Origin of the sequence: Exiguobacterium sp. PvP048, assembly GCF_040549175.1 — a bacterium.
Taxonomy (GTDB): domain Bacteria; phylum Bacillota; class Bacilli; order Exiguobacteriales; family Exiguobacteriaceae; genus Exiguobacterium_A; species Exiguobacterium_A artemiae.
The window spans coordinates 1-54407 of record NZ_JBEPSU010000011.1 but is presented as its reverse complement, the minus strand read 5'-3'; the positions used below and the strand labels follow the sequence as shown (position 1 = coordinate 54407).

At 47.6% G+C, this 54407-nt stretch carries 70 protein-coding genes and 2 other annotated features; of the genes, 69 read left to right on the top strand and 1 reads right to left on the bottom strand.

All coding sequences use genetic code 11. The features are described 5' to 3' along the window. Positions 1 to 191: 191 nt before the first annotated feature. The 66 genes from ABIC15_RS14380 to rpsI all read left to right on the top strand — a co-directional run bounded on the left by ABIC15_RS14380 (position 192) and on the right by rpsI (position 51117). Positions 192 to 647, top strand: coding sequence for a CtsR family transcriptional regulator (locus ABIC15_RS14380; protein WP_012368978.1), 456 nt, complete (start codon positions 192 to 194; stop codon positions 645 to 647). 16 nt (positions 648 to 663) lie between these two features. Beyond that, on the top strand, positions 664 to 1092 hold the full coding sequence (locus ABIC15_RS14375) for a hypothetical protein (protein ID WP_012368979.1): 429 nt from the start codon (positions 664 to 666) through the stop codon (positions 1090 to 1092). Continuing rightward, entirely contained in the window at positions 1085 to 2158 is a 1074-nt protein-coding gene (locus tag ABIC15_RS14370) for a protein arginine kinase (protein ID WP_318930452.1), read from the top strand. Before ABIC15_RS14375 ends, ABIC15_RS14370 begins: the two co-directional genes overlap by 8 nt. Continuing rightward, complete coding sequence (gene clpC, locus ABIC15_RS14365) at positions 2158 to 4605, top strand: ATP-dependent protease ATP-binding subunit ClpC (protein WP_354020981.1); 2448 nt, start codon at positions 2158 to 2160, stop codon at positions 4603 to 4605. The genes ABIC15_RS14370 and clpC overlap by 1 nt, the downstream gene beginning before the upstream one ends. A 79-nt stretch (positions 4606 to 4684) precedes the next feature. Then, positions 4685 to 6061 (top strand): DNA repair protein RadA, encoded by a 1377-nt coding sequence (gene radA / locus ABIC15_RS14360; RefSeq protein WP_234944553.1) that lies wholly within the window; start codon positions 4685 to 4687, stop codon positions 6059 to 6061. A 131-nt stretch (positions 6062 to 6192) separates the two neighbouring features. Beyond that, complete coding sequence (locus ABIC15_RS14355; RefSeq protein WP_012368983.1) at positions 6193 to 7281, top strand: PIN/TRAM domain-containing protein; 1089 nt, start codon at positions 6193 to 6195, stop codon at positions 7279 to 7281. Between the two features lie 58 nt (positions 7282 to 7339). Beyond that, positions 7340 to 8023 (top strand): 2-C-methyl-D-erythritol 4-phosphate cytidylyltransferase, encoded by a 684-nt coding sequence (ispD, locus tag ABIC15_RS14350; RefSeq protein ID WP_354020980.1) that lies wholly within the window; start codon positions 7340 to 7342, stop codon positions 8021 to 8023. Positions 8024 to 8025: 2 nt separating this feature from the next. After that, positions 8026 to 8508 carry a 2-C-methyl-D-erythritol 2,4-cyclodiphosphate synthase gene (gene ispF, locus ABIC15_RS14345; RefSeq protein WP_354020979.1) on the top strand — a complete coding sequence of 161 codons (483 nt, stop codon included), beginning with the start codon at positions 8026 to 8028 and terminating at the stop codon, positions 8506 to 8508. A gap of 45 nt (positions 8509 to 8553) precedes the next feature. Next, a complete protein-coding gene (gene gltX, locus ABIC15_RS14340; protein WP_354020978.1) occupies positions 8554 to 9999 on the top strand; it encodes a glutamate--tRNA ligase in 1446 nt (481 codons plus the stop codon). Then, positions 10000 to 10217: a binding site (T-box leader), on the top strand. A 45-nt stretch (positions 10218 to 10262) separates the two neighbouring features. Continuing rightward, positions 10263 to 10946: a serine O-acetyltransferase gene (cysE, locus tag ABIC15_RS14335; protein ID WP_012368987.1), complete on the top strand. Its 684-nt coding sequence runs from the start codon at positions 10263 to 10265 to the stop codon at positions 10944 to 10946. Next, positions 10900 to 12297 carry a cysteine--tRNA ligase gene (gene cysS, locus ABIC15_RS14330; protein ID WP_354020977.1) on the top strand — a complete coding sequence of 466 codons (1398 nt, stop codon included), beginning with the start codon at positions 10900 to 10902 and terminating at the stop codon, positions 12295 to 12297. The genes cysE and cysS overlap by 47 nt, the downstream gene beginning before the upstream one ends. Next, on the top strand, positions 12294 to 12698 hold the full coding sequence (locus tag ABIC15_RS14325) for a ribonuclease III domain-containing protein (RefSeq protein ID WP_318930441.1): 405 nt from the start codon (positions 12294 to 12296) through the stop codon (positions 12696 to 12698). The genes cysS and ABIC15_RS14325 overlap by 4 nt, the downstream gene beginning before the upstream one ends. Positions 12699 to 12786: 88 nt before the next feature. After that, a complete protein-coding gene (rlmB, locus tag ABIC15_RS14320; protein WP_012368990.1) occupies positions 12787 to 13551 on the top strand; it encodes a 23S rRNA (guanosine(2251)-2'-O)-methyltransferase RlmB in 765 nt (254 codons plus the stop codon). Beyond that, positions 13548 to 14078 carry an NYN domain-containing protein gene (locus tag ABIC15_RS14315; protein WP_012368991.1) on the top strand — a complete coding sequence of 177 codons (531 nt, stop codon included), beginning with the start codon at positions 13548 to 13550 and terminating at the stop codon, positions 14076 to 14078. Before rlmB ends, ABIC15_RS14315 begins: the two co-directional genes overlap by 4 nt. A gap of 189 nt (positions 14079 to 14267) precedes the next feature. Beyond that, positions 14268 to 14909 (top strand): RNA polymerase sporulation sigma factor SigH, encoded by a 642-nt coding sequence (gene sigH, locus ABIC15_RS14310; RefSeq protein WP_354020976.1) that lies wholly within the window; start codon positions 14268 to 14270, stop codon positions 14907 to 14909. 157 nt (positions 14910 to 15066) lie between these two features. After that, positions 15067 to 15213 (top strand): 50S ribosomal protein L33, encoded by a 147-nt coding sequence (gene rpmG / locus ABIC15_RS14305; RefSeq protein WP_012368993.1) that lies wholly within the window; start codon positions 15067 to 15069, stop codon positions 15211 to 15213. A 44-nt stretch (positions 15214 to 15257) separates the two neighbouring features. Beyond that, entirely contained in the window at positions 15258 to 15428 is a 171-nt protein-coding gene (secE, locus tag ABIC15_RS14300) for a preprotein translocase subunit SecE (protein WP_012368994.1), read from the top strand. A gap of 19 nt (positions 15429 to 15447) precedes the next feature. Further along, on the top strand, positions 15448 to 15999 hold the full coding sequence (gene nusG, locus ABIC15_RS14295) for a transcription termination/antitermination protein NusG (protein WP_012368995.1): 552 nt from the start codon (positions 15448 to 15450) through the stop codon (positions 15997 to 15999). 149 nt (positions 16000 to 16148) lie between these two features. After that, complete coding sequence (gene rplK, locus ABIC15_RS14290) at positions 16149 to 16574, top strand: 50S ribosomal protein L11 (RefSeq protein WP_012368996.1); 426 nt, start codon at positions 16149 to 16151, stop codon at positions 16572 to 16574. Positions 16575 to 16690: 116 nt separating this feature from the next. Beyond that, positions 16691 to 17377: a 50S ribosomal protein L1 gene (gene rplA / locus ABIC15_RS14285; RefSeq protein WP_012368997.1), complete on the top strand. Its 687-nt coding sequence runs from the start codon at positions 16691 to 16693 to the stop codon at positions 17375 to 17377. 54 nt (positions 17378 to 17431) lie between these two features. Further along, positions 17432 to 17586: a sequence feature (ribosomal protein L10 leader region), on the top strand. A gap of 50 nt (positions 17587 to 17636) precedes the next feature. Next, on the top strand, positions 17637 to 18143 hold the full coding sequence (gene rplJ, locus ABIC15_RS14280; RefSeq protein WP_012368998.1) for a 50S ribosomal protein L10: 507 nt from the start codon (positions 17637 to 17639) through the stop codon (positions 18141 to 18143). A 76-nt stretch (positions 18144 to 18219) separates the two neighbouring features. After that, a complete protein-coding gene (gene rplL, locus ABIC15_RS14275) occupies positions 18220 to 18585 on the top strand; it encodes a 50S ribosomal protein L7/L12 (protein WP_012368999.1) in 366 nt (121 codons plus the stop codon). 83 nt (positions 18586 to 18668) lie between these two features. Beyond that, on the top strand, positions 18669 to 19265 hold the full coding sequence (locus ABIC15_RS14270; protein ID WP_318930437.1) for a class I SAM-dependent methyltransferase: 597 nt from the start codon (positions 18669 to 18671) through the stop codon (positions 19263 to 19265). 230 nt (positions 19266 to 19495) lie between these two features. After that, positions 19496 to 23053, top strand: a complete 3558-nt coding sequence (rpoB, locus tag ABIC15_RS14265; RefSeq protein WP_214767216.1) for a DNA-directed RNA polymerase subunit beta — start codon at positions 19496 to 19498, stop codon at positions 23051 to 23053. 20 nt (positions 23054 to 23073) lie between these two features. Then, positions 23074 to 26673: a DNA-directed RNA polymerase subunit beta' gene (gene rpoC / locus ABIC15_RS14260; RefSeq protein ID WP_012369002.1), complete on the top strand. Its 3600-nt coding sequence runs from the start codon at positions 23074 to 23076 to the stop codon at positions 26671 to 26673. Positions 26674 to 26753: 80 nt separating this feature from the next. Beyond that, positions 26754 to 27005, top strand: coding sequence for a ribosomal L7Ae/L30e/S12e/Gadd45 family protein (locus ABIC15_RS14255; protein ID WP_012369003.1), 252 nt, complete (start codon positions 26754 to 26756; stop codon positions 27003 to 27005). A gap of 125 nt (positions 27006 to 27130) precedes the next feature. Beyond that, positions 27131 to 27553, top strand: coding sequence for a 30S ribosomal protein S12 (gene rpsL, locus ABIC15_RS14250; RefSeq protein ID WP_012369004.1), 423 nt, complete (start codon positions 27131 to 27133; stop codon positions 27551 to 27553). 49 nt (positions 27554 to 27602) lie between these two features. Then, a complete protein-coding gene (gene rpsG / locus ABIC15_RS14245) occupies positions 27603 to 28073 on the top strand; it encodes a 30S ribosomal protein S7 (protein WP_012369005.1) in 471 nt (156 codons plus the stop codon). Positions 28074 to 28197: 124 nt separating this feature from the next. Continuing rightward, entirely contained in the window at positions 28198 to 30276 is a 2079-nt protein-coding gene (gene fusA, locus ABIC15_RS14240) for an elongation factor G (RefSeq protein WP_012369006.1), read from the top strand. Positions 30277 to 30393: 117 nt separating this feature from the next. After that, a complete protein-coding gene (gene tuf, locus ABIC15_RS14235; protein ID WP_012369007.1) occupies positions 30394 to 31581 on the top strand; it encodes an elongation factor Tu in 1188 nt (395 codons plus the stop codon). Between the two features lie 318 nt (positions 31582 to 31899). Next, positions 31900 to 32208, top strand: coding sequence for a 30S ribosomal protein S10 (gene rpsJ / locus ABIC15_RS14230; protein WP_012369008.1), 309 nt, complete (start codon positions 31900 to 31902; stop codon positions 32206 to 32208). Between the two features lie 68 nt (positions 32209 to 32276). Continuing rightward, the gene (rplC, locus tag ABIC15_RS14225) at positions 32277 to 32903 is read left to right on the top strand and encodes a 50S ribosomal protein L3 (protein WP_012369009.1); all 627 of its coding nucleotides are present in this window, start codon (positions 32277 to 32279) and stop codon (positions 32901 to 32903) included. A 29-nt stretch (positions 32904 to 32932) separates the two neighbouring features. Beyond that, positions 32933 to 33556: a 50S ribosomal protein L4 gene (gene rplD / locus ABIC15_RS14220; protein WP_012369010.1), complete on the top strand. Its 624-nt coding sequence runs from the start codon at positions 32933 to 32935 to the stop codon at positions 33554 to 33556. After that, positions 33556 to 33840: a 50S ribosomal protein L23 gene (rplW, locus tag ABIC15_RS14215; protein WP_012369011.1), complete on the top strand. Its 285-nt coding sequence runs from the start codon at positions 33556 to 33558 to the stop codon at positions 33838 to 33840. Before rplD ends, rplW begins: the two co-directional genes overlap by 1 nt. A 32-nt stretch (positions 33841 to 33872) precedes the next feature. Then, the gene (gene rplB, locus ABIC15_RS14210) at positions 33873 to 34703 is read left to right on the top strand and encodes a 50S ribosomal protein L2 (RefSeq protein WP_012369012.1); all 831 of its coding nucleotides are present in this window, start codon (positions 33873 to 33875) and stop codon (positions 34701 to 34703) included. Between the two features lie 63 nt (positions 34704 to 34766). After that, positions 34767 to 35045, top strand: coding sequence for a 30S ribosomal protein S19 (gene rpsS, locus ABIC15_RS14205; protein WP_012369013.1), 279 nt, complete (start codon positions 34767 to 34769; stop codon positions 35043 to 35045). A 20-nt stretch (positions 35046 to 35065) separates the two neighbouring features. Continuing rightward, positions 35066 to 35398, top strand: coding sequence for a 50S ribosomal protein L22 (gene rplV / locus ABIC15_RS14200; protein WP_012369014.1), 333 nt, complete (start codon positions 35066 to 35068; stop codon positions 35396 to 35398). Positions 35399 to 35410: 12 nt separating this feature from the next. Continuing rightward, positions 35411 to 36067 (top strand): 30S ribosomal protein S3, encoded by a 657-nt coding sequence (gene rpsC / locus ABIC15_RS14195; protein WP_012369015.1) that lies wholly within the window; start codon positions 35411 to 35413, stop codon positions 36065 to 36067. 33 nt (positions 36068 to 36100) lie between these two features. After that, positions 36101 to 36538, top strand: coding sequence for a 50S ribosomal protein L16 (rplP, locus tag ABIC15_RS14190; RefSeq protein ID WP_012369016.1), 438 nt, complete (start codon positions 36101 to 36103; stop codon positions 36536 to 36538). After that, a complete protein-coding gene (gene rpmC, locus ABIC15_RS14185; RefSeq protein ID WP_012369017.1) occupies positions 36525 to 36728 on the top strand; it encodes a 50S ribosomal protein L29 in 204 nt (67 codons plus the stop codon). The genes rplP and rpmC overlap by 14 nt, the downstream gene beginning before the upstream one ends. Before the next feature lie 31 nt (positions 36729 to 36759). Further along, positions 36760 to 37023 (top strand): 30S ribosomal protein S17, encoded by a 264-nt coding sequence (gene rpsQ, locus ABIC15_RS14180; RefSeq protein WP_012369018.1) that lies wholly within the window; start codon positions 36760 to 36762, stop codon positions 37021 to 37023. A 48-nt stretch (positions 37024 to 37071) separates the two neighbouring features. Then, complete coding sequence (gene rplN, locus ABIC15_RS14175; RefSeq protein ID WP_012369019.1) at positions 37072 to 37440, top strand: 50S ribosomal protein L14; 369 nt, start codon at positions 37072 to 37074, stop codon at positions 37438 to 37440. Positions 37441 to 37474: 34 nt separating this feature from the next. Continuing rightward, positions 37475 to 37786 (top strand): 50S ribosomal protein L24, encoded by a 312-nt coding sequence (gene rplX, locus ABIC15_RS14170; RefSeq protein ID WP_012369020.1) that lies wholly within the window; start codon positions 37475 to 37477, stop codon positions 37784 to 37786. Positions 37787 to 37817: 31 nt separating this feature from the next. Continuing rightward, positions 37818 to 38357: a 50S ribosomal protein L5 gene (gene rplE / locus ABIC15_RS14165; protein ID WP_012369021.1), complete on the top strand. Its 540-nt coding sequence runs from the start codon at positions 37818 to 37820 to the stop codon at positions 38355 to 38357. Positions 38358 to 38371: 14 nt separating this feature from the next. Then, a complete protein-coding gene (gene rpsN / locus ABIC15_RS14160; protein WP_012369022.1) occupies positions 38372 to 38641 on the top strand; it encodes a 30S ribosomal protein S14 in 270 nt (89 codons plus the stop codon). Positions 38642 to 38672: 31 nt separating this feature from the next. Beyond that, entirely contained in the window at positions 38673 to 39071 is a 399-nt protein-coding gene (gene rpsH / locus ABIC15_RS14155) for a 30S ribosomal protein S8 (protein ID WP_012369023.1), read from the top strand. Between the two features lie 31 nt (positions 39072 to 39102). Further along, entirely contained in the window at positions 39103 to 39639 is a 537-nt protein-coding gene (rplF, locus tag ABIC15_RS14150) for a 50S ribosomal protein L6 (RefSeq protein WP_026826919.1), read from the top strand. A 37-nt stretch (positions 39640 to 39676) separates the two neighbouring features. After that, entirely contained in the window at positions 39677 to 40027 is a 351-nt protein-coding gene (gene rplR, locus ABIC15_RS14145; RefSeq protein ID WP_012369025.1) for a 50S ribosomal protein L18, read from the top strand. A gap of 22 nt (positions 40028 to 40049) precedes the next feature. Then, complete coding sequence (gene rpsE, locus ABIC15_RS14140) at positions 40050 to 40550, top strand: 30S ribosomal protein S5 (RefSeq protein ID WP_012369026.1); 501 nt, start codon at positions 40050 to 40052, stop codon at positions 40548 to 40550. A gap of 18 nt (positions 40551 to 40568) precedes the next feature. Further along, on the top strand, positions 40569 to 40754 hold the full coding sequence (rpmD, locus tag ABIC15_RS14135) for a 50S ribosomal protein L30 (RefSeq protein ID WP_012369027.1): 186 nt from the start codon (positions 40569 to 40571) through the stop codon (positions 40752 to 40754). Between the two features lie 36 nt (positions 40755 to 40790). Continuing rightward, positions 40791 to 41231, top strand: coding sequence for a 50S ribosomal protein L15 (rplO, locus tag ABIC15_RS14130; RefSeq protein WP_012369028.1), 441 nt, complete (start codon positions 40791 to 40793; stop codon positions 41229 to 41231). Further along, positions 41231 to 42520, top strand: coding sequence for a preprotein translocase subunit SecY (secY, locus tag ABIC15_RS14125; protein WP_012369029.1), 1290 nt, complete (start codon positions 41231 to 41233; stop codon positions 42518 to 42520). The genes rplO and secY overlap by 1 nt, the downstream gene beginning before the upstream one ends. Positions 42521 to 42592: 72 nt before the next feature. Further along, complete coding sequence (locus tag ABIC15_RS14120) at positions 42593 to 43240, top strand: adenylate kinase (RefSeq protein WP_012369030.1); 648 nt, start codon at positions 42593 to 42595, stop codon at positions 43238 to 43240. Further along, positions 43240 to 43992, top strand: a complete 753-nt coding sequence (gene map / locus ABIC15_RS14115) for a type I methionyl aminopeptidase (RefSeq protein WP_354020975.1) — start codon at positions 43240 to 43242, stop codon at positions 43990 to 43992. Before ABIC15_RS14120 ends, map begins: the two co-directional genes overlap by 1 nt. Before the next feature lie 150 nt (positions 43993 to 44142). Beyond that, positions 44143 to 44361 (top strand): translation initiation factor IF-1, encoded by a 219-nt coding sequence (gene infA, locus ABIC15_RS14110; RefSeq protein WP_012369032.1) that lies wholly within the window; start codon positions 44143 to 44145, stop codon positions 44359 to 44361. A 33-nt stretch (positions 44362 to 44394) separates the two neighbouring features. Beyond that, a complete protein-coding gene (gene rpmJ / locus ABIC15_RS14105; protein WP_003156543.1) occupies positions 44395 to 44508 on the top strand; it encodes a 50S ribosomal protein L36 in 114 nt (37 codons plus the stop codon). 20 nt (positions 44509 to 44528) lie between these two features. Beyond that, positions 44529 to 44894: a 30S ribosomal protein S13 gene (gene rpsM / locus ABIC15_RS14100; RefSeq protein WP_012369033.1), complete on the top strand. Its 366-nt coding sequence runs from the start codon at positions 44529 to 44531 to the stop codon at positions 44892 to 44894. Between the two features lie 16 nt (positions 44895 to 44910). Continuing rightward, positions 44911 to 45306: a 30S ribosomal protein S11 gene (gene rpsK / locus ABIC15_RS14095; RefSeq protein WP_012369034.1), complete on the top strand. Its 396-nt coding sequence runs from the start codon at positions 44911 to 44913 to the stop codon at positions 45304 to 45306. A 137-nt stretch (positions 45307 to 45443) separates the two neighbouring features. Continuing rightward, positions 45444 to 46388 carry a DNA-directed RNA polymerase subunit alpha gene (locus ABIC15_RS14090; RefSeq protein WP_012369035.1) on the top strand — a complete coding sequence of 315 codons (945 nt, stop codon included), beginning with the start codon at positions 45444 to 45446 and terminating at the stop codon, positions 46386 to 46388. 34 nt (positions 46389 to 46422) lie between these two features. Further along, a complete protein-coding gene (gene rplQ, locus ABIC15_RS14085) occupies positions 46423 to 46794 on the top strand; it encodes a 50S ribosomal protein L17 (RefSeq protein WP_012369036.1) in 372 nt (123 codons plus the stop codon). A gap of 96 nt (positions 46795 to 46890) precedes the next feature. Continuing rightward, positions 46891 to 47721 carry an energy-coupling factor ABC transporter ATP-binding protein gene (locus tag ABIC15_RS14080; protein ID WP_354020974.1) on the top strand — a complete coding sequence of 277 codons (831 nt, stop codon included), beginning with the start codon at positions 46891 to 46893 and terminating at the stop codon, positions 47719 to 47721. Further along, on the top strand, positions 47709 to 48566 hold the full coding sequence (locus ABIC15_RS14075) for an energy-coupling factor transporter ATPase (protein ID WP_012369038.1): 858 nt from the start codon (positions 47709 to 47711) through the stop codon (positions 48564 to 48566). The genes ABIC15_RS14080 and ABIC15_RS14075 overlap by 13 nt, the downstream gene beginning before the upstream one ends. After that, entirely contained in the window at positions 48563 to 49354 is a 792-nt protein-coding gene (locus tag ABIC15_RS14070) for an energy-coupling factor transporter transmembrane component T family protein (RefSeq protein WP_012369039.1), read from the top strand. The genes ABIC15_RS14075 and ABIC15_RS14070 overlap by 4 nt, the downstream gene beginning before the upstream one ends. Next, positions 49354 to 50103 (top strand): tRNA pseudouridine(38-40) synthase TruA, encoded by a 750-nt coding sequence (gene truA, locus ABIC15_RS14065; protein ID WP_012369040.1) that lies wholly within the window; start codon positions 49354 to 49356, stop codon positions 50101 to 50103. Before ABIC15_RS14070 ends, truA begins: the two co-directional genes overlap by 1 nt. Positions 50104 to 50258: 155 nt before the next feature. Then, positions 50259 to 50696, top strand: coding sequence for a 50S ribosomal protein L13 (gene rplM / locus ABIC15_RS14060; protein WP_012369041.1), 438 nt, complete (start codon positions 50259 to 50261; stop codon positions 50694 to 50696). A 28-nt stretch (positions 50697 to 50724) separates the two neighbouring features. Next, complete coding sequence (gene rpsI, locus ABIC15_RS14055) at positions 50725 to 51117, top strand: 30S ribosomal protein S9 (RefSeq protein WP_012369042.1); 393 nt, start codon at positions 50725 to 50727, stop codon at positions 51115 to 51117. 92 nt (positions 51118 to 51209) lie between these two features. Here the strand turns inward: rpsI and ABIC15_RS14050 are convergent, their stop codons facing one another. Further along, the gene (locus ABIC15_RS14050) at positions 51210 to 51500 is read right to left on the bottom strand and encodes a hypothetical protein (RefSeq protein ID WP_354020973.1); all 291 of its coding nucleotides are present in this window, start codon (positions 51498 to 51500) and stop codon (positions 51210 to 51212) included. A 101-nt stretch (positions 51501 to 51601) separates the two neighbouring features. Here ABIC15_RS14050 and ABIC15_RS14045 point away from each other — a divergent pair, with 101 nt between their 5' ends. The 3 genes from ABIC15_RS14045 (at position 51602) to ABIC15_RS14035 (ending at position 54058) form a co-directional block, all read left to right on the top strand. Continuing rightward, entirely contained in the window at positions 51602 to 52234 is a 633-nt protein-coding gene (locus ABIC15_RS14045) for a M15 family metallopeptidase (protein WP_318930425.1), read from the top strand. 183 nt (positions 52235 to 52417) lie between these two features. Next, entirely contained in the window at positions 52418 to 53449 is a 1032-nt protein-coding gene (locus ABIC15_RS14040) for an Mrp/NBP35 family ATP-binding protein (protein WP_012369045.1), read from the top strand. 3 nt (positions 53450 to 53452) lie between these two features. Then, complete coding sequence (locus ABIC15_RS14035) at positions 53453 to 54058, top strand: KinB-signaling pathway activation protein (protein WP_012369046.1); 606 nt, start codon at positions 53453 to 53455, stop codon at positions 54056 to 54058. Positions 54059 to 54407 lie beyond the last annotated feature (349 nt).

The window sequence follows — 54407 nt, the reverse complement described above, 5'->3', positions numbered from 1 at the left end:
CTTGAACGCCGAAAGTAGTTGGGGGCTTCCCCCTGTGAGGATAGGACGTTGCCAGGCCAGTAAGAGACCGATCTGCATTTTGCAGGTCGGTTTTTTTGTGTACCCTAAAAAGCTAAATGTTTGCATTTCACTTTTAAGATGATTACTATTAAATCAAACAATAGTCAAAGATGGTCAGAGAGGTGGTGCCCATGCAAAACATCACAGATATCATCGAAGCCTATTTAAAGCAGATTTTACATGATGAGAAAAAAATCGAAATCAAACGCCAGGAAATTGCAGAACGATTTGATTGTGTACCCTCACAAATCAATTATGTCATCAACACGCGTTTCACGATTGAAAAAGGTTACTTTGTCGAGAGTAAACGTGGTGGCGGTGGGTATATCCGCATTCAAAAGATTGTCATTTTAGATAGTCATGATCTGTTAGACGAAATTAGTCGGTGGGTTGGAAACGATTTGACCGAACAAGCGGCAGAAGACTATCTAGTTCGTTTAATCAATGAGCAACTTTTGACACGACGGGAAGCGATTTTGATTCAATCGTTGCTACAGAAGGAAAGTCTACCAATGGCACTTGAAGATCAACGTCGTATGCGGGCTCATTTGATGCAAACCGTCTTGCAAACCATTAAACGACTGTGACACGGGAGGAATGTGTATGCGTTGTCAGCGGTGTGGTGAACGGGAAGCTGTCGTCCGTGTCAAACTTCCACAAGATCAAGAAGGAACCGAACAAATCCTTTGTTCGGTTTGTGTAAAAGAATTGGCAAAAGCCTATCAAGAAACCGCTTGTCCTTCATGTGGGATGACACGTCAACAACTTTTACATTTACGAAAAGTTGGTTGTGCAACATGCTATTCGTTTTTTAAAGAAGAAGTCGACGGGATGATTCGTCAGTTTCAACACGGTCATACGAAACATTACGGTTCACGTCCTGAAGAAGAGTCGGTCGAAAAACGTTTGGTCCAGCAGTTGAGTCGACTCAGGGAACAGTTGAATCGGAAAATCTTATCGGAAGACTATGAAGAAGCAGAAATCATCAAACAACAAATTGTAAATGTGGAGGAGGATTTGCGCCATGTTTGAAGAACTCTTGACGCAACCTCTCAGTCAAAAAATGGATCAGCAGGCACCTTACGATGATATTGTCGTTTCAACCAGAATTCGGTTAGCACGTAATGTAGCCCACTATCCATTTTCGACAAGAATGGCAGAAGATCAGGCAAATGCGTTAATCAATGAAACTGAGCGTCAACTATCGGGGTTAAAAGGTTTTCAATTTGGACGGGTTGACCAAGTCGATGCTTTAACCCGGACTGCTTTAGTAGAAAAGCATTTAATTAGTCCGGCGCTGGCGACACATCCACGGACTGGACTTTTTATAAGTGAAGATGAACAGATCAGTGTCATGGTCAATGAAGAGGATCATTTCCGCATTCAAACGCTTTTACCGGGTTTACAGCTGGAAGAAGCATTTCGGGTTGCGAAGCAGGTCGATCGTTTAATCAGTGAACGCTTTAAGATTGCTTTTGATGATACGCTTGGTTATTTGACGACCTGTCCGAGCAACGTCGGAACAGGTCTGCGGGCTTCAGTCATGTTGCATTTACCGGGACTTGTCCTGACGAATCAAATCCAAGGGTACATTAAACACTTGCGGCAGCTCGGTTTTGCGATTCGTGGGCGTTACGGTGAAGGAAGCGATGCTTCCGGCCGGATGTTCCAATTGTCGAACCAACGGACGCTTGGTGCCAGTGAAGACATGTTGATTACGGATTATCAATTTGCCGTTGAAGCATTAATTGAAGCAGAACAAGCAGCAAGAAAAGGATTATTGGAGACGTATCAAGAAGAACTAGAAGACCGGCTTTACCGGTCATCCGGAATTTTACGATCGGCCCGACTGATTACGGCCCGTGAAGCAACGGAACGTTTATCCGATGTCCGGTTAGCGGACAGTCTCGGTTTGGAGGTCGAACTTCCGCCGAACTTGTTCCATCATTTGCTTGTATCGCTACAAACAGGTTTTCTACAAAAGCATTTCGGGAAACAATTAACATCAAGAGAACGGGACATCGAGCGAGCGACCATCATTCGTCAGATGTTAACCGAACAGACAAACAGGGATCACACACAAGGAGGTTTTGCGTAATGATGTTTGGACGATTCACAGAACGTGCTCAACGCGTACTCGCACTTGCTCAAGAAGAAGCGGTACGTCTTGGTCACCATAATATCGGGACAGAACACATTTTACTCGGACTTGTACGTGAAGGAGACGGGATTGCGGCGAAAGCCTTAACAGCACTCGGACTCAGTTCAGATAAGATTCAAATGGAAGTTGAAGCTTTAATCGGTCGCGGCCAAGACGGTGCGACAACGATTCACTATACACCACGCGCTAAAAAAGTCATCGAGCTTTCGATGGATGAGGCCCGTAAGCTCGGTCATTCTTATGTCGGAACAGAACACCTTCTACTTGGTTTGATCCGTGAAGGAGAAGGCGTGGCAGCACGTGTCTTAAACAACCTTGGCATCAGCCTCTCGAAAGCACGTCAGCAAGTACTTCAATTGCTCGGCAACAGCGAAACGACAGCAAATGCGTCACAAGCCGGCTCTGGCGTCGCAACACCGACACTTGATGGTCTCGCACGCGACTTAACGCAACAAGCACGGGAAACACGTCTTGATCCGGTCATCGGCCGTTCAAAAGAAATTCAACGTGTCATTGAAGTCTTAAGCCGCCGGACGAAAAACAACCCGGTCTTGATCGGAGAACCCGGTGTCGGTAAAACAGCCGTCGTCGAAGGTCTTGCCCAACAAATCATCAATAATGAAGTGCCGGAGACATTACGGAATAAACGTGTCATGGTTCTCGATATGGGGACACTCGTCGCCGGAACAAAATACCGTGGTGAGTTCGAAGACCGTTTGAAAAAAGTCATGGATGAGATTCGTCAGGCCGGAAACATCATTCTCTTCATCGATGAATTGCACACATTGATTGGTGCCGGTGGAGCAGAAGGTGCAATCGATGCTTCGAATATCTTGAAGCCGTCACTTGCCCGCGGAGAACTCCAGTGTATCGGAGCGACAACACTCGATGAGTACCGGAAATACATCGAAAAAGATGCGGCACTCGAACGTCGTTTCCAACCGATTCAAGTAGCTGAACCGACAACGGATGAAGCGACACAAATCTTGTTCGGTCTGCGTGACCGTTATGAAGCGCACCATCGTGTGACAATCACGGATGAAGCGATCCAAGAAGCCGTTACACTCTCGGACCGTTACATTTCAGATCGTTTCCTACCGGATAAAGCAATCGACTTGATTGACGAAGCGGCTTCAAAAGTCCGTTTACGTTCTTATACAGCACCACCGAACTTAAAAGAAGTCGAAGCGAAGCTTGAAGGTATTCGCAAAGATAAAGATGAAGCCGTTCAAAGCCAGGAATTCGAAAAAGCAGCCAGTCTCCGTGATACAGAACAAAAATTACGGGATGAACTCGAACGCTTAAAAGAAGAATGGCAGAACAAGCAAGGCAACGAGAAACTGGAAGTGACAAAAGACGATATCGCCCAAGTCGTCGCCAACTGGACAGGTGTTCCGGTCACGAAGATCGCGGAAGAAGAGACAGATCGTCTGCTTCGCCTCGAAGAAATTCTTCATGGACGTGTCATCGGTCAAAACGAAGCCGTTAAATCGATTTCAAAAGCCATCCGTCGTGCACGTGCCGGCTTAAAAGATCCGAAACGTCCGATTGGTTCATTCATCTTCCTCGGACCAACCGGTGTCGGTAAAACGGAACTTGCCCGGGCTGTCGCAGAAGCGATGTTCGGTGACGAAGATGCGATCATCCGGATCGATATGTCCGAGTACATGGAGAAACATGCGACAAGTCGCCTTGTCGGTTCTCCTCCGGGATATGTCGGATATGAAGAAGGCGGTCAGTTAACTGAGAAAGTACGCCGGAAACCATATTCCGTCATACTGCTTGATGAAATCGAGAAAGCACACCCTGAAGTCTTCAACATCTTACTTCAAGTGCTTGACGACGGTCGCTTAACGGATTCAAAAGGTCGGACTGTCGACTTCCGTAATACGATCATCGTCATGACGTCAAACGTCGGAGCAAGTGCTCTTAAACGAAATAAATATGTTGGTTTTGCGGTCTCCGATGATACGGATCGTGAGTACAAAGACATGAAGGGTAAAGTCATGGAAGAGTTGAAACGCGCCTTCCGTCCTGAATTCTTGAACCGGATTGACGAAACAATCGTCTTCCACTCACTTGAGAAGAAACACATCGAAGAAATCGTAAAACTCATGGCGAAAACGCTTGAGAAACGCCTTGCAGAACAACAGGTTCATTTCGAGTTGACGCCGGCTGCGCTCTCGAAAATCGCGGATATCGGATATGATCCGGAATACGGAGCCCGTCCAATCCGTCGTGCCCTTCAACGGGAAGCAGAAGACCGCTTGTCAGAAGCATTGCTCGCAGGCGATATTCAAAAAGGTGAGCGGGTGGCACTTGATGTCGAAAATGGTGAATTCATCGTCCGCCGTCATCAAGCTGAACCAGCAACGACCGAATAATTGATCAACAGGGTCCAGCTTTCGCAAGTATGAGGCGAAAGCTGGATTTTTTTCTTGATAAAAAGAAAGGATGAATCGCTTGGCTAAAATAAAGACGAAATTTGTCTGCCAGAGTTGTGGAACGGAATCTCCGAAATGGATGGGTCGTTGCTCCGGCTGTGGCGAATGGAACACGATGGTCGAAGAAGTCGTCGAAGAGAAAAAAGCACGGCGGGGTTCTGCTTTTGTGCATACGACGACTAAACAATTAAAACCGGAACGTTTATCGAATATCCTGTCACAGGAGGAAAGTCGTGTCTTCACCGGCAGCGGTGAATTTGACCGGGTCCTCGGTGGTGGAATCGTCCCCGGTTCGATGGTACTTGTCGGAGGAGACCCGGGAATCGGGAAGTCGACAATTTTACTTCAGACGAGCGCACGTCTCGCCGCACGCGGGGAGAAGGTTCTGTATATTTCGGGTGAGGAATCGCTTAAGCAAACGAAATTGCGGGCGGAACGACTCGGATTACCGACGCAGGATCTGTTTGTCTTAAGTGAGACGGATATGAATATGATTGAGCGTGTCGTCGATGAAGAAAACCCGGCCTTTTTGATCATCGATTCGATTCAAACCGTCTATATTGATGAAATCCAATCAGCGCCGGGTAGTGTCACGCAAGTCCGGGAATGTACGGCGATGCTGATGAAAATCGCCAAAAGTCGTGGAATCGCCATCTTCATCGTCGGTCACGTGACGAAACAAGGATCGATTGCCGGACCTCGTCTGCTTGAGCATATGGTGGATGCCGTTTTGTACTTCGAAGGAGAGCGCCATCACACGTTCCGGATTTTGCGGGCTGTTAAAAACCGATTCGGTTCGACGAATGAAATCGGGATTTTTGAAATGCGCGAATCGGGTCTTGAAGAAGTCTTGAATCCGTCGGAGATTTTCCTCGAAGAACGGACATCCGGTGTATCCGGTTCAACAATTGTCGCTTCGATGGAAGGGACGCGGACGGTATTGGTGGAACTACAAGCCTTGATTTCGCCGACCTCGTTCGGGAACCCGCGTCGCATGGCAACGGGGATCGATCAAAATAAAGTCGCGTTACTGATGGCTGTTTTGGAAAAACGATCGGGCTTGTTGCTGCAGACACAAGATGCCTATCTCAAGGCAGCGGGTGGCGTCAAACTCGATGAACCAGCAATCGATTTAGCGATTTGTGTGGCGGTCGCTTCGAGTTTCCGCGATAAGCCGACACGACCGACGGATGTTGTTATCGGTGAAGTCGGATTGACCGGTGAAGTCCGACGCGTCTCACGGATTGAACAGCGTGTCGCGGAAGCGGCGAAGCTTGGCTTCACACGTGCGATCATTCCGAAGAACAACCTCGGTGGATGGACGTATCCGCCCGGCATCACGGTCATCGGCGTCGAAAGTGTCGATGAAGCATTGCGGGAAACAATTCCGTTTTAAGCGGTTTCAACTACGGCAAAAGATGGGGAAGATGTAACAGACATGTAAACAGTTTCCCCATCCTAAGGCGTAGGTGATTCAAATAAATACATGTTACAATGAACTTAAAATAATAAAAGGAGGTGGGAAGATTGAAAATCGTCATCAGGATCTTTTTTGCGTTATTAGGTCTTGCGCTTGGTATCTTGTTGCTTCCTCAATTATTTCAACTGATTGAAGCAGCGACGAAGATGGCTTTCCCGGAATGGTTGATGACCACATACGTAACAGGAACGATTGGTGCACTCATATTTTTATTAATTGGATTATTCATTACGGATTCTGTGATTCGACTTCTCCGGTTTTTAGAAGAAAAGTTAGTGAAAGCACCGGTCGCCGATTTATTTTTCGGCACATTCGGCTTATTGGTTGGCCTTGTCATGGCTTTTCTTGTCAGTATGCTGATTGAACTGGTCGGTATTCCATTACTCAGTAATGTGTTGACTGTGATTGTCGCAGTTTTGTTCGGATACCTCGGATTTACGGTCGGGTACCGGAAACGTCACGAACTGACGAAAGTCTTCTTGCGTAACAGTAACAATCAGTCGGAGAAAAAAGCGGCTGAGCCCGTCGTTGTCGCAAAGTCGAACAGTAAAGTCCTGGATACGAGTGTCATCATCGACGGCCGGATTACCGATATCGCGAAAACCGGATTCGTCGAAGGCAAACTGATTGTTCCGCAATTCGTGATCGGCGAGTTGCAGTATATTGCGGATTCATCGGATACGTTGAAGCGAAACCGTGGTCGCCGCGGGCTTGATGTTCTTAAAGAACTCCAATCGATTCCCGGCATGGAAGTCGAGATTTATGACGGAGACTTTGAGGATGTTCCGGAAGTCGACATCAAGTTGATTAAACTGGCTGAGCTGATGAAAGGCATTGTCGTCACGAACGACTACAACTTAAATAAAGTCTGCGAAGTGCGGAACGTACCGGTCTTGAACATCAATGATTTGGCGAACGCTGTCAAACAGGTCGTCATTCCCGGTGAAGAGATGACAGTCCTTGTGATTAAAGAAGGAAAAGAACAAAAACAAGGAATTGCGTATCTGGAGGATGGCACGATGGTCGTCGTCGAAGAAGGAAAACACTTGATTTCAAAAACGGTTGGTGTTGTCGTGACCAGTGTGTTACAGACGTCTGCCGGACGAATGATTTTTGCGAAACCACAAGAAAAATAACCAGCGGACTGCCAAATCTATTTTGGCAGTCTTTACTTATGAGAAAAGAGGGAACTACATGAAAGAGCACACATACCGGATCGTCATTCCGGCTGCCGGCGCAGGGAAACGGATGGGGGCCGATCGGAACAAGTTGATGCTGATGTTACGAAATCGTTCCATCATCGAGTGGACACTTGACGTTTTTGAACAGGATCCGGCTTGTCTTGAAATCATTCTCGCGATCAATCCAGCCGAGCAGTCCTGGTTCGAACGCATTACAGCACCCTATAAGACACCAATCCGTCTTGTCCCGGGCGGACGTGAACGCCAGGAAAGCGTCCAGCGTGGTCTGGAAGCGTTGACGGAGTCCGGAATCGTCTTGATTCATGACGGGGCACGACCATTCGTGACGATTGCATCGATTCATCAGGTCGTCGAAGCAGCGGAACGGACCGGCGCTGCAATTTTAGGTGTACCGATTAAGGATACCGTCAAACGGATTGACGGCGACACGATTGTCGAGACGGTTCCTCGGGAGCAATTAATGGCTGCTCAAACACCGCAAGCCTTTAAGCTAGAGACGATCCGAAGCATCCATGCCAAAGCGGCAACGGAATTTTTAGGTACGGATGACGCAAGTTTGATAGAATGGGACGGAGGAACGGTGACTTGGGTTACCGGACAATACGAGAACATTAAAGTGACGACACCGGACGATTTATTGTTTGGAGAAGCTATTTTAACGAAACGGGGGAAATGATGATGATTCGAATTGGACAAGGATTTGATGTACATGCCTTTGCAGAGGATCGTAAGCTGATTTTAGGTGGAATCGAGATTCCACATACGAAAGGATTACTCGGGCACTCGGATGCCGACGTCTTGTTACATACGATTGCGGACGCGGCATTCGGTGCCATCGCAGCCGGGGATATCGGGAAACACTTCCCCGATACGGATCCGGAATTTAAAGATGCTGATTCGGCAAAGTTGTTGCAACACGTCTATGCTTTAGTCAAAGCACAAGGCTATGAGCTGGGGAATTTAGATGCGACTGTTATTGCACAAGCACCAAAGTTACGTCCTTACATCGATACGATGCGGGCACGGATCGCAGAGCTGCTGGAAGCGGATATCGAACAGATCAACGTCAAGGCTACGACGACGGAATGGCTCGGCTTTACGGGACGTGAAGAAGGAATCGCATGTCAGGCTGTGATTTTGCTGAAACGAATCGAAGAATAAGGTATACTAGGTAAGCGAATTTTAGACTAAAGGAGTGGATCGGTAATGGCAGAAGTACGTGTACGTTATGCACCAAGTCCAACGGGACACCTTCATATTGGGAATGCACGAACAGCATTATTTAACTACCTGTTTGCACGACATGCAGGCGGCAAGATGATTTTACGGATTGAGGATACGGATCAGAAACGAAACATCGACGGTGGTGTGGAAAGTCAGATGAAGTACCTCGAATGGCTCGGCATCGACTGGGATGAAGGTCCAGGTCGCGGCGGCGAGTACGGTCCTTATTTCCAAATGGAGCGACTCGATCTATACGAAAAGTATACCGACGAGTTACTTGAAAAAGGATTGGCTTACCGGTGCTACATGACATCGGAAGAGCTTGAAGCAGAACGGGAAGCACAAATTGCCCGCGGCGAAGCACCACGTTACTCAGGTGCTCACCGGAATTTGACGCAGGAACAGGAAGAAGCGTTCGTGGCTGAAGGGCGGACACCGTCGATTCGAATCCGTGTACCGGAAAGCGTCACCTACACATGGAACGATATCGTCAAAGAAGATGTTTCGTTCGAATCCAAAGACTTCGGCGACTGGGTCATCGTCAAAAAAGACGGCATCCCGACGTACAACTTTGCGGTTGTCGTGGATGACCACTTGATGGCGATCAGCCACGTCCTTCGCGGAGACGACCATATCTCGAACACACCGAAGCAGATGATGATTTACGATGCGTTCGGCTGGGACTATCCGACGTTCGGTCACATGACGCTCATCGTCAACGAAGAACACAAAAAGCTGTCGAAACGTGATCAGTCGATCATTCAATACATCGAGCAGTATAAAGATCTCGGTTACTTGCCGGAAGCGTTACTCAACTTCGTGACGTTGCTTGGCTGGTCACCGGTCGGCGAACAGGAAATTTTCACGAAAGAAGAGTTCATCGAGATTTTCGATGCATCCCGTCTTTCGAAAAGTCCGGCTGTCTTTGATCAACAAAAACTGGCTTGGATCAATGGTCAATACATGAAACACCAATCGTTCGAAGAAGTATTCGAAGCAAGTCTGCCGTTCCTGCAGGACGCGGGACGCGTTTCAAGCGAACCGACGGAAGAAGAGCTTGTCTGGGCACAAAACCTGGTCGGATTATACCGGGAACAGATGACGCACGGTGCGGAAATCGTCGAGCTTTCAGAGATGTTCTTTGAGGATGAACTGGTGTATGATGAAGAAGCAAACACTGTCTTGGCAGGAGAAACTGTTCCTGCTGTCTTAAGTGAATTCGCAAGCCAATTGCGGACACTTGAAGAATGGACACCGGAAGCGATCAAAGGGGCGATCAAAGCCACTCAAAAAGCAACCGGACAAAAAGGAAAAAATCTGTTCATGCCAATCCGTGTCGCAACGACCGGACAAACACACGGACCAGAGCTTCCGAACACGATTCAATTATTAGGAAAAGATCGCGTACTTGCGCGTCTGGACGCATAAAATAAAGCGTAGATGAGGAAAGTAGGAACGATGTCCGTTGTACAGAGACGAGCTTGAGTGGTGAGAAAGCTTGAACGGACGCGCTCTCGAAATGCCCCTCTGAGTGCTACCCGAAATCAGTGAGAGTAGGCGTAGACGTATCTCCGGCGTTAACGGACCGGAGAGGGATGATTCGTTCATCCAAACAGAGTGGGACCGCGCTGATTGGCGTCTCTGTGCAGCGATGCACGGAGGCGCTTTTTCTTATGGAGAGGAGAACAAACATGACACGGATGCGTGAAGATATCCGCAATGTATTTAAACAGGATCCGGCAGCCCGGAGTACGATAGAAGTCGTCTTGACTTATCCGGGGTTACACGCTGTCTGGATGCACCGGTTAGCCCACCGTATGTGGAAAATGAATCTGCATCTCGCCGCCCGAATGCTATCGCAATTCAGTCGGTTCCTGACAGGAATCGAAATTCATCCCGGTGCGACGATCGGACGTCGTTTCTTCATTGATCACGGTATGGGCGTCGTCATCGGCGAAACAGCGATTATCGGCGACGATGTCACGTTGTTCCAAGGTGTGACACTCGGGGGAACAGGGAAAGAAACGGGCAAACGGCATCCGACACTCGGAAATGGTGTCCTCGTATCCGCCGGAGCACGCGTACTCGGTGATATCACGATTGGTGATTCGTCGAAGATTGGTGCAAGCTCCGTCGTTTTAAAAGACGTACCGTCCAATGCGACCGTTGTCGGTATTCCCGGACGTGTCGTGATACAGGACGGTATCAAGGTCGATGCACCGCTTGATCATCAATTACCCGATCCGGTTCGTGAATGCCAGGAACGGGTTGAACTGGAACTTGAACAATTAAAATATGAGATTGAACGAATAAAAGGAGGACACCGCCATGATACAACTTTACAACAGCATGACCGGAAAAAAGGAACCGTTTAAACCGCTTGAAGAAGGAAAGGTCAAGATGTACGTCTGTGGACCGACTGTCTATAACTACATCCATATCGGAAATGCCCGTCCGGCCATCGTCTTCGATACAGTCCGCCGCTACTTTACGTACCGGGGCTACGACGTCAAGTATGTCTCGAACTTCACGGATGTTGACGATAAAATCATCCGGACAGCAAATGAGCTCGGAGAAGATTACCACGCACTGACAAAACGATTCATCGAAGCCTATCACGCGGATACAGGGGCGTTAAATGTCCAAAAAGCGGATATTCATCCGCTCGTCACGGAAACGATGGACGATATCATCGCCTTCATCGAAGTACTCGTCAAAAAAGGAAATGCTTACGCGTCAAGCGGAGATGTGTACTTCCGGACACGCAGCTTTAAAGATTACGGTCAATTGAGCCAACAGTCGATTGACGAACTCCGTTCAGGGGCCCGGATCGAGGTCGGTGAGAAAAAAGAAGATCCGCTTGATTTCGTCTTATGGAAAGCGGCAAAACCGGGTGAACCGGCATGGACGAGTCCATGGGGAGAAGGACGTCCCGGTTGGCACATCGAGTGCTCGGCGATGGCGAAAAAATATCTCGGAGATACGATTGATATTCATGCCGGCGGACAGGATCTTAAATTCCCGCACCATGAAAATGAGATTGCCCAATCGGAAGCCTGCAATTCCCAAAAGTTTGCGAACTACTGGATGCATAACGGATTCCTCAATATCGAAAATGAAAAGATGTCCAAATCACTCGGTAACTTCCTGACGGTCCACGAAGCGATTCAAGCGGTCGATCCGATGGTCTTGCGTTTCTTCATGCTGTCGGTCCAGTACCGTCATCCAATCAACTACAGCCGTGACCTGATTGATCAGGCGGCAAACGGGTTGGCACGAATCCGCGAATCGGTCGCAAACGTTGAACATCGTCTGACGATGACAGCTGACCTCGGAACGGCAACAGAAAAATGGTTGAACCGGATTGAAGAAATCAAACAGCATTTCGTCACATCGATGGATGATGATTTCAATACGGCAAATGCCGTGACTGATCTGTTTGACCTGTCGAAGGAAGCGAACCTCTATCTTGGGGAAAATCAAGTTGCAAAAGAAGTCCTGGAACGTTTCTTGGCAGTCTTCCAAGAATTGTCGACGGTTCTCGGTGTGACCCTGACGATTGAAAAAGGGTTGCTCGACGAAGAAGTGGAACAGCTGATCCGTGATCGTGACACAGCACGAAAAGAACGCGACTTCGCCCGGGCGGATGCAATCCGTGATCAATTGCGCGACCAAGGCATCTTGCTTGAGGATACAGCACAAGGGATGCGGTGGAAGCGCGGATGAAGAACTACAAACAATTAAATGCACTGGCACTCGCTTACATGGGCGATGTCGTCTACGAAATGCATGTCCGGGAACGGTTGCTTGAAAAGGGATTCGTCAAACCGGGTGAGCTGCATCAGGCAGCCATCCGGTATGTCCGTGCCCAGGCCCAAGCGTTCGTCGTGACCCACTGGTTAAATGAAAATACGTTAACAGAAGAAGAGCAAGCCGTCGTCCGGCGCGGGAAGAACGCCAAATCCGGTTCTGTCCCGAAAAGTACGGACGTTCATACGTACCGTTATGCTACGGCGTTTGAAGCATTGCTTGGATATATCTATCTTGCAGAAGGAGGGGATCGTCTTGAAGAACTCATCGGACAAGCGTTCGAATTACTCGAAGCCGAAGCAGCGGACGGAAAATAAATCGTTCCAGCCGGCACGAAAACAAAAAGACAAGCCGCATAGCGAAAAGCCGAAACAGAAGAAGGTTGAAACCAAACAGGAAGAGGTCGTGATTGAACCGCTCGCGGAAGGACAAGACTTCCTGTACGGACGGAACCCTGTTCTCGAAGCATTGCGGTCAGGTCGGGAGATGAACAAGCTCTTCATTCAGGAAGGACAGCAGAAAGGACCGCTTGCCGTCATCCATGCGATGGCGAAAGAGGCCGGAGTCCAGACACAGATCGTTCCACGTTCCAAATTACATGGTCTGACGGGAAGTGACAACCACCAGGGTGTCGTCGCGGCCGTCGCGGCTTACGAGTATGCAGAACTCGATGATATTTTTGCTCTTGCAGAAAAAAAAGACGAGACGCCGTTGATGATTTTACTCGATGAACTCGAAGACCCGCATAATCTCGGATCGATTCTCCGGACGGCAGATGCTGTCGGGGCCCACGGAATCATCATTCCGAAACGCCGGTCCGTCGGATTGACGCAAGTCGTCGCGAAAGCTTCGACAGGGGCCATCGAGCACATCCCGGTCGTACGTGTCACGAACCTGACACGGACAATGGAAGATTTAAAGAAAAAAGGAATCTGGTTCGTCGGAACGGATGCCCGCGAGAGCGATGACTACCGGACGCTCGACGGAACGATGCCGCTTGGAATCGTCATCGGCAGCGAAGGAAAAGGCATGAGTCGGCTTGTCCGCGAAAAATGCGATTTCCTCGTCCATCTCCCGATGGCAGGACACGTCACGTCACTCAACGCATCCGTTGCCGCCTCATTGTTGTTATATGAGGTCTACCGGACAAGAAAGCCGTATTCGCGATGAAATACGACCGTCTGATCGTTGATGGCTACAATATCATTGGCGCATGGCCGGAGTTCCGGACATTGCGGGAGCAGGATTTTGAATTAGCACGGGAACGATTGGTCGATGCGATGGCCGAGTACCAAGCCGTGACGGGAATCAGTGTGACGATCGTCTTTGATGCCTATCTGCAACCGGGACGGGAATCCCGAATTAAGAAAAGCGGTATCGAAGTCATTTACACACGGGAAAACGAAACGGCGGATGAATGGATTGAAAAAACAGCAGCGGAATGGTTACAGGATATCCGGGTTAAACTGACGGTCGCAACAAACGATTTCACCGAACAATGGGTCATCTTCACACTCGGTGCCTTACGGGTTTCAGCACAGGAACTGCGCCGGGACTGGAAAGCGGCGGTCGCCGTGATCCGCGGACAGACCATTACGTCAAAAACGAGTCAAAAACCACGTTCGACAATCGATATGCCGGCTGATGTCATTGAACGGCTCGAAGAAATCCGGCGGCGCAAAAATTCAGATTCATGATGAAAACGGAAAAGCGGATTCACGATGCAGTCGTGGAATCCGCTTTTTTTGATCCGGGTGCGTGAGGTGTTCCGGTCATTCCAGGAACAAAAAAGAGGTCATGCCAATTTTCATTGTCGCAGGGCAGGAAATTATTGTATAATTAGAAACAATCGATTAGTTTGTTAGAGAAGCTTGGAGGGATGACGGATGAGTTTGGTTTCGTTCGACCAGTTTGAGTGCATGACCGATGAGGCGCTTGTGGAACAGGCGAAGGTATTTGACAACAGTGATGCGCTCGAATTTCTGATCGAGCGGTATCGGAACTTTGTGCGTGCAAAAGCACGGTCTTACTTTTTGATCGGAGCGGACCGCGAAGATATCATCCAAGAAGGCATGATTGGTCTGTATAAGGCAGTCCGGGATTATCGGACGGATAAGCTGGCTTCCTTTAAAGGGTTTGCTGAACTGTGTATTACCCGGCAGATGATTACGGCGATTAAAACCGCGACACGTCAAAAACATATCCCGCTTAATTCATACATTTCGCTTGATAAACCGATTTACGATGATGAGTCGGAACGGACGTTGCTCGATATCATTACATCGACCGCCCCGTCGGATCCGCAAGTGTTGATCGTCAACCGGGAAGAGTATGCGGATATCGAAAGCAAGATGGATGAGATTCTCAGTGATCTGGAACGCAAGGTGCTTGCGCTTTATCTCGACGGAAGAACCTATCAAGAAATTTCCGACGATCTCGATCGTCATATCAAGTCCATCGATAATGCCCTTCAACGCGTAAAGAAAAAGCTGGAACGGTATCTAGAAGCGCGAAAACTGACGGTCTGATCGAGAGGTGGATTGACCCCGGTATCCGGGTGTGCTACTGTATAAATAGCGCCTTACTAGCGAGACGCCGCTCATAGGCGTTTTTTTTTACGCTCTTTTTTGGAGAGAGGGTTCTCTTCTTGAAGAGAAGGAGTGGCAAAGAAGGAGGTCGTTTGAGATGGCGAAGAAAGTAGGCCTTGCTTGTGATATTTGCGGTGCCCGCGACTACACGACGATGAAAAAAGAGGATGTCAGCATCCGCTTGGAACTGAAGAAGTTCTGTCGCCGCTGTAACGCGCATACGATTCATAAAGAAGCGAAATAAGGCTTCATCTGTCCCCATTTAATACATCCTGGAGGGAAAGTACGATGAAATTTTTGCGTGACGTATGGAATGAACTGAAAAAGACGAGCTGGCCAAAACGAAAAGAACTGACGAAGTATACACTGACTGTAATCGGTATGGTCATTTTTATGGGTGTCTTCATCTTCGGTGTCGATTCAGGGCTCAGCGCATTCATGAGTTGGTTGATTAAGTAAAAAGAAGAGGTGACGTACCATGGATAAGCAGTGGTTTGTTGTCCAGACGTACTCTGGATTCGAAAATAACGTCAAGGCAAATCTTGAACGTCGGATTGAATCTATGAACATGGACGAGAAAATCTTCCGTGTACTCGTTCCAATCGAAACGGTACAGGAAGAAGTAACAAACAAAAAAGGTGAAACGAAAATCAAGGAACGTGAAATCAAGATCTTCCCGGGGTATGTCCTCGTCGAGATGGTCATGACGGATGATTCTTGGTATGTCGTCCGTAACACACCGAACGTCACGGGATTCCTCGGTTCGGTCGGCGGCGGTTCGAAACCGACACCACTTCTTCCTGAAGAAGCAGAAAACATTCTCGGATCAATGGGACTTGTCGACATGAAGAGTCGTTATGACTTTACAATGGGACAAATCGTACGGATCAAAGAAGGTGTCTTTGCGAACCTGGAAGGTACGATCGAAGAGCTTGAAACAGAAGCTGAAAAAATGAAAGTTTCTGTCGATATGTTCGGTCGTGAAACGAAAGTAGAGCTCGATTTCTCACAAGTTGAGAAGATTGACTAAGTTTCCTATTGCGAAACTTTTATTTTAATGGTACAATTTTTCCTGTTTGATGTTGTGCTTATTTCGGTAAATTACTCGTCGAATAGAATGAGTGGGAGGACGCGCAACGTCCAATTAAACCACATTAAAGAATTAAGGAGGTGTGTCTCGTGGCGAAGAAGGTTATGAAACTAGTTAAACTTCAAATTCCTGCGGGCAAAGCAAACCCAGCTCCACCAGTTGGACCGGCACTCGGTCAAGCAGGTGTGAACATCATGGGCTTCTGTAAAGAGTTCAACGCTCGTACACAAGACCAAGCCGGCTTGATTATTCCTGTAGTCATCACGGTTTTTGAAGATCGTTCATTTACGTTTATTACTAAAACTCCACCAGCAGCAGTTCTCTTGAAGAAAGCAGCTGGAATCGAGAGCGGTTCAGGCGAGCCTAACCGTAAGAAAGTAGCGACTGTCAAACGTGACAAAGTTCGCGAAATCGCTGAAACGAAAATGCCAGACCTCAACGCAGCATCTGTTGAAACAGCGATGTTGATGGTTGAAGGTACTGCACGTTCTATGGGTATCGTAATCGAAGACTGAGTCTTTTGATTGCAATGAACAACGATGAGGGTCGCAGGCGGATAGTTACTTGAAGCCTTGCTACCCTTTCATTATGTGGGAGGATTTTCCGCACAACCACAAAGGAGGAACCTAAAATGGGTAAGAAGTATAAAGAAGCTGCTAAACTTATCGATCGTACGGTTTCATACGAACTCGCTGAAGCTGTAGATTTGACTAAAAAGTCTGCAACTGCGAAATTCGATGAAACAATCGAACTTGCTGTTCGTCTCGGAGTCGATCCGAAGAAAGCAGATCAACAAATCCGTGGAGCAGTCGTATTGCCACACGGTACTGGTAAAACACAAAAAGTTCTCGTCTTTGCTAAAGGTGAGAAATTAAAAGAAGCGGAAGCTGCTGGAGCAGATTTCGCTGGTGATTCTGAGTACATCACTAAAATCCAACAAGGATGGTTCGACTTCGATGTTATCGTTGCGACACCTGACATGATGGGTGAAGTTGGTAAACTCGGCCGTGTTCTCGGACCTAAAGGCCTCATGCCTAACCCGAAAACAGGAACAGTTACATTTGACGTCACTAAAGCAATCAACGATATCAAAGCTGGTAAAGTTGAGTACCGTGTCGACAAATCTGGTAACATCCACGTTCCAGTCGGTAAAAAATCATTTGATGACGCTAAATTGGTTGAGAACATCAACACAGTCATCGAAACTCTCGTTAAAGTTAAACCAGCTACTGCTAAAGGTGTTTACCTTAAGAACATCGCGATCGCTTCTACAATGGGTCCTGGTGTAAAAGTATCTGCAGTTGACTTCGCGAAATAATTTCGTCTAAAACGAACTTGACAACGTTCTAAGAACGCTGTTACAGTATAAAACGTTGATATATTCGACATACCGTAGACAGAAGGTGCTCATCGATTGAGCATAAACCCTTCCGAGGTGTTCTTGCTCAGAGAGCCTGTTTGTTCAGGTATCCTTTTTGACGATTACGCCTCCTCTGCCTGGCAGACGGAGGCTTTTTATTTGAAATCGAGCAGCCCCTCGCGCCGGTACATTCCATTTACCAGGAGGTGCAACAGAAATGGCAAACGAAAAAGTTATCGCTGTCAAAGCGGATCTCGTATCTGAGATCGCTGAGAAAATGCAAGCGAGCGCTGGAACAATCGTCGTCGACTACCGTGGTCTCACAGTAGACGAAGTAACAGAACTTCGTAAACAACTCCGCGAAGCGGGTGTTGAATTCAAAGTTTACAAAAACGGTCTCCTCCGCCGTGCTGCAGTTCAAAGCAATCTTGAAGGTCTTGACGAAGTATTTACAGGTCCTACTGCGATCGCCTTCAGCAATGAAGACGTTATCGCTCCAGCTAAGATCTTAAACAACTTCTCGAAAGACCACAAAGCTCTTGAGCTTAAAGGTGGTATCATCGAAGGCAAAGTCACTTCAGTAGAAGATGTCAAAGCCCTTGCGGAACTTCCATCACGCGAAGGTCTCCTTTCGATGCTTCTCAGCGTGCTTCAAGCGCCAATCCGTGGTCTTGCGGTGGCAACGAACGCAATTGCAGAGCAAAAAGAAGAACAATCTGCTTAATGTCCGCTTAGCGGGATAGGCAAACACACAATTTTTCACACCCCAACGTGGGTTAAATCAAAGGAGGAAAACCATAATGGCTTTCAACAAAGAGCAATTTATCGAAGACCTCAAGGGCATGACTGTTCTTGAACTTAACGAACTCGTAAAAACAATCGAAGAAGAATTCGGCGTATCAGCAGCAGCTCCAGTAGCAGCAGCAGGTGCAGGCGCAGCAGCAGCTGAAGAGCAAACTGAATTCGACGTAATCCTTACTAGCGCAGGTTCTGGTAAAATCAACGTCATCAAAGCAGTTCGCGAATTGACAGGCCTCGGTCTTAAAGAAGCGAAAGCACTCGTTGACGGAACTCCAGCTCCAGTTAAAGAAGGCGTTTCGAAAGAAGACGCTGACGCAATCAAAGCTAAGCTTGAAGAAGCTGGCGCAAGCGTAGAAGTTAAGTAATTTTCTTCTTCACGTAAAACAAAAGAAGCTCGCTTTGCGGGCTTCTTTTGTTTTCAACTTTAATATAGAGAGGGGAAGGAAACATGGCAGATCATTATTACACAAATGATCCCTCCTCGAAACGGGATCCAAAGTCGTGGGAATTCGTTTTACGTGGTGAAACGTTCCGCTTCACTTCGGATCATGGAGTGTTTTCAAAGGGTGGCGTTGATTTCGGTTCGCGACTATTAATTGAAGCCTTTGTGGAGCCGGATGTACCGGGTGCCATCCTGGATGTCGGATGCGGATACGGTCCGATGGGGATTTCGCTTGCGAAAACGACCGGACGGGAAGCAGTTTTAGTAGATGTAAACGAGCGGGCGCTTGAGCTTGCGGCTGACAATGCACGTGCGAATGGTGTTTCCGTGACGACCGGTGTAAGTGACGGATATGCTGGCGTGGTTGGACAGACGTTTGCAGCGATCGTGACGAATCCACCGATTCGGGCCGGGAAGACGGTTGTTCACCGGATTTTACGGGAAGCGTATGACCATCTGGATGTCGGCGGCGCTTTATGGGTCGTCATTCAAAAGAAACAAGGCGGGCCATCGGCAAAGAAGTTGATGGAAGAAGTGTTCGGTTCATGTGAGACCGTCACCCGCGATAAAGGGTATTCAATATTTAAATCAATTCGGTCTTGACAAATCGAGTGATTTGTCGTTGACCTTGTCTAATGTCTATGATAGTATTATAAAATGCCATTGGAGTGATTTTTGGATAAGCAGTTTGAAGCAGCTGGCGTTCTCGACTACAGATGATTGAGTAGACAAGACGTCGCTTTTTTGCGCTTATCGGTCAAAAAATGGCTTCAATGTTCGATATTACACCCGTCCTTCTCAAGAAGAAGAACTGGGTCTGAGAGGTGAATCAGTTGACTGGTCAACTTGTTCAGTACGGTCGTCACCGTCAGAGAAGAAGCTATGCACGTATCAGCGAAGTTCTAGAACTTCCAAACCTTATTGAGATTCAAACGAATTCATACGAATGGTTCCTGCGGGAAGGTCTTCGTGAGATGTTTCATGATATCTCGCCGATTTCTGACTTTACGGGAAATCTCGTATTAGAATTCATCGACTACTCGCTCGGAGAGCCGAAGTATTCGATTGATGAATCAAAAGAGCGCGATGTGACCTATTCAGCACCACTACGCGTAAAAGTCCGTCTTCAAAACAAAGAGACGGGTGAATTGAAGGAACAAGAAGTATTTATGGGTGACTTCCCGCTTATGACGGAGTCGGGAACATTCATTATTAATGGTGCGGAACGAGTTATCGTTTCCCAGCTTGTTCGTTCGCCAAGTGTGTATTACAACAATAAGTTAGATAAAAACGGTAAACGTGGATTTTCGGCAACGGTCATCCCGAACCGTGGAGCATGGCTCGAACTTGAGACAGATGCGAAAGATATCGTATACGTCCGAATCGACCGCACGCGTAAGATTCCAGTAACGGTTCTTTTACGTGCTCTTGGTTTCGGTACGGATCAGGAAATCATCGATCTCCTTGGAGATGATGAGTACCTCCGTAACTCCCTTGAAAAAGATAATACAGAAACAACGGAAAAAGCCCTCATCGAGATTTATGAGCGTCTGCGTCCGGGAGAGCCACCGACTGTCGAAAATGCGAAAGCACTTCTCGTGTCACGGTTCTTTGACCCGAAACGTTATGATTTGGCAAACGTTGGTCGTTATAAAATCAATAAGAAGCTTCATCTGAAGAATCGTCTGTTCGGGCAAAAACTGGCGGAAACGCTTGTTGATCCGGAAACAGGCGAAGTAATCGCAGAAGAAGGAACAGTTCTTGACCGTCGTATGCTCGACAAAGTCTTGCCATTCCTTGAAGGGTCTGTCGGTTACATCGAAGCGACGCCAACTGGCGGAGTAACGCAAGGCGAAGCCTTCAACTTACAATCGATCAAGGTGTTCGCACCGGACGATGCTGAAGGTGAACGCATCATCAATATCATCGGTAACGGTAACATCGATCGTGACATCAAGCACATCACGCCTGCTGACATGATTGCTGCGATCAACTATTTCTTCAACTTGTTGCATGAAGTAGGAACGACAGACGATATCGACCACCTCGGTAACCGTCGTCTCCGTTCAGTCGGTGAATTGCTCCAAAACCAGTTCCGGATCGGGCTTTCCCGTATGGAGCGTGTCGTTAAGGAGCGAATGTCGATTCAAGACCAGAATGCGATCACGCCGCAGGCATTGATCAACATTCGTCCTGTTATCGCATCGATTAAAGAGTTCTTCGGTAGCTCGCAGTTATCACAGTTCATGGACCAAACGAACCCGCTTGCTGAGTTGACGCACAAACGTCGTCTATCTGCACTCGGACCCGGTGGTCTTACACGTGAGCGCGCTGGCTTTGAAGTTCGAGATGTTCACTACTCGCACTATTCCCGTATGTGTCCAATCGAAACGCCGGAGGGTCCGAACATCGGGCTGATCAACTCACTGTCTTCGTTCGCGAAAGTCAATGAGTATGGTTTCATCGAAGCGCCATACCGTCGTGTCGATCCGGAAACGGGTGTCGTCACGAATGAAATTCACTACATGACGGCCGACGAAGAGGATCTCTACGTCGTCGCACAGGCAAACATGTTGTTGACGGAAGAGAAGACGTTCCAAGATACACACGTCTTGTCACGTTTCCGCGGACAAAACTTGTCTGTCGAACCAGCTCGTGTCGATTACATGGATGTTTCACCGAAACAGGTTGTTTCGGCAGCGACGGCATGTATCCCGTTCTTAGAGAACGATGACTCGAACCGTGCCCTCATGGGAGCGAACATGCAACGTCAGGCCGTACCTCTTCTTGATCCGGAATCACCAATCGTTGGTACCGGTATGGAGTACGTGTCTGCAAAAGACTCAGGGGCTGCCGTTGTTGCAAAACATTCAGGTATCGCTGAGCGTGTAACGGCACGTGAAATCCTTGTCCGTCGTACGACGGAAGTCGATGGCAACATCGTTCAAGGTGAGCTTGACCGTTACAAGATCCAAAAATTCATCCGTTCTAACCAAGGAACGTGCTATAACCAAAAACCAATCATCAAAGTAGGAGATCCTGTCGATAAAGGCGAGATTCTTGCAGATGGTCCATCGATGGACGGTGGGGAACTTGCGCTTGGTCGTAACGTACTCGTCGGTTTCATGACATGGGATGGTTACAACTACGAGGATGCTGTCATCATGAGCGAACGTCTCGTGAAAGACGACGTCTACACGTCGATCCACATTGAAGAGTATGAGTGTGAATCACGTGATACAAAACTCGGACCGGAAGAGATCACGCGTGACATTCCGAACGTCGGCGACGACGCCCTGAAAAACCTCGACGACCGCGGAATCATCCGTGTCGGTGCTGAAGTAAAAGACGGGGATATCCTAGTCGGTAAAGTTACACCTAAGGGCGTAACGGAATTGACGGCTGAAGAACGCCTGCTTCATGCAATCTTCGGTGAAAAAGCACGTGAAGTCCGTGATACGTCACTTCGTGTTCCACACGGCGGCGACGGCATCATCCTTGACGTGAAAATCTTCGATCGTGATAACGGCGACGAACTGTCACCTGGTGTCAACCAGTTGATCCGTGCGTACATCGTTCAGAAGCGTAAGATTCACGAAGGAGATAAAATGGCTGGACGTCACGGTAACAAAGGTGTTATCTCACGTATCCTGCCAGAAGAAGACATGCCGTACATGCCAGACGGCACACCAATCGACATCATGTTGAACCCACTTGGTGTACCATCGCGGATGAACATCGGGCAGTTGCTCGAGCTTCACCTTGGTATGGCTGCACGCCAACTCGGAATCAAAGTCGCATCACCGGTATTCGATGGTGCACGTGAGGAAGATGTTTGGGCAACGATTGAAGAAGCCGGTATGGACCGCGACGCTAAAACGATCCTGTATGATGGACGTTCTGGTGAAGCCTTCGATAACCGCATCTCGGTTGGTGTCATGTATATGATCAAACTCGCCCACATGGTCGATGATAAACTTCACGCACGTTCGACGGGTCCTTACTCGCTCGTTACGCAGCAGCCGCTCGGTGGTAAAGCCCAGTTCGGTGGACAGCGTTTCGGTGAGATGGAAGTATGGGCACTTGAAGCATACGGTGCCGCTTATACGCTCCAAGAAATCCTGACAATTAAATCCGATGATACAATCGGTCGTGTTAAAGCATATGAAGCGATCGTTAAAGGCGAAAATGTACCACAACCGGGCGTGCCGGAATCGTTCCGAGTCCTCATTAAAGAGCTTCAATCCCTTGGTATGGATGTTAAGATGATGTCTGCCGAAGATGAAGAGATCGAAATGAAAGACGACGACGAGGACAACATCCCGAACGCGACTCCAGCACTCGAAGAAGTTCAAGCGCCTGTCGCACCAGTTGTTACTGAAGAGGAATAAGCGAAAGGGAGGTCCACCCCTTGGTAGATGTTAATAGATTTGAATATATGAAAATCGGCCTCGCTTCCCCTGAAAAGATCCGTTCGTGGTCTTTCGGGGAAGTGAAGAAGCCGGAAACGATCAACTATCGTACGCTCAAGCCAGAGAAAGACGGCTTGTTCTGTGAACGGATTTTTGGTCCGACCAAAGACTGGGAATGTTACTGCGGAAAATACAAACGGATCCGTTATAAAGGAATCATTTGTGACCGTTGTGGCGTTGAAGTAACGAAGTCGAAAGTCCGTCGTGAGCGCATGGGTCACATTGAACTTGCAGCACCGGTTTCGCACATCTGGTACTTTAAAGGAATCCCAAGTCGTATGGGTCTCGTCCTTGATATGTCACCGCGCGCACTCGAAGAGATCATCTACTTCGCGTCGTACGTCGTGACAGATCCGGGCGAATCGACACTCGAGAAAAAACAACTTCTTTCAGAAAAAGAGTACCGCGCTTACCGCGAGAAATTCGGTAGTTCGTTTACCGCTGAAATGGGTGCGGAAGCTGTTCGTAAATTGCTCCGTGACGTTGAACTCGAAAAAGAAGTAGCCGGTTTACGTGAAGATCTTCGAATGATTCAAGGCCAACGTCGTACACGTGCGATCAAACGTCTTGAAGTTCTCGATGCTTTCCGTAACTCAGGAAACAACCCGGAGTGGATGGTTCTGGAAGTACTTCCTGTCATCCCGCCGGAACTCCGTCCGATGGTCCAGCTTGATGGTGGACGTTTCGCGACATCTGACTTAAACGACTTATACCGTCGTGTCATCAACCGTAACAACCGTCTCAAGCGTCTTCTTGACCTTGGCGCTCCGAACATCATCGTTCAGAATGAAAAACGGATGTTGCAAGAAGCGGTCGATGCCTTGATCGATAACGGTCGTCGCGGTCGTCCGGTTACTGGACCGGGTAACCGTCCATTGAAATCTCTTTCGCACATGCTGAAAGGGAAACAAGGACGTTTCCGTCAAAACTTACTCGGTAAACGAGTCGACTATTCTGGTCGTTCGGTTATCGTCGTTGGTCCAAACCTGAAGATGTATCAATGTGGTCTTCCGAAAGAAATGGCGCTTGAACTCTTCAAACCGTTTGTCATGAAAGAGCTTGTCTCACGTGGCATCGCACCGAACATCAAGAGTGCAAAACGGAAAATTGAACGTGTTCAACCTGAAATTTGGGACGTATTAGAAGAAGTCATTCGTGAGCACCCGGTTCTCTTGAACCGTGCCCCGACGCTTCACCGTCTCGGTATCCAGGCGTTCGAACCGACACTCGTCGAAGGTCGCGCGATTCGTCTTCACCCGCTCGTATGTACGGCTTACAACGCCGATTTCGATGGTGACCAAATGGCGGTTCACGTACCACTTTCAGCAGAAGCACAAGCAGAAGCACGTCTTCTCATGCTCGCTGCACAAAACATCTTGAACCCGAAAGACGGTAAGCCTGTTGTTACACCATCGCAGGATATGGTCCTCGGTAACTACTACCTGACGCTTGAGCGCGAAAACGCAATCGGCGAAGGTAAAATCTTCTCGACAGTGAACGAAGCGTTGATTGCCTACCAAAATGGGTATGTTCACTTCCACACACGTGTTGCGATTCCAGCCGGCGTTCTGAAGAACCCGACATTCACGGAAGCACAAAACGAGAAATTATTGGTTACGACGGTCGGTAAGTTGATCTTTAACGAGATCCTCCCAACGACGTTCCCATACTTGAATGAACCATCGATGAACAATCTGCAGGAAGCAACGCCTGATCAGTACTTCCTTGAAAAAGGAACGGACATCGCGGCTGAAATTAAGAGCCGTCCGATCATCGAACCATTCAAAAAAGGATTCCTCGGAAATGTCATCGCGGAAGTCTTCAAGCGTTTTGAAACGACTGAAACAAGCCGCATGCTTGACCGAATGAAAAACCTTGGTTTCAAACACTCGACACGTGCGGGTATTACGGTTGGTATCGCTGATATCATCGTACTTCCGGATAAACAGGAAATCCTGGTCGAGGCACAAGATAATGTTGACCGCGTTATGAAATCGTACCGTCGTGGTCTCATCACGGAAGAAGAGCGCTATGAGCGTGTCGTTAAATCGTGGAATGACGCGAAGGATGAAATTCAGTCTCGTCTGATGAAATCCCTCAACCGTTTGAACCCGATCTTCATGATGAGTGACTCCGGTGCCCGTGGTAACGCGTCAAACTTTACGCAGCTTGCAGGGATGCGTGGACTCATGGCCGCTCCAAGTGGACGGATCATCGAGCTCCCGATCAAATCTTCGTTCCGTGAGGGTCTGACGGTTCAGGAATACTTCATCTCGACGCACGGTGCCCGTAAAGGTCTTGCCGATACAGCCTTGAAGACTGCCGATTCAGGTTACCTGACTCGTCGTCTCGTTGACGTCGCGCAAGATGTTATCATTCGTGAAGATGATTGTGGTACGGATCGTGGTATCCGCGTCACAGCACTCCGCGAAGGAACGGAAGAAATCGAAAACCTCTACGACCGCCTTGTCGGCCGTACGGCGTTCGAAAAAGTCGTTCACCCGGAAACAGGAGCAGTCCTCGTTTCAACAAACGAACTCATCGACGAAGATATCGCGCGTGCCATTACGGATGCAGGCATCGACAACGTTGAGATTCGTACAGCCTTCACTTGTAATACAAGTCACGGCGTCTGTAAGAAATGTTACGGACGTAACCTTGCGACTGGTAACGACGTCGAAGTCGGCGAAGCAGTCGGAATCATCGCGGCACAATCAATCGGTGAGCCAGGAACGCAGCTTACAATGCGTACCTTCCACACAGGTGGGGTTGCCGGAGACGATATCACACAAGGTCTCCCGCGTATCCAGGAGTTGTTCGAGGCCCGTAACCCGAAAGGTCAAGCGGTCATCTCGGAAATCGATGGACAAGTCATCGACTTTACGGAGTCGCGTGATAAGCGTGAGTTGACGATTCAAGGTCTGAGCGAAACACGGACATACACGATTCCTTTCGGATCACGTCTTCGTGTTCAACTCGGTGAAGAAGTCAAAGCCGGACAAGTGTTCACGGAAGGTTCAATCGACCCGAAAGAACTCTTGAACGTCAAAGGTGTATCAGGCGTACAGAACTATCTTCTTCAAGAAGTTCAAAAAGTATACCGGATGCAAGGGGTTGAGATCGGTGACAAGCACGTCGAGGTCATGGTACGTCAGATGATCCGTCGCGTCCGCGTCATCGAGTCTGGTGAGACATCACTCTTACCAGGTTCGCTAGTCGATATCAGCACATTCAAAGAAGCATGTAAAGAAGCGCTCCGTGCCGGTAAAGCACTCGCTTCGGCTAAACCAGTTCTCCTCGGTATTACAAAAGCGTCGCTTGAGACGGATTCGTTCCTATCAGCTGCTTCGTTCCAGGAAACTACTCGTGTCCTTACGGATGCGGCGATTAAAGGGAAGAGCGACTACCTTCGCGGCTTGAAAGAGAACGTTATTATCGGTAAACTTGTTCCAGCTGGTACAGGAATGACACGTTACCGTCAAATCGGTCTCGAGATCGCAGGCGAAGCACCTGTAGAAGCAGATTCTCCTGTAGAATAAAACGCCTTGACACGCCGGTATGGCGGTGCTACTATGATATAGTGTTGCCAACCGGCTGTGTTATTTTGGAGGATATCTTCATGTCTTACAAAAAAGTAGTCGGCGCAGATTTGAAGTTTGTCGGTCAAAAGCAAACGCTCAAAGCATTGCGATCTGGCAAGGCGTCGGAAGTGATCATCGCAGATGACGCAGATGAACACGTAAAGCAAGCATTGCTCGATGCGGCGAAACAAGCAAACGTTCCAGTCGTGAACGTTCCTTCTAAGCTTGAGCTTGGTAAGGCTTGTGGAATCGACGTTGCAGCAACTGCTGTTGCTATTAAGAAAGTTTGATAATACGTTTTGTGTGGCGATGGAATGCCTGAGCCACGCAAAACGTTTCATTATGACTTTCGATGAACCACCCGGCTCGGTGGTTTTGAAACTTGTCATGAATTCAGGAAGGGAGGATCTCAAAGATGCCTACTATCAACCAATTAGTCCGTAAAGGACGTCAATCAAAAGTTGTGAAATCAGATTCGCCAGCGCTGAACAAAGGGTACAACAGCTTTATCAAAGCTCGTACTGACATCAGCTCACCACAAAAACGTGGTGTTTGTACTCGTGTAGGTACAATGACTCCGAAGAAACCGAACTCGGCTCTTCGTAAGTACGCACGTGTGCGTTTAACGAACACAATGGAAGTAACAGCTTACATCCCAGGTATCGGCCACAACTTGCAAGAACACAGTGTTGTTCTTATTCGCGGCGGTCGCGTAAAAGACTTACCAGGGGTACGTTACCACATCGTTCGTGGTGCACTCGATACAGCTGGAGTTGACGGCCGTATGCAAGGTCGTTCGAAATATGGTACTAAACGTCCAAAAGCAGCAAAAAAATAATCTAGATATCAGAAGATATCACCTCACTATATGAAAGGAGGGACTCGGAATGCCACGTAAAGGTCAAGTAGAACGCCGTGATGTAATGGCTGATCCGATCTACAACTCTAAACTCGTTACCCGCCTTATCAACCGTCTTATGTTAGATGGTAAAAAAGGTACTGCTCAACAAATCTTATACAAAGCTTTTGAAGCTATCGCTGAACGTTCAGGTCGCGATGCAATGGAAGTTTTTGAAGAGGCGATGAACAACATCATGCCAGTTCTTGAAGTTAAAGCACGCCGCGTAGGTGGAGCTAACTATCAAGTTCCTGTCGAAGTCCGCCCTGAGCGCCGTACGACACTTGCACTTCGTTACCTCGTGAACTACTCACGTCTCCGTAACGAAAAAACAATGGATGCTCGTCTTGCTAACGAAATCATGGACGCTGCAAACAACACTGGTGCTTCAGTTAAGAAGCGCGAAGATATGCACAAAATGGCGGAAGCGAACAAAGCGTTTGCTCACTACCGCTGGTAAAACCGGAATTAACCACCTCATCTATGCCATTTTGTATGGAAATATGAGGTGGCTTTCGGGTATAGTCATGACGTGTGGCAAAGCACGGACACTAAACTAAAATGCGAAAGGAGAATGTTTAAAGATGGCAAGAGAATTCTCCCTTAAGAACACCCGTAATATCGGGATCATGGCCCACATCGATGCTGGTAAAACAACAACGACTGAGCGTATCCTCTATTACACGGGTCGTATCCACAAGATTGGTGAAACGCACGAAGGTGCTTCACAAATGGACTGGATGGAGCAAGAGCAAGAGCGTGGAATCACGATTACATCTGCAGCAACAACTGCACAATGGAAAGGTAACCGCGTAAACATCATCGATACACCTGGACACGTAGACTTCACTGTTGAAGTTGAACGTTCACTCCGTGTACTTGATGGTGCGGTAGCAGTACTTGATGCTCAGTCTGGTGTTGAGCCACAAACTGAGACAGTATGGCGCCAAGCTACAACTTACGGCGTACCACGTATCGTTTTCGTTAACAAAATGGATAAAATCGGTGCAGACTTCCTGTACTCGGTTGGAACGCTTCGCGACCGCCTTCAAGCTAACGCACACGCAATCCAAATCCCAATCGGCGCAGAAGATGAATTCAAAGGAATCATCGATCTCGTTGAAAAGAAAACATACATGTACGGTAACGACCTCGGTACTGATATCGAAGAAACTGAAGGTTTCCCTGCAGAATTCGCAGAAGAAGCTGAAGAACTTCGTGCATCATTAATCGAAGCAGTTGCAGATTACGAAGAAGAAATGATGATGAAATACCTCGAGGGCGAGGAAATCACAATTGAAGAGCTTAAAGCGGGTATCCGTAAAGCGACTCTTACAGTTGATTTCTACCCAGTTCTCGTTGGTTCGGCATTCAAGAACAAAGGTGTTCAGCTTATGCTTGACGCAGTCCTTGACTACCTCCCATCACCAGTCGACGTAAAAGCAATCACAGGGATTAACATGGATACAGATGAAGAGATCGTTCGTGAGTCAACTGACGAAGCGCCATTCTCTGCACTTGCATTCAAAGTTATGACTGACCCGTATGTTGGTAAATTGACGTTCTTCCGTGTGTACTCTGGTACAGCTTCGGCAGGATCTTATGTCAAGAACTCAACAAAAGGGAAACGTGAGCGTCTCGGACGTATCCTTCAAATGCACGCGAACAGCCGTGAGGAGATCCCAATGGTCTTCGCTGGTGACATCGCAGCAGCTGTAGGTCTTAAAGATACTACTACTGGAGATACGCTTTGTGCAGAGAAAGACAACGTCGTTCTCGAATCAATGACATTCCCAGAACCAGTTATCTCGGTCGCGATCGAACCAAAAACGAAAGCTGACCAAGATAAAATGGGTCAAGCACTCGCTAAGCTTGCTGAAGAGGATCCAACTTTCCGCACTGAAACTAACCCAGAGACTGGTCAAACGATCATCTCAGGTATGGGTGAGCTTCACCTCGACATCATCGTTGACCGTATGCGTCGCGAGTTCAAAGTCGAAGCAAACGTTGGTGCTCCACAAGTAGCTTACCGTGAAACGATCCGCCAATCGGCGAAAATCGATTCTAAGTTTGCTCGTCAATCAGGTGGTCGTGGTCAGTATGGTCACGTCGTCGTAGAATTCGAGCCAAACGAAGAAGGTGCTGGCTTTGAGTTCAACAACAAAATCGTCGGTGGTGTTGTTCCACGTGAATACATCCCAGCGGTTGAACACGGAATCGAAGAAGCGCTTCAAAACGGTATCCTTGCTGGTTATCCAGTAGTTGACGTTAAAGCGGCACTCGTTTTCGGATCGTACCACGATGTCGACTCGAACGAGATGGCATTTAAAATCGCGGCTTCAATGGCCGTCAAACAACTTAAAGATAAGAGCGGCGCTGTTATCCTTGAGCCAATGATGAAAGTTGAAATCGTTATCCCAGATGAATACATGGGAGACATCATGGGTGATGTTACATCACGCCGTGGACGCGTCGAAGGTATGGAAGCTCGCGGGAACGCTCAAGTCGTTCGTTCGATGATTCCACTTTCAGAGATGTTCGGTTACGCTACTGGTCTTCGTTCACGCACACAAGGTCGCGGAACGTACTCGATGCACTTCGATCACTACGAAGAAGTACCGAAATCAGTTGCTGAAGAAATTATCAAAAAAGCAAACGGCTAATCCTTCACAGGTTGTCACGCTTTTATGATTAGTGTAAGCTAAGGAAGGTGTACGTTATTCGACGATTCACCTTCCTAGTTATAAAATATTATTAGACACATAGAGGAGGAATTCAGAATGGGTAAAGAAAAATTCGACCGTTCTAAACCGCACGTTAACGTTGGTACAATTGGCCACGTCGACCACGGTAAAACAACTTTGACAGCAGCTATCTCAGCTGTACTTGCAAAATCACAAGGTAAAGCTGCAACTAAGTTTGACCAAATCGATGGTGCTCCAGAAGAGCGCGAGCGCGGTATCACTATCGCAACGGCTCACATCGAGTACGAAACAGACAAACGCCACTATGCACACGTTGACTGCCCAGGTCACGCTGACTATGTTAAAAACATGATCACTGGTGCTGCACAAATGGACGGCGCGATCCTCGTTGTTTCTGCAACTGATGGTCCAATGCCACAAACACGTGAGCACATCTTGCTTTCACGTCAAGTAGGTGTTCCTTTCATCGTAGTATTCATGAACAAAGTCGACATGGTTGACGACGAAGAGCTTCTTGAACTCGTTGAAATGGAAATCCGCGAACTTCTTTCTGAGTACGACTTCCCAGGCGATGACCTCCCAGTTATCCAAGGATCTGCTCTCGGCGCGCTTAACGGCGAAGCTAAATGGGAAGAAAAAATCATGGAACTCATGAACGCTGTTGATGAGTACATCCCTGAGCCAACTCGTGACACTGAAAAAGACTTCATGATGCCAGTTGAGGATGTTTTCTCAATCACTGGTCGTGGTACAGTAGCTACTGGCCGCGTTGAGCGTGGAGTTCTTAAAGTCAACGACGAAGTTGAAATCGTTGGTCTTCACGAAGAAACTAAAAAATCAGTATGTACTGGTGTAGAGATGTTCCGTAAGCTTCTTGACTATGCTGAAGCTGGCGACAACATCGGAGCACTTCTCCGTGGTGTATCACGTGACGACATCGAGCGTGGACAAGTTCTCGCGAAACCAAACACAATCACACCGCACAAAACTTTCAAAGCGCAAGTTTACATCCTTTCAAAAGAAGAGGGTGGCCGTCACACGCCATTCTTCGGTAACTACCGTCCACAGTTCTACTTCCGTACAACTGACGTAACTGGTATGTGCCAACTTCCTGAAGGAACTGAAATGGTAATGCCTGGGGACAACATCGAATTGACTGTTGAACTCATCGCGCCAATCGCTCTTGAAAAAGAAACTCGTTTCTCAATCCGTGAAGGTGGCCGTACAGTAGGCGCTGGATCAGTTACAGAAATCGTTGAGTAATTTTTAAGATATAAAGGTCTTCCGTCTCCCGTGACGGAAGGCCTTTTTTCATTTCTTTGAAAACAGTCTTGCAACATGGTCAGACATCTTATATACTGAGGAAAGTGTTTGTGCGAGTGGTGAGAGACTTGAAAACAAATTCTATTTTTATTTTACTTGCATTCCGGCTTGGAATTCAGTAAACTAGGATATGTTGGTCACAAACACAACGCGATGAAGCGGGAGGTTATGACACACCAGGCGGCATTGCCATGGCTAGTGTGGAAATTTCCGCGGAGAATGTCTATTTACAAAATAGGCGAAAAGGAGGGAAACAACATGGCAAATGAAAAAATTCGGATCCGTTTGAAAGCATACGATCACCGCGTGCTTGATCAATCGGCTGAGAAAATTGTCGAAACAGCAAAACGTTCTGGTGCTACTGTATCTGGTCCGATCCCACTCCCAACGGAGAAAGCGATCTACACAGTACTTCGTGCCGTTCACAAGTACAAAGATGCTCGTGAGCAGTTCGAAATGCGTACACACAAACGTTTGATCGACATCGTTAACCCAACACCGAAAACAGTTGATGCGCTTATGCGTCTTGAACTTCCATCGGGCGTTGACATCGAAATCAAACTTTAATTTTTCTTCTATAAATAGTTGATACTAGCCAGAAGATCAAAATCATTCAATATTAGGAGGTGTATCTCATGGCTAAAGGAATCTTAGGAACTAAACTCGGTATGACACAAATCTTCAACGAGTCAGGCGAAGTAGTACCAGTTACTGTCGTTTCAGTAGAAGGTAACGTTGTTCTTCAATTGAAGACAATGGAAGTGGACGGTTACGAAGCAGTCCAACTCGGCTTTGGTGATATCAAAGAAGGTCGTCAAAACAAACCGCAAAAAGGTCACGCAGCGAAAGCTAGTGCGACACCTAAGCGCTTCATTAAAGAAATCCGTACATCTGTAACAGATTTCGAAATCGGTCAAGAGATTAAAGCAGATACTTTCGCTGCAGGCGAAATGGTTGATGTAACAGGTACGTCGAAAGGTAAAGGTTTCGCTGGAGCAATCAAGCGTCACAACCAATCACGTGGTCCAATGGCTCACGGTTCGCGTTACCACCGTCGCCCAGGTTCAATGGGTCCTGTCGCTCCAAACCGTGTATTCAAAGGGAAATTGCTCCCAGGACGCATGGGTGGAGAGCAAGTCACTGTTCAAAACCTTGAAATCGTAAAAGTTGATGTAGAACGCGGCTTACTCCTCGTCAAGGGTGCTATCCCAGGCGCACGTAAGAGCCAAGTTGTCGTCAAAACTGCGGTAAAAGGCAACTAATTTGTTTGCAAGGAAAGGAGGAATAACGAATGCCTAAAGTAGCTTTGCTTAACCAAACAGGTACACAAGTTGGAGACATCGAGTTGGCAGATGCCGTTTTCGGAATCGAGCCAAACGAAGCAGTCGTATACGATGCAATCGTCATGCAACAAGCTTCACGTCGCCAAGGTACACATGATACAAAAGGTCGCTCGGAAGTTCGCGGTGGCGGCCGTAAACCATGGAAACAAAAAGGTACTGGTCGTGCACGCCAAGGTTCGATCCGTTCGCCACAATGGGTTGGCGGTGGAACAGTCTTCGGTCCAACACCACGTTCGTACGCTTATAAACTTCCTAAAAAGGTTCGTCGTCTCGCATTACGTTCAGCACTTTCTTCAAAAGTCGCTAACAACGAGTTCATCGTTCTTGAAGGATTGACAATCGATGCTCCGAAAACAAAAGACATGATTTCGGTCTTCGCTGCTCTTTCAATCGAACGTAAAGTCCTCGTCGTTACTGCTGATTACAACGAGACAGTCGTTCTTTCAACACGCAACATTCCTGGTGTCACAGTCGTTGACGCTGCTGGAGTAAACGTCCTTGATCTTGTCGCACACGACAAAGTCATCTTCACGAAGGATGCTGTTGCGAGAGTAGAGGAGGTGCTTGCATAATGGCAAACGCACACGACATTATCAAACGTCCTGTAATTACTGAACGCTCAGTGAACCAAATGGCTGAGAAAAAGTACACGTTCGAAGTAGACGTAAAGGCATCTAAGACGCAAATCAAAGATGCAGTTGAAGCGATCTTCGGCGTTAAAGTTGAAAAAATCAACACACTTATCTCAAAACCAAAAGCAAAACGCGTAGGTCGTCACGCTGGTTACACAGCACGCCGCAAAAAAGCGGTCGTCACGCTTACTGCAGATAGCAAAGAACTCGATTACCTCGGTTAATCGGTACTCTGTAGAAAAGGAGGGAACTCTCGATGGGAATTAAAAAGTTTAAACCGACCACTAACGGTCGTCGTAATATGACTGCGCTTGACTTTGCTGAGATTACGGCTTCACGTCCTGAAAAATCGTTAACTGAAAAGCTTTCGAAAAAGGGCGGACGTAACAACCAAGGTCGCTTGACAGTACGTCACCAAGGTGGCGGACACAAACGTAAATACCGTATCATCGACTTCAAACGGAACAAGGATGGCATCGCTGGCCGTATCGCTACAATTGAGTACGATCCGAACCGCTCTGCAAACATCGCTCTTGTCCACTACATCGATGGTGAAAAACGCTACATCCTCGCACCTAAAGGATTGAAAGTTGACATGCAAGTCATGTCAGGAGTTGAGGCTGACATTAAAGTCGGTAACGCTCTTCCACTTTCAAACATCCCAGTTGGTACATTGATCCACAACATCGAACTTAAGCCAGGTAAAGGTGGTCAGCTCGTTCGTTCAGCTGGTACTTCTGCTCAGCTTCTCGGTAAAGATGGTAAATACGCGATCGTTCGTCTCCAATCAGGCGAAACACGTATGATCCTTGCTACTTGCCGTGCAACAGTCGGCGCTGTCGGTAATGAAGAGCACGAGCTCGTCAATATCGGTAAAGCTGGTCGTTCACGCTGGCTCGGAAAACGTCCTACAGTTCGTGGTTCTGTAATGAACCCAGTTGATCACCCACACGGTGGTGGTGAAGGACGTGCTCCAATCGGTCGTTCGGGCCCACTTACTCCTTGGGGTAAACCGGCACTCGGATACAAAACTCGTAAGAAAAACAAAGCGAGCGATAAATATATCGTCCGTCGTTCTAAAAAATAATTACGTGATTTCTGAACGGTTCGCAGGAACCGTTCCTGAATCATGCCAAAGGGAGGTACAACTATGGGTCGCAGCTTGAAAAAAGGTCCATTTGCAGATCACCATTTGCTCGCTAAGGTTGACAAAGCCAACGAAGCTGGTGACAAGCATGTTATCAAAACTTGGTCACGCCGTTCTACAATCTTCCCAGAGTTCATCGGTCACACGATCGCTGTCTACGATGGTCGTAAACACGTACCGGTTTACGTGACAGAAGATATGGTCGGTCACAAACTTGGTGAATTCGCGCCAACACGTTCTTACAAAGGACATGCTGGAAACGATAAGAAGACTAAACGTTAATCTGAGGGGAGGTACTCATTATGCAATCAAAAGCATCGGCTAATATGGTTCGCATTGCTCCTCGTAAGGCACGTCTAGTAGTAGACTTAATCCGCGGGAAGCAAATCGGTGAAGCACTTTCGATTCTTGCTTACACGAACAAGGCAGCAACGCCAATCGTTGAGAAAGTATTGAAATCGGCAATCGCGAACGCTGAGCACAACTTCGACATGAACATCGAAAACCTCGTAGTAACAGAGGCTTACGTCAACGAAGGTCCAACGCTCAAACGTTTCCGCCCACGTGCAATGGGTCGCGCAAGCCGCATCAACAAACGTACGAGCCACGTTCACATCGTGGTATCTGAAAAATAAGGAGGGATTACCGTGGGTCAGAAGATTAACCCAACTGGTCTTCGCGTAGGTATCATCAAAGACTGGGAATCACGTTGGTTCGCAGATAAAGACTATGCTGATCTCCTTCATGAAGACTACGTAGTTCGTGAATATATCGAAAAACGTCTTAAAGACGCTAGTGTCTCTAAAGTTGAAATCGAGCGCGCAGCAAACCGCTTGAACATTTCACTTCACACTGCTAAACCTGGTATGGTTATCGGTAAAGGCGGTTCTGAAATCGAAACGCTTCGTACAGACATCACTAACCTTGCAAAAGGCAAACGCGTTCACGTTAACGTCGTTGAAGTGAAAAACCCGGATGCAGTTGCTAAACTTGTCGCTGAGAACATCGCACGCCAACTTGAAGGCCGTGTATCGTTCCGTCGTGCAATGAAGCAATCAATCCAACGCTCTATGCGTTCAGGTATCAAAGGAATCAAGACTGAAGTTTCTGGTCGTCTTGGCGGCGCTGATATCGCTCGTTCAGAGAAGTATTCAGAAGGAACAGTTCCACTTCATACACTCCGTGCAGACATCGATTACGGTACTGCTGAAGCTGATACAACTTACGGCAAAATTGGCGTAAAAGTATGGCTCCACCACGGTGAAGTGCTTCCTACGAAAAAAGCAGCATCTAACGAACAATAATCCACATCCGTCTAGGGAAGGAGGCAACACAACATGTTGTTACCAAAACGTGTAAAATATCGTCGTGTTCACCGCGGCAACATGCGTGGTAAAGCGAAACGTGGTACTACAGTACACTTCGGCGAGTTCGGTATCCAAGCTCAAGAAGCTAGCTGGATCACTAGCCGTCAAATCGAATCAGCGCGTATCGCGATGACTCGTTATATGAAACGTGGTGGTAAAGTGTGGATCAAGATTTTCCCACATAAACCATACACTAAAAAACCTCTTGAAGTCCGAATGGGTTCAGGTAAAGGTGCTCCGGAGGGCTGGGTTGCAGTCGTCAAACCGGGGAAAGTAATGTTTGAAATCGCAGGAGTATCGGAAGAGATCGCACGCGAAGCTCTCCGTCTTGCATCACACAAACTTCCAGTAAAATGTAAGTTCGTAAAACGTGAAGAAAATGGTGGTGATACGAATGAAAGCAACTGATCTCCGTCAGCAAACTACAGAAGAGCTCAACGGTAAAGTCGGTTCGTGGAAAGAAGAGTTGTTCAACCTTCGTTTCCAACTTGCGACTGGTCAGCTTGAGAACCCTGCTCGTATCCGTGAAGTGCGCAAGTCGATTGCACGCGCGAAAACCGTTCTTCGTGAACGCGAACTCGGCATCAACAACGCATAATTCACTCGGATTCTGAGAGGAGGAACACTCAATGGAACGCACTAACAACCGCAAAGTGTTAACTGGACGCGTCGTATCTGACAAAATGGATAAAACGATCGTAGTTACAGTTGAGACTAAAGTAAAGCACAAGCTCTACGGCAAACGCGTAAACTACTCTAAGAAGTACAAAACGCATGATGAAAACAACACAGCTAAAATCGGTGACGTTGTACGCATTCAAGAAACACGTCCACTTTCTAAAGACAAACGTTTCCGTCTCGTAGAAGTCGTCGAAAAAGCAGTAATCATCTAAACTCTAATTAGTTCGGATGAATAAACATCCGGAGGGAGGTACAATCGTATGATTCAACAAGAATCTCGCTTGAAAGTAGCAGACAACTCAGGAGCTCGTGAAGTCTTGACGATCAAAGTCCTCGGTGGATCTGGTCGCAAAACTGCTAACATCGGTGACGTAATTGTTTGCACAGTTAAACAAGCAACACCAGGTGGCGTTGTCAAAAAAGGTGAAGTTGTACGCGCAGTAGTCGTTCGTACTAAACGTGGCGTTCGTCGTAAAGACGGTTCGTACATCCGTTTTGACGAAAATGCAGCAGTCATCATCAAAGATGATAAAAGCCCACGTGGCACACGTATCTTCGGACCAGTCGCACGCGAACTTCGTGAAAAAGACTTCATGAAGATCGTCTCGTTGGCACCGGAAGTACTTTAATTCCAAAGAATTCCTACAAGGAGGTGCTCTAACGATGCATGTCAAAAAAGGTGATAAAGTTCAGGTTATGACTGGTAAAGATAAAGGCAAACAAGGTGTTGTCCTTACTGCTATGCCTAAAAAAGATCGCGTTATCGTCGAAGGCGTTAACATGATCAAAAAACACTCAAAACCTTCTCAACTCAACCCGCAAGGCGGAATTGTCGAGAAAGAAGCACCGATTCACGTATCGAACGTTATGCTCATCGACCCTAAGACAGGAAACCCAACACGCGTTGGTTTCACTGTGGTTGACGGCAAGAAAGTACGTATCGCTAAAAAATCGGGCGAAGCTTTAGATAAATAAGAAGATTTAAAGAAAGGAGGTCCACTTTCTGATGAACCGTTTAAAAGCTAAATACCAAGACGAAATCGTCAAAGTAATGATGGAGAAATTCAACTATACTTCTGTAATGCAAGCGCCGAAAGTCGATAAGATCGTAATCAACATGGGTGTTGGTGACGCTGTTACGAACACGAAAGCACTTGACATGGCAGTCGAAGAGCTTCAGCTCCTCACTGGTCAGAAGCCACTCATCACGAAAGCTAAGAAATCAATCGCTGGTTTCAAACTTCGTGAAGGTATGCCAATCGGCGCGAAGGTAACACTTCGTGGAGAGCGCATGTATGAGTTCCTCGACAAGTTGATCAACGTGTCACTTCCACGTGTACGTGACTTCCGTGGTGTATCGAAGAAATCATTCGATGGCCGTGGTAACTACACGCTAGGCGTGAAGGAACAATTGATCTTCCCAGAGATCGACTACGATCGCGTATCTAAAGTCCGTGGTATGGACATCGTTATCGTTACAACTGCTAATACGGATGAAGAGTCACGTGAGCTTCTCACAGCACTCGGCATGCCATTCCAAAAATAAGGGAGGCCGCACACATGGCTAAGAAATCAATGATCGCACGTGAAGTAAAACGCCAAGCACTCGTCGAGCGCTACGCTGAACAACGCGCAGAATTGAAAGCACAAGGCGACTACATCGGCTTGAGCAAACTCCCACGTAACTCTTCAGCGGTTCGTTTACACAACCGTTGCAGTATCACTGGCCGTCCACACGGTTACATTGGTAAATTCGGTATCAGCCGTATTAAGTTCCGTGATCTTGCTCATAAAGGTCAAATCCCTGGTGTTAAAAAAGCAAGCTGGTAATTCATTAAAGTTGTGAAAGGAGGTACATCGCATGGTTATGACAGATCCGATTGCAGATATGCTTACACGCATTCGTAATGCAAACATGGTTCGCCATGAGAAGTTGGAAATGCCAGCTTCTACAATCAAACGTGAAGTCGCTGAAATCCTCAAACGTGAAGGTTTCATCCGCGATGTTGAATATCTCGAGGACAGCAAACAAGGTACGCTCCGCGTATTCCTTAAGTACGGCGCAAGCAACGAACGCGTCATCACTGGACTCAAACGTATCTCGAAACCAGGTCTTCGCGTTTACGCGAAAGCTGATGAAATCCCGAAAGTACTCGGTGGTCTCGGAATCGCTATCGTTTCAACATCTAAAGGTGTTATGACAGACAAAGAAGCTCGCCAACAAAAAGTCGGCGGCGAAGTGATCGCATACATCTGGTAATTCACGCATAAAAAGAACGGAGGTGTCTTAAATGTCACGTATTGGTAAAAAGCCAGTCGTTATCCCAGCAGGCGTTACAGTAACAGTTGAAAACAGCACAGTTACGGTAAAAGGTCCTAAAGGTGAACTCACTCGTGAGTTCAACCCGACTATGGCTATCAACGTAGAAGGTAATGAATTGACTGTCACTCGTCCAAACGACGAGAAAGCTAACCGTACAATCCACGGAACGACTCGTGCGCTTATCGCGAACATGGTCGAAGGTGTAAACAACGGTTTCGCTAAGACACTCGATATCCAAGGTGTTGGTTACCGTGCTCAAAAGCAAGGTAACAAAATCGTACTCAACCTCGGTTATTCACACCCAATCGAGTACACTCCGGAACAAGGCATTGAAGTCGAAGTTCCTACGAATACGCAAATCATCGTCCGCGGAATCAACAAGGAGCGTGTTGGACACGTTGCTGCATTGATCCGTTCGTACCGTCAGCCTGAGCCGTACAAAGGTAAAGGAATTCGTTACAGTGATGAAGTCGTCCGTCGTAAAGAAGGTAAAACAGGTAAGTAATTCGTTAAGACGAATTGACCGGAAAGGAGTGGCATAAATGATCTCAAAGGCAAACAAAAATGCTACGCGTAAAAAGCGTCATGGTCGTGTACGTCGTACAATCATCGGGACTGCAGCTCGTCCACGTTTGAATGTATTCCGTTCGAACAAGAACATTTACGTACAAGTCATTGACGATGCAACACATGCAACACTCGCATCTGCATCATCACTCGACCTTGAAAAAGGCAACACGACTGACGCTGCATCAGCAGTTGGTAAGCTTGCAGCTGAACGCGCTCTTGAAAAAGGTATTGAAACAGTCGTTTTCGACCGTGGAGGATACCTCTATCATGGACGTATTAAAGCAGTAGCTGAAGCAGCTCGTGAAGCTGGTCTCAAATTCTAATAGAAAAGGAGGGAACCTCTACATGCGCCAGTTAGAAATTAACATGGATCAACTCGAAGAACGCGTTGTTACTGTAAACCGCGTCGCGAAAGTAGTAAAAGGTGGCCGTCGCTTCCGTTTTGCTGCACTCGTCGTCGTAGGTGACAAGAATGGTCACGTAGGTTTCGGTACGGGTAAAGCTCAGGAAGTGCCTGAAGCGATCCGTAAAGCAATCGAAGATGCAAAGAAAAACATGGTTAACGTTCCAATCGTTAACACTACAATTCCACACGAAATCAACGGAATTTTCGGTGCAGGTCACGTCTTCTTGAAACCTGCTTCTGAAGGTACTGGAGTCATCGCTGGTGGCCCAGTTCGTGCGGTTCTCGAATTAGCGGGAATCAACGACATTCTTTCGAAATCACTTGGATCAAGCACTCCAATCAACATGGTTCGTGCGACTGTTAAAGGTCTCACTTCACTTAAACGTGCTGAAGACGTTGCGAAACTCCGCGGTAAAACCGTCGAAGAACTTCGCGGTTAAGAAAGGGAGGGAATACAGATGGCGAAACTCGCAGTTACCCTCACACGCAGCATGATCGGTCGTCCGGAGAACCAACGCGTTACTACTCGTACGCTTGGTCTCCGTAAGATGCACCAAACTGTTGTCGTACCTGACAACGCTGCTATGCGTGGGATGATTAACCACGTGTCACACTTATTGACAGTTAAAGAAATTCAAGAGTAATACGTTTGATATAATTTTATGAGGAGGTGCCCCACTATGAAACTCCATGAATTGAAACCAGCTGCTGGTTCACGTTCAGAACGCAACCGTGTAGGTCGCGGTATGTCTTCTGGTAACGGTAAGACTTCTGGCCGTGGTCACAAAGGTCAAAAAGCTCGTTCAGGCGGTGGTGTTCGTCCAGGTTTCGAAGGTGGACAAAACCCACTTTTCCGTCGTTTACCAAAACGCGGCTTCAACAACCCGACTCGTAAAGAGTTCGCGGTTATCAACCTTGACACACTTAACCGTTTTGAAGATGGAACGGAAGTAACACCAGAACTTCTTATCGAGACTCGCGCAGTCAAAGGTATGAAGGATGGCGTGAAGATCCTTTCTAACGGTAAGATTGAAAAGAAACTGACAGTAAAAGCTCACAAGTTCTCCGAAGCTGCGAAGCAAGCGATCGAAGCTGCCGGCGGTACGGTTGAGGTGATCTAATGTTTCAAGCGATCTCCAATATGTGGCGCGTAGCCGACATTCGTCGGCGCATTCTCTTTACCTTGGCTCTGATTATCGTGTTCCGTATCGGAGCACATATCCCGGTGCCGATGGTAAACACTGAAGTATTCAAGATCGACCAGAATGGTATTCTTGGTTTCTTGAATTCCTTCGGCGGGAATGCTTTGCAGAATTTCTCACTCTTTGCGATGGGAATCATGCCGTATATCACGGCCTCGATCGTTGTCCAACTCTTACAGATGGACGTTGTTCCAAAGTTTGCCGAATGGGCAAAACAAGGAGAGGCGGGCCGTAAGAAGTTAGCAACGGTAACGCGCTATGGAACGATCGTACTCGGCTTAGTCCAAGCGTTTGGAATCGCGCTTGGATTTAACCGTATCTACCCAGGTCTTGTCGATGAGCAATACGGCACCTGGACGTACGTTATGATTGCACTTGTTTTGACGGCGGGTACCGCATTCTTGATGTTCCTCGGTGAACTCATCACGGAGAAGGGTATTGGTAACGGGATATCAATGATCATCTTCGCTGGGATTGTCGCAGGCTTCCCGAACGCGTTCCGTCAGATCTACGAAACAAAGCTCCAAAATGCAGGGGATGCTTTGTTTGTCAATGTGCTTTATATCGTACTATTGCTTTTAATCATCATCGCGGTCATCGTCGGAGTCATCTATGTGCAGCAAGCTGCCCGTAAGATTCCGATTCAGTACGCTAAGCGTACGGTGAACCGTGCACCAGTAGGCGGTCAATCGACACACTTGCCGATTAAACTGAATGCTGCTGGTGTTATCCCAGTTATCTTCGCTGTATCGTTCATGGTGACGCCACCAACGGTTGCAAGTTTCTTTGCAAGTCCGGAAAATGCGACGAAGATCCGTGACATTTTCGACTATACGAGTCCAATCGGTATGTCGATCTATGTGGCACTGATCATTGCATTTTCTTACTTCTATACATTTGTTCAGGTTAACCCGGAACAAATGGCAGAGAACCTTCAAAAGCAAGGCGGATACATTCCTGGTATTCGTCCTGGTAAGCAAACGGAACAGTACATCACGAAGATCCTGTATCGTCTGACATTCTTCGGCTCACTCTTCCTCGCTGTCATCGCGGTGACGCCAACGTTCTTTATTAAGTTCGCTGGTTTACCGAACTCGGTGCAGATTGGTGGAACAAGCCTGTTGATCGTCATCGGTGTAGGTCTTGAGACGATGAAACAGATTGAAAGTCAACTGGTTAAACGACACTACAAAGGCTTTATCCGATAAGGCGGGAGGAAGGGGACCATCCCTTTCCTTTCTGTTGTGTCTATAGAGTCTATAGAAGTGGAGGCTACCGACATGAATCTTGTATTGATGGGCTTGCCGGGTGCTGGAAAAGGAACGCAGGCTGCGAAAATTATCGAAGACTACGCCATTCCACACATCTCGACAGGCGACATGTTCCGTGCGGCGATCAAAGATCAAACACCGCTCGGACAGGAAGCGAAATCGTACATGGATAAAGGGGAACTCGTTCCGGACGAAGTCACAATCGGCATCGTACGTGAGCGTCTCGCCAAAGAAGACTGTGCCAATGGTTTTCTTCTTGACGGTTTCCCACGCACAGTGAAACAAGCGGATGCTCTTGAAGTATTGCTTGCGGATCTAAATAAACAAATCGATCACGTCGTTCACATCGGTGTGAACCCGGAGAAACTTGTCCCTCGTTTGACAGGCCGCCGGATTTGCCCGACATGTGGAGCAACGTATCATGTCATCTATAACCCACCAAAAGTGGAGGGTGTCTGTGATATCGACGGATCAGCACTTGTTCAACGTGAAGATGATCAAGAAGAAACGGTTCGCCGTCGTCTTGAAGTCAACGTCGCTCAAGCGCAACCTTTGATTGACTTTTACGCTGAAAAAGGGTATCTTCGTAATTTGGACGGTGATCGTCCGATTAATGAAGTTTATTCCGATGTTCAAGCACTTCTTGGTGGTCAGTAATGATCATCACGAAAGCGCCGCGTGAAATCGACATCATGCGTCAGGCAGGACAAATCGTCGCCCGGACGCATAAGGAGCTCAAAGCTCATATTCGTCCAGGGATCACAACGGGGCAACTCGATGCGATTGCTGAACGCTATATTCGAAGTCAAGGGGCAACACCATCGTTTAAAGGTTATAATGGGTTTACTGGCAGCATTTGTGCTTCAGTAAATGAAGAACTTGTCCATGGTATTCCGGGTGACCGCGTACTCCACGGTGGAGACATCATCTCGATTGATATCGGGGCGGAGTATAACGGATATCACGGAGATTCAGCCTGGACATATCCGGTAGGTACAATCTCTGAAGAGACGAAGCGGTTACTTGACGTAACTGAAGAATCTCTGTATAAAGGATTGGAGCGCGCCAAAGCCGGCGTGCACCTGACAGATATTTCGCATGCGATTCAGTCACATGTTGAAGCAGCGAATTTTTCTGTAGTCCGCGAATATGTGGGCCACGGCGTGGGACAAAATTTGCATGAAGATCCGCAAATTCCACATTATGGACCACCGGGGAAAGGGCCGCGCCTGAAAACTGGCATGACCTTGGCGATTGAGCCAATGGTTAATGTCGGAAAACGCTATGTTCGCACGCTATCCGACAATTGGACGGTAGTGACAGTGGACGGTAGCATGTGCGCCCACTTTGAGCACACCATCGCCATCACAGACGAAGGCTACGAGATCTTAACGGTCGATGCAGAGTGAGCTGTGCGCGTTATTGGTGTCACCTTTCTATAAGCCGCTATCCACTCGTGTTTGTGACCGATGATTCTCTCACGGCTACTGTAGAAAGCCCCTAAGCGCTACAAATCGTCTGGGCTCCCAATCAACTTTATAGAGAAAGGGGTATAATTGATGGCGAAACAAGATGTAATCGAAGTGGAAGGTACGGTTATCGAACCGCTTCCAAACGCGATGTTTAAGGTGGAGTTAGAAAACGGCCACACGGTCCTCGCGCACGTCTCAGGAAAAATTCGGATGCACTTCATTCGGATCCTACCAGGAGATAAAGTAACGGTTGAGTTGTCACCATACGACTTGACTCGCGGACGGATCACATACCGTTTCAAATAAAAACTCCGATTTTTTCAGGAGGAGGTATTCACAATGAAAGTAAGACCTTCGGTTAAACCGATCTGTGAAAAATGTAAAGTTATCCGCCGTAAAGGCAAAGTAATGGTTATTTGCGAAAACCCTAAGCATAAACAAAAACAAGGGTAATTAAACAAGGAGGTGCACACATGGCACGTATTGCTGGTGTAGATATTCCACGTGAGAAACGCATCGTTATCTCACTCACTTACATCTATGGTGTTGGTAAAACAACTGCTCAGAAAGTCTTGAAAGAAGCTGGTATCTCTGAAGATACTCGTACTCGTGAATTGACTGAAGAACAACTCAACCAACTCCGTGATGGATTAGATAAAGTAAAAGTTGAGGGTGACCTTCGTCGTGAAATCTCACTCAACATCAAACGTTTGATCGAAATCGGTTGCTACCGTGGTGTTCGTCACCGTCGTGGTCTTCCAGTTCGTGGTCAAAACACTAAAAACAACTCGCGTACTCGTAAAGGCCCACGCCGTACAGTAGCGAACAAGAAGAAGTAAGGGAGGGTAAACTAAGATGGCAAAACGTAAACAGAATGTTCGTAGTAAACGTAAAGTCAAAAAGAATATTGAATCTGGTATCGTGCATATCCGTTCAACATTCAACAACACAATCGTTACGATCACTGACATGCAAGGGAATGCAATCTCTTGGGCAACTGCAGGTAACATGGGCTTCAAAGGCTCACGTAAATCTACTCCATTTGCTGCGCAACTCGCTTCAGAAACTGCTGCGAAAACAGCAATGGACAACGGTATGCGTACTGTAGAAGTTAACGTTAAAGGTCCTGGTGCAGGTCGTGAAGCTGCAATCCGTGCGCTTCAAGCAATCGGTCTTGAAGTAACAGCGATCCGTGACGTAACTCCAGTTCCACACAACGGTTGCCGCCCTCCAAAACGTCGTCGCGTGTAACCCGTCTTGTACTGCAAAGCGGGAATTCGAGTAGACTTTTGTTGATCGTTTGACCAAGCAAGGCAGTAGAAACGTGCACAAGACGGTTGGCGATTGAACGCGATGGCCAACATGACGATATTCAAGGAGGGGTTCAGATGATCGAAATCGAAAAGCCGAAGATTGAAACGGTCGAATTAAGCGACAACGCTACGTTTGGTAAATTCGTGGTAGAACCGCTTGAGCGTGGATTCGGTACAACGCTTGGTAACTCATTGCGTCGTATCCTATTATCTTCACTTCCGGGTGCTGCAGTCACTGCAGTCCAAATCGATGGCGTTCTTCATGAGTTCTCGACGATTGATGGCGTTGTAGAAGACGTTACCCAAATCATCTTGAACCTCAAGAAACTCGCCCTCAAAGTTTACTCGGAAGAAGAGAAAACACTTGAGATCGATATTCAAGGCGCCGGCGTTGTTACTGCAGCGAACATTACGCATGACAGCGACGTCGAAATCCTCAACCCAGAACTCCACATTGCAACACTTGCAGAAGGTGCATCACTTCATATGCGTCTGACAGCTCGTCGCGGCCGTGGTTACGTTCAGGCTGAAGATAACAAACGGGACGATATGCCAATCGGCGTCATTCCAATTGATTCGATTTACACGCCAATTCAACGTGTAAACTATCAAGTTGAAAAAACACGTGTTGGTCAAGATGCGAGCTTCGATAAGTTGACGCTTGATGTTTGGACGGACGGTTCAATCCGCCCTGAAGAAGCAGTGTCACTCGGCGCAAAAATCATGACAGAACACTTAAACATCTTTGTTGGTCTTACGGACGAAGCGCTCCATGCCGAAATCATGGTCGAAAAGGAAGAAGATCAAAAAGAAAAAGTACTTGAAATGACGATCGAAGAACTCGATCTTTCAGTTCGTTCGTACAACTGTTTGAAACGTGCCGGCATCAATACGGTTCAAGAACTCGCGAACAAGAGCGAAGACGAGATGATGAAAGTTCGTAACCTCGGACGTAAATCACTCGAAGAAGTTCAAGCGAAGCTCGATGAACTCGGACTGGGCCTACGTAAAGAAGACTAAAAACTATTAATTGCACGAAGGAGGGAATCCATCCATGGCATACTCGAAATTAGGCCGTACAAGCTCACAACGTAAGGCACTTTTGCGTGACCTTGCGACTGATCTCATCATCAATGAGCGTATCCAAACTACAGAACAAAAAGCGAAGGAACTTCGTCCAGTCGTTGAGAAACTCATCACTTTAGGTAAACGCGGTGATCTCCACGCTCGTCGTCAAGTTGCATCGTTCGTTCGTCGCGAAGCTGCTGGTCAAAACGAAGCTGGTAAAACACAAGATGCAATCCAAAAGTTGTTTGCAGATGTGGCACCACGTTTTGCTGAGCGTCAAGGTGGTTACACACGTATCATGAAAATGGGACCACGTCGTGGTGACGGCGCAGAAATGGTCATCATCGAACTCGTTTAATTTTTAAATGATTCGAATAAAAGGGCAGTGCGTAACTCGCTTCTGCCCTTTTGTTACAAATGAAATTATTTTTGATTTGATGAAGGAGGAGCAGACATGACAAAGCTGATTGAGTTGGAACAGGTGACATATCGTTACCCGGAACAAGAACAACCAGCCTTACGGAATGTCTCTCTTTCGATTCATTCGCAGGAATGGGTCGCGATCGTTGGACACAACGGCTCTGGAAAATCAACGCTGACGAAGTTGTTTAACGGATTGTTGCTTCCTGAAGAAGGAACGGTTACTGTCAATGAGACATTCTCGAGTGCAGTACCGGAGCAACTGTGGGAGATGCGCCGCGCAATCGGTATCGTCTTTCAAAATCCGGATAATCAATTCGTTGGCACGACCGTGCGCGACGACGTGGCATTTGCCCTGGAAAACTGGGGTGTGCCACGCGAGGAAATGGTTCGTCGTATCGACGACAGTCTAGCGCGCGTTGGCCTTACGGATTTTGTTGATCGGGAACCCCATCAACTATCCGGCGGACAGAAGCAGCGCATCGCAATCGCCTCGGCGCTTGCGATGCGCCCTGATGTTCTCGTGCTCGATGAAGCGACATCGATGCTTGATCCGATTGCACGAACTGAGGTTATGTCGACCGTTCAGGAATTATATGAGCAACACCCGATGGCCGTCGTTGCCATTACACATGAACTCGATGAGGTCTTACGGGCCAGTCGTGTCATTGTCATGGATGCGGGGCAAATCGTTTTAGAAGGGACACCGCAAGAGGTGTTTGCACAATCCGCGTTTCTTGAGCAGATTGGACTAGATGTTCCATTTGTCGTCCGGGTGCAGGAGCAACTTTCAGCACGTGGTCTTACTTATGAGGACACGATACTAGATGAAAGAGACTTGGTGAACCGCTTATGCCAATCTTAATCCAGGAATTAAACTATACGTACCAACTCAATAGTCCGTTTGAACGAGTCGCGCTGCGTGATGTGAATCTTGAGATTCCGTCAGGGGCGCTTGTTGCGTTTGTAGGGCATACCGGTTCCGGGAAGTCGACACTCGTCCAACACATCAACGGCTTGTTGAAACCAACAGCTGGGAAGGTACAGGTCGATGACATCATCATCGAACCGAAACGAAAACAAGATTTAAAAGCACTCCGGAAACGGGTGGGTCTTGTCTTTCAGTATCCGGAATATCAATTGTTCGAAGAAACCGTCTTGAAAGATGTCATGTTTGGTCCGATGAACTTCGGTCACGCACCGGCAGAGGCAGAACGGTTAGCGAAAGATGCCTTACGTACCGTTGGACTCGATGAAGTCTTTTGGTCACGTTCTCCGTTTGACCTGTCTGGTGGGCAAATGAGGCGTGTTGCGATTGCGGGCGTACTCGCTAGTCAACCAGACGTGTTGATCGTCGATGAACCGACAGCAGGACTCGATCCGCAAGGACGGAAGCAGATGCTTTCTCTCTTTGCCGAGTTGCATGCACAGTCAGGAATGACATTGCTGTTGATTACGCATGACATGGACCAGGTGCTGGAATATACGAACCGCGTCGTCGTCATGGAAGAGGGCCAGGTTGCGTATGACGGAGAACCAATGGGTCTATTCCGTCAAGAAACGTTACTGCGTCAATTCCATCTCGATTTACCCCACGTTCTGGCCTTTGCCTGGCAGATGGCCGATCAATTGAACCAACCGCGTCCATCGCTTCAGACGGAAGCGGAATTGATTGACTGGATTTTGCATGTACGGGAGGATAAACGATGATTGTAGGACAACATATACCGGGAACGTCGTATTTACATCGTTCGTCTGCCGTTGCGAAAATCATTTTTGCTTTCTGTTTTATTCCGCTTGTCTTTTTGGCCAATAATGCGGCAACGAATATTTTTTTATTGCTGTTTACGTTTTTTGCGTTAGCCAGCAGTAAATTACCGATTCGTTACGTCTTAAAGGGGCTCCGGCCGATCTTATTCTTAATTATCTTTACGTTCATCATTCAACTGTTGTTTACGCGTGAAGGGGCCGTTCTGTTTGAATTCGGCTGGTTCAAGATTTATGAAGAAGGATTACGTCTCGCGATCATCGTTTCGCTCCGCTTCTTTTATCTGGTCTCAATCACGACACTCGTCACGTTGACGACGTCACCGATCGAACTGACGGATGCGATTGAGTTGTTGCTGAAACCGTTTAAGGTCGTCCGTGTTCCGACCCATGAAATTGCCTTGATGTTGTCGATTTCCCTTCGTTTCCTGCCGACCCTGGCGGAAGAGACGGAAAAAATCATGAAGGCACAGCAGGCACGCGGGGTCGATTTATCGGCGGGACCGATCAAGGAACGTCTGCGGGCGATCATTCCTTTGTTGATTCCACTGTTCATCTCGGCATTTAAGCGGGCGGAAGATCTGGCAACGGCGATGGAAGCCCGCGGATACCGCGGCGGTGAAGGACGGACCCGGCTCCGTGAGTCCAAGTGGACAACACGCGATACGGGATTGATCCTGCTTCTGGTCGCCCTCGGACTGTTGCTGGTGTATTTACGGGGAGGATTTTGATGCGACGCTTTAAATGTACGATTCAGTATGACGGAACGGACTATTCCGGGTATCAAGTGCAACCGAACGGTCTGACGATTCAGGAAGTCCTCGAGAAGACGCTTGGACGGATGCACAAGCACCCGGTCAAGGTCATCGGTTCCGGACGTACGGATGCCCGTGTGCACGCACAGGGACAAGTCATTCATTTTGATACGGAGCTTTCGATTGCACCGGCAAGCATGGTGAAGGCTTTAAATACGTTATTACCGGACGATATTCGTGTTCGGGACTGTAAAGAGGTCGCTTCTGACTTCGAAGCAAGGTATGATGTAGTAGGGAAAGAGTACCGGTACTTCGTGCGCCGGACGGAAAATGCGTTTCGGCGTCATCAATCCGTCCTGATTCCGTATTCGCTCGATGTTGCGCAAATTCGTCTGGGATTAGCGCATTTAGTCGGGACTCATGACTTTAGTTCGTTCTGTGTCGCGAAGACAGAGACGGACAATCGTGTTCGGACGATTTATGAAGCGGAACTGATCGAACAAGGGGAAGAACTGATTTTTCGTTTTCAAGGAAGCGGTTTTCTCTACAATCAGATCCGGATCATGGTCGGCACGTTGCTTGATGTCGGACGCGGTCGATTTGCCCCGGATGACATCAAACGGATGCTCGAAGCGAAGGATCGAAACGTCGCTGGTGTGACGGCACCACCGCACGGGTTATACCTTTGGGAAGTTTTCTACCCAGAGTCTAAAAAAGGCATTTGACATTAGCCGCTAAAAAACATACAATGTTTATTGGCATTTCATTTATTATGAAACCACAATCTTAGCCCCGTACACCTAAGATTCTGATAGATTCAAACAGTGAATAAATGAAAAATCAAAAAAGAAATTTTTAAATTCCTTAGGAGGTATTTTACATGCGCACAACTTTCATGGCGAAAGCTACTGATGTAGAACGCAAATGGCTCCTTATCGACGCAGAAGGCAAAACACTCGGTCGTCTTTCGAGCGAAGTTGCTTCACTTCTCCGCGGTAAGCACAAACCTACGTTCACACCACACGTTGACTGTGGGGATCACGTTATCCTCATCAACGTTGAGAAAATCGTTTTAACTGGTAACAAACTCGACAAAAAGGTCTACTACCGTCACTCTGGTCATCCAGGCGGCTTGAAGCAGACTGTCGCACGCGACTTACTCGCTAACAAACCTGAGCGTATGCTTGAACTCGCGATCAAAGGGATGCTTCCAAAAGGTAGCCTCGGTCGTCAAATGTTCAACAAACTCCACGTTTACGCTGGAGATACTCATAAGCAAGAAGCACAACAACCAGAAGTTTACGAACTTCGCGGTTAATTAATACGAATTTAGGAGGAACTACACGATGGCAGATGTACGTTACTACGGCACTGGTCGCCGTAAACACGCGGCAGCTCGCGTTTTCCTCGTTGCTGGAGACGGTAAAGTCACAGTTAACGGGCGCGATATCAGCGAATACTTCGGTTATGAAACATTAATCATGACTGCAAAAGAACCACTTGTACTCACAGAAACAGAAGGCAAATACGATATCATGGTAACGGTCAAAGGCGGCGGCTTCACTGGTCAAGCAGGCGCAATCCGTCACGGTATCTCACGTGCTCTTCTTCAAGCGGATCCAGACTTCCGTGGAACACTTAAAGCTAAAGGTTTCCTCACACGCGATGCTCGTATGAAAGAACGTAAAAAATACGGTCTTAAAGCAGCACGTCGTGCACCTCAGTTCTCAAAACGTTAATCGTTTTATCTCTCATCCTTACGGGTGGGAGATTTTTTTATGTCAAAAGACCGCTCTTTAATTAAAAAAGCGGTCAAGCAACGGTCTGTCGTTCAAAACGTACGTCGTCGTATTGTTCGGATGAGGAATAAGAGTGCTGTGAGAGCAATAAACGTCAGCGGGATACTCCGGAGGAAAAGATGCTGTAAAAATGCAAGAGGATCATTCGCCGTCTGTGAACCGACTGCACCGGTAAAAGACGTCTCCTGACTTAACACCGTGCTGTTTTCAGGGAGAGCGGGTTGATAAGCTATATTTGCTTCATGCCTTGCATAAAAGTAAATTGCATAGCCGATATGTAAGAGGACTGCGATGACGCTTGCGAAGACTAACAGTTTTTTCATCAAAAAACTCCTTTTTCCGAATGATTGGATAAGAACACGTCCATCGTCAAGTATACCGGATTCGGTTTTTGGGAACAGGTTACAAAGGAGTGTGATGAAAGATGACAGTATCAGTCAGTTGGTTACTCGAACGAGCCAACCGGAAATTAAATGTTCCGGGACTGTCGCCGGAAGTTGCCCGGAAAACACGCCAGGTCATCCGTGAACTCCATGTCAGAGGGATTTACGTCGGTGTGGCTCAAGGATTCCGCTCCTATGCCGAGCAGGAGAAGTTGTATGCACAAGGACGGACGACTCCGGGGGCAATCGTCACGAACGCCCGGGGGGGACAATCGAATCATAACCGGGGCATTGCCGTTGATCTGTTTCAATATTCCATGGACGGCACGGAAGCGATCTTTAATACGGATGAAAACTTTCAGCAAATCGTTCACGCCATGAAGCGGCAGGGTTTTTCCTGGGGCGGGGATTGGAGCGGCTTTAAAGACTACCCTCACTTTGAATTAAACAAAACGACGACAGACGTCTTGGTGCCTTATCCGGGGAATCCCCTTTATAAAGGAGCCGTCAACATGAACAGCCGGGACATCGAGCGGATCCAGCGGGCAGTCAAGGCGACGGTCACGAAACGCTTTGATGCGGAAACAGCGGAGAAAGTACGTGCTTACCAAAAACGGCAAGGACTTACGGTCGATGGTGTCGTCGGACCCGCAACGTGGAATCGGATGTTTTAAACACGCCGGGATCCCCTTTTTGCAGTTGCGAAGAGGGAGGTCTCTTTTTTTAATCTCCTTTTCGTCCGTTTCCTTGGTGTCGTCAAGGAAATGTCATGCTTTCCGAGTCGAAATGTGCAAGCGCTATCTTATTTTTGTTATACTGAAATGGATTAAATCGAACGTTCTCAGGGGGAAGGTACTATGTTGAATGAACAAGAAATTCGCGAGGTAGTCGGGCAAATGATCGATCCGACGATTGAACGCTCGCTTACAGATACGAATGGGATTCGGGATGTCCGCATCAAAGGAGACTATGTCAGTCTTAAAATCGCACTTGCGCAAGCAGGATCCGGCGAACAGCTTGCGTTACAACAACAGATCGTCAAAGAGTTGAAAGAAAAAGGATTCAAGACGGTCGGGTTACGTTTTGAGGCACTCGGCGATCACGGTATTCAAGCAGCAACGACACCGTCGATTCTTAAACCAGAGTCGGGCACGACGTTCATTGCGATCGCTTCCGGTAAAGGTGGCGTCGGAAAATCAACGGTTTCTGTCAACTTGGCAGTTGCCCTCGCACGGGCGGGCAAAAAAGTCGGATTGATTGATGCAGATATTTACGGATTCAGTGTACCGGACATGATGGGCATCGAAACCCGTCCGACGGTCGTCAACGACCGGATTGTTCCACCTGAACGTTTTGGCGTTAAAGTCATCTCGATGGGCTTCTTCGTCGAAGACAATGCACCTGTCATCTGGCGTGGTCCGATGCTCGGAAAGATGTTAAACAACTTCTTCTCTGACGTCGAATGGGGCGACCTCGATTACTTACTTCTTGATTTACCACCGGGTACAGGCGACGTGGCACTCGATATTCATTCAATGTTGCCAAGCTGTCAGGAACTGATTGTCACGACACCACACGCAACTGCGGCATTCGTCGCAGCACGTGCAGGAGCGATGGCAATCAAAACTAACCACCGTTTACTCGGAATCATCGAGAATATGGCGTATTTCGAAAGCAAGGTAACGGGCGAAAAAGAGTATGTGTTTGGTTCAGGCGGCGGAGAGAAGTTGTCAGAAGCGTTAAAAACAGATATTCTAGCTAAGATTCCACTTGGACAGCCGTATGCAAATGACACGGACTTTGCACCGTCGATTTACCGTGACGACCATCCATTTGAAACACACTATAATGAACTCGCAGCGCGTGTCATCGAAAAAGTAGAGGGATAATGAATGAAGACTAGAGGATTTTTGAAGCTGTTTTGGATGACGCTCCTGATCGGGACGCTCGCCGGCTTCGTGTTTAACCTTGTCGCTGAACCGGGTTATGTCCGCAATCAATCGATCAGCGGATATGTTACAGCCTTAGCTTACAGTAGTACATGGACAGCCATCAGTTTGATGGGATTCTTTTCGTATCTGATCCTTCACCGGGTCGGACTCGATATTTTCCGGGGAGCTAAGCTGTGGGACCGGGTTCAAATCGTCTTAATCGCATTTGCGTTATTCGACGGAATCTACCTTCGCGGTCTTGCTTTCGGATTTGAAAAAACAAACCTGTATATCGGAGAGATGGTTGTCTTATTGATCATTGCGTTTTTTGTCGCTCGGACGAAAGCCCGCGAGACAAACTTCACGGCGTTCGTGCCGACACTCTTTTTGATGACAGTCATCACATTGATTGAATGGGTTCCGGCTCTTCAGGCGACACAAGACAAACGGATGTTATGGGCGGCACTTGCCACATTACTCGTTTGTAATGCGTATCAGATTCTGATGTTGCACCGGTTGCAGGAAAAACCGAATTCAGCGAATGCTGCGTCGGGGAAAAGAGCATAAAAGAAAAGGGCGCCGCGCTACCGTTTTATCCGGTCAGAGCGGCGTCCATCTTTTTTTAATGTTTTTTTAGAAAAACAGTTGACGTAAAAAACAAGAGTTGATATATTAATACATGTCGCTGAGGCACACGCCACACAGACACGTCGAAAACGAAAAAAACTTACGAAAAAGTTATTGACACCAGTTAATAGTTTACTGTAAGATTTAAAAGTCGTCAAACGACATATCGGACTTTGAAAACTGAACGATGAGGCAAAAAACGTATCTTCGGATACAAACAATGAATGAAGCGCAAGCTTCGTCAACGTGACTCCGGTCACAAAAACGAGCAAGTCAAACACTTTATGGA

Bases quoted from the DNA above. Each gene is read 5' to 3' on its own strand.
- ABIC15_RS14380 (WP_012368978.1), top strand. From the start codon at position 192: ATGCAAAACATCACAGATATCATCGAAGCCTATTTAAAGCAGATTTTA.
- ABIC15_RS14375 (WP_012368979.1), top strand. From the start codon at position 664: ATGCGTTGTCAGCGGTGTGGTGAACGGGAAGCTGTCGTCCGTGTCAAA.
- ABIC15_RS14370 (WP_318930452.1), top strand. From the start codon at position 1,085: ATGTTTGAAGAACTCTTGACGCAACCTCTCAGTCAAAAAATGGATCAG.
- clpC (WP_354020981.1), top strand. From the start codon at position 2,158: ATGATGTTTGGACGATTCACAGAACGTGCTCAACGCGTACTCGCACTT.
- ispD (WP_354020980.1), top strand. From the start codon at position 7,340: ATGAAAGAGCACACATACCGGATCGTCATTCCGGCTGCCGGCGCAGGG.
- ispF (WP_354020979.1), top strand. From the start codon at position 8,026: ATGATTCGAATTGGACAAGGATTTGATGTACATGCCTTTGCAGAGGAT.
- gltX (WP_354020978.1), top strand. From the start codon at position 8,554: ATGGCAGAAGTACGTGTACGTTATGCACCAAGTCCAACGGGACACCTT.
- cysE (WP_012368987.1), top strand. From the start codon at position 10,263: ATGACACGGATGCGTGAAGATATCCGCAATGTATTTAAACAGGATCCG.
- cysS (WP_354020977.1), top strand. From the start codon at position 10,900: ATGATACAACTTTACAACAGCATGACCGGAAAAAAGGAACCGTTTAAA.
- ABIC15_RS14325 (WP_318930441.1), top strand. From the start codon at position 12,294: ATGAAGAACTACAAACAATTAAATGCACTGGCACTCGCTTACATGGGC.
- ABIC15_RS14315 (WP_012368991.1), top strand. From the start codon at position 13,548: ATGAAATACGACCGTCTGATCGTTGATGGCTACAATATCATTGGCGCA.
- sigH (WP_354020976.1), top strand. From the start codon at position 14,268: ATGAGTTTGGTTTCGTTCGACCAGTTTGAGTGCATGACCGATGAGGCG.
- rpmG (WP_012368993.1), top strand. From the start codon at position 15,067: ATGGCGAAGAAAGTAGGCCTTGCTTGTGATATTTGCGGTGCCCGCGAC.
- secE (WP_012368994.1), top strand. From the start codon at position 15,258: ATGAAATTTTTGCGTGACGTATGGAATGAACTGAAAAAGACGAGCTGG.
- nusG (WP_012368995.1), top strand. From the start codon at position 15,448: ATGGATAAGCAGTGGTTTGTTGTCCAGACGTACTCTGGATTCGAAAAT.
- rplA (WP_012368997.1), top strand. From the start codon at position 16,691: ATGGGTAAGAAGTATAAAGAAGCTGCTAAACTTATCGATCGTACGGTT.
- rplJ (WP_012368998.1), top strand. From the start codon at position 17,637: ATGGCAAACGAAAAAGTTATCGCTGTCAAAGCGGATCTCGTATCTGAG.
- rplL (WP_012368999.1), top strand. From the start codon at position 18,220: ATGGCTTTCAACAAAGAGCAATTTATCGAAGACCTCAAGGGCATGACT.
- ABIC15_RS14270 (WP_318930437.1), top strand. From the start codon at position 18,669: ATGGCAGATCATTATTACACAAATGATCCCTCCTCGAAACGGGATCCA.
- ABIC15_RS14255 (WP_012369003.1), top strand. From the start codon at position 26,754: ATGTCTTACAAAAAAGTAGTCGGCGCAGATTTGAAGTTTGTCGGTCAA.
- rpsL (WP_012369004.1), top strand. From the start codon at position 27,131: ATGCCTACTATCAACCAATTAGTCCGTAAAGGACGTCAATCAAAAGTT.
- rpsG (WP_012369005.1), top strand. From the start codon at position 27,603: ATGCCACGTAAAGGTCAAGTAGAACGCCGTGATGTAATGGCTGATCCG.
- fusA (WP_012369006.1), top strand. From the start codon at position 28,198: ATGGCAAGAGAATTCTCCCTTAAGAACACCCGTAATATCGGGATCATG.
- tuf (WP_012369007.1), top strand. From the start codon at position 30,394: ATGGGTAAAGAAAAATTCGACCGTTCTAAACCGCACGTTAACGTTGGT.
- rpsJ (WP_012369008.1), top strand. From the start codon at position 31,900: ATGGCAAATGAAAAAATTCGGATCCGTTTGAAAGCATACGATCACCGC.
- rplC (WP_012369009.1), top strand. From the start codon at position 32,277: ATGGCTAAAGGAATCTTAGGAACTAAACTCGGTATGACACAAATCTTC.
- rplD (WP_012369010.1), top strand. From the start codon at position 32,933: ATGCCTAAAGTAGCTTTGCTTAACCAAACAGGTACACAAGTTGGAGAC.
- rplW (WP_012369011.1), top strand. From the start codon at position 33,556: ATGGCAAACGCACACGACATTATCAAACGTCCTGTAATTACTGAACGC.
- rplB (WP_012369012.1), top strand. From the start codon at position 33,873: ATGGGAATTAAAAAGTTTAAACCGACCACTAACGGTCGTCGTAATATG.
- rpsS (WP_012369013.1), top strand. From the start codon at position 34,767: ATGGGTCGCAGCTTGAAAAAAGGTCCATTTGCAGATCACCATTTGCTC.
- rplV (WP_012369014.1), top strand. From the start codon at position 35,066: ATGCAATCAAAAGCATCGGCTAATATGGTTCGCATTGCTCCTCGTAAG.
- rplP (WP_012369016.1), top strand. From the start codon at position 36,101: ATGTTGTTACCAAAACGTGTAAAATATCGTCGTGTTCACCGCGGCAAC.
- rpmC (WP_012369017.1), top strand. From the start codon at position 36,525: ATGAAAGCAACTGATCTCCGTCAGCAAACTACAGAAGAGCTCAACGGT.
- rpsQ (WP_012369018.1), top strand. From the start codon at position 36,760: ATGGAACGCACTAACAACCGCAAAGTGTTAACTGGACGCGTCGTATCT.
- rplN (WP_012369019.1), top strand. From the start codon at position 37,072: ATGATTCAACAAGAATCTCGCTTGAAAGTAGCAGACAACTCAGGAGCT.
- rplX (WP_012369020.1), top strand. From the start codon at position 37,475: ATGCATGTCAAAAAAGGTGATAAAGTTCAGGTTATGACTGGTAAAGAT.
- rplE (WP_012369021.1), top strand. From the start codon at position 37,818: ATGAACCGTTTAAAAGCTAAATACCAAGACGAAATCGTCAAAGTAATG.
- rpsN (WP_012369022.1), top strand. From the start codon at position 38,372: ATGGCTAAGAAATCAATGATCGCACGTGAAGTAAAACGCCAAGCACTC.
- rpsH (WP_012369023.1), top strand. From the start codon at position 38,673: ATGGTTATGACAGATCCGATTGCAGATATGCTTACACGCATTCGTAAT.
- rplF (WP_026826919.1), top strand. From the start codon at position 39,103: ATGTCACGTATTGGTAAAAAGCCAGTCGTTATCCCAGCAGGCGTTACA.
- rplR (WP_012369025.1), top strand. From the start codon at position 39,677: ATGATCTCAAAGGCAAACAAAAATGCTACGCGTAAAAAGCGTCATGGT.
- rpsE (WP_012369026.1), top strand. From the start codon at position 40,050: ATGCGCCAGTTAGAAATTAACATGGATCAACTCGAAGAACGCGTTGTT.
- rpmD (WP_012369027.1), top strand. From the start codon at position 40,569: ATGGCGAAACTCGCAGTTACCCTCACACGCAGCATGATCGGTCGTCCG.
- rplO (WP_012369028.1), top strand. From the start codon at position 40,791: ATGAAACTCCATGAATTGAAACCAGCTGCTGGTTCACGTTCAGAACGC.
- secY (WP_012369029.1), top strand. From the start codon at position 41,231: ATGTTTCAAGCGATCTCCAATATGTGGCGCGTAGCCGACATTCGTCGG.
- ABIC15_RS14120 (WP_012369030.1), top strand. From the start codon at position 42,593: ATGAATCTTGTATTGATGGGCTTGCCGGGTGCTGGAAAAGGAACGCAG.
- map (WP_354020975.1), top strand. From the start codon at position 43,240: ATGATCATCACGAAAGCGCCGCGTGAAATCGACATCATGCGTCAGGCA.
- infA (WP_012369032.1), top strand. From the start codon at position 44,143: ATGGCGAAACAAGATGTAATCGAAGTGGAAGGTACGGTTATCGAACCG.
- rpmJ (WP_003156543.1), top strand. From the start codon at position 44,395: ATGAAAGTAAGACCTTCGGTTAAACCGATCTGTGAAAAATGTAAAGTT.
- rpsM (WP_012369033.1), top strand. From the start codon at position 44,529: ATGGCACGTATTGCTGGTGTAGATATTCCACGTGAGAAACGCATCGTT.
- rpsK (WP_012369034.1), top strand. From the start codon at position 44,911: ATGGCAAAACGTAAACAGAATGTTCGTAGTAAACGTAAAGTCAAAAAG.
- ABIC15_RS14090 (WP_012369035.1), top strand. From the start codon at position 45,444: ATGATCGAAATCGAAAAGCCGAAGATTGAAACGGTCGAATTAAGCGAC.
- rplQ (WP_012369036.1), top strand. From the start codon at position 46,423: ATGGCATACTCGAAATTAGGCCGTACAAGCTCACAACGTAAGGCACTT.
- ABIC15_RS14080 (WP_354020974.1), top strand. From the start codon at position 46,891: ATGACAAAGCTGATTGAGTTGGAACAGGTGACATATCGTTACCCGGAA.
- ABIC15_RS14075 (WP_012369038.1), top strand. From the start codon at position 47,709: ATGCCAATCTTAATCCAGGAATTAAACTATACGTACCAACTCAATAGT.
- ABIC15_RS14070 (WP_012369039.1), top strand. From the start codon at position 48,563: ATGATTGTAGGACAACATATACCGGGAACGTCGTATTTACATCGTTCG.
- truA (WP_012369040.1), top strand. From the start codon at position 49,354: ATGCGACGCTTTAAATGTACGATTCAGTATGACGGAACGGACTATTCC.
- rplM (WP_012369041.1), top strand. From the start codon at position 50,259: ATGCGCACAACTTTCATGGCGAAAGCTACTGATGTAGAACGCAAATGG.
- rpsI (WP_012369042.1), top strand. From the start codon at position 50,725: ATGGCAGATGTACGTTACTACGGCACTGGTCGCCGTAAACACGCGGCA.
- ABIC15_RS14050 (WP_354020973.1), bottom strand. From the start codon at position 51,500: ATGAAAAAACTGTTAGTCTTCGCAAGCGTCATCGCAGTCCTCTTACAT.
- ABIC15_RS14045 (WP_318930425.1), top strand. From the start codon at position 51,602: ATGACAGTATCAGTCAGTTGGTTACTCGAACGAGCCAACCGGAAATTA.
- ABIC15_RS14040 (WP_012369045.1), top strand. From the start codon at position 52,418: ATGTTGAATGAACAAGAAATTCGCGAGGTAGTCGGGCAAATGATCGAT.
- ABIC15_RS14035 (WP_012369046.1), top strand. From the start codon at position 53,453: ATGAAGACTAGAGGATTTTTGAAGCTGTTTTGGATGACGCTCCTGATC.